Annotated in this window: 49 protein-coding genes and 1 riboswitch (2 of these 50 running past the window's edge); of the genes, 48 read left to right on the plus strand and 1 reads right to left on the minus strand. The window is 45.8% G+C overall.

The genetic code is table 11. From position 1 onward, the window contains the following. The 24 genes from dprA to ABD734_RS03420 all read left to right on the plus strand — a co-directional run. Positions 1-419: the 3' portion of a DNA-processing protein DprA gene (gene dprA / locus ABD734_RS03305; protein ID WP_344701376.1), read on the plus strand. 385 nt of this gene lie to the left of the window's left edge; 419 of the gene's 804 nt are visible here — the last part of the coding sequence; the start codon falls outside the window, past its left edge; the stop codon is at positions 417-419. Between the two features lie 97 nt (positions 420-516). Next, a complete protein-coding gene (topA, locus tag ABD734_RS03310) occupies positions 517-2,583 on the plus strand; it encodes a type I DNA topoisomerase (RefSeq protein ID WP_344701378.1) in 2,067 nt (688 codons plus the stop codon). Positions 2,584-2,791: 208 nt separating this feature from the next. Next, positions 2,792-3,673 (plus strand): tyrosine recombinase XerC, encoded by an 882-nt coding sequence (xerC, locus tag ABD734_RS03315; RefSeq protein WP_344701380.1) that lies wholly within the window; start codon positions 2,792-2,794, stop codon positions 3,671-3,673. Between the two features lie 4 nt (positions 3,674-3,677). Continuing rightward, positions 3,678-4,217 carry an ATP-dependent protease subunit HslV gene (gene hslV, locus ABD734_RS03320; protein WP_344701382.1) on the plus strand — a complete coding sequence of 180 codons (540 nt, stop codon included), beginning with the start codon at positions 3,678-3,680 and terminating at the stop codon, positions 4,215-4,217. A 14-nt stretch (positions 4,218-4,231) separates the two neighbouring features. Further along, positions 4,232-5,602 (plus strand): ATP-dependent protease ATPase subunit HslU, encoded by a 1,371-nt coding sequence (gene hslU, locus ABD734_RS03325; RefSeq protein WP_344701384.1) that lies wholly within the window; start codon positions 4,232-4,234, stop codon positions 5,600-5,602. Between the two features lie 19 nt (positions 5,603-5,621). After that, entirely contained in the window at positions 5,622-6,392 is a 771-nt protein-coding gene (gene codY, locus ABD734_RS03330; protein ID WP_344701386.1) for a GTP-sensing pleiotropic transcriptional regulator CodY, read from the plus strand. Positions 6,393-6,539: 147 nt separating this feature from the next. After that, positions 6,540-7,319, plus strand: a complete 780-nt coding sequence (gene rpsB / locus ABD734_RS03335; RefSeq protein ID WP_344701388.1) for a 30S ribosomal protein S2 — start codon at positions 6,540-6,542, stop codon at positions 7,317-7,319. 110 nt (positions 7,320-7,429) lie between these two features. Further along, positions 7,430-8,308, plus strand: a complete 879-nt coding sequence (gene tsf, locus ABD734_RS03340) for a translation elongation factor Ts (RefSeq protein WP_344701390.1) — start codon at positions 7,430-7,432, stop codon at positions 8,306-8,308. 68 nt (positions 8,309-8,376) lie between these two features. Beyond that, complete coding sequence (pyrH, locus tag ABD734_RS03345; protein ID WP_344701392.1) at positions 8,377-9,099, plus strand: UMP kinase; 723 nt, start codon at positions 8,377-8,379, stop codon at positions 9,097-9,099. 15 nt (positions 9,100-9,114) lie between these two features. Next, on the plus strand, positions 9,115-9,672 hold the full coding sequence (frr, locus tag ABD734_RS03350; RefSeq protein ID WP_344701394.1) for a ribosome recycling factor: 558 nt from the start codon (positions 9,115-9,117) through the stop codon (positions 9,670-9,672). Positions 9,673-9,804: 132 nt separating this feature from the next. Then, complete coding sequence (gene uppS, locus ABD734_RS03355; RefSeq protein WP_344701396.1) at positions 9,805-10,554, plus strand: undecaprenyl pyrophosphate synthase; 750 nt, start codon at positions 9,805-9,807, stop codon at positions 10,552-10,554. Position 10,555: 1 nt separating this feature from the next. Then, positions 10,556-11,344: a phosphatidate cytidylyltransferase gene (locus tag ABD734_RS03360; RefSeq protein WP_344701398.1), complete on the plus strand. Its 789-nt coding sequence runs from the start codon at positions 10,556-10,558 to the stop codon at positions 11,342-11,344. Positions 11,345-11,365: 21 nt separating this feature from the next. After that, positions 11,366-12,490, plus strand: a complete 1,125-nt coding sequence (locus ABD734_RS03365; RefSeq protein WP_344701400.1) for a 1-deoxy-D-xylulose-5-phosphate reductoisomerase — start codon at positions 11,366-11,368, stop codon at positions 12,488-12,490. 4 nt (positions 12,491-12,494) lie between these two features. Further along, the gene (rseP, locus tag ABD734_RS03370; RefSeq protein ID WP_344701402.1) at positions 12,495-13,778 is read left to right on the plus strand and encodes an RIP metalloprotease RseP; all 1,284 of its coding nucleotides are present in this window, start codon (positions 12,495-12,497) and stop codon (positions 13,776-13,778) included. Between the two features lie 11 nt (positions 13,779-13,789). Further along, complete coding sequence (locus ABD734_RS03375) at positions 13,790-15,478, plus strand: proline--tRNA ligase (protein WP_344701404.1); 1,689 nt, start codon at positions 13,790-13,792, stop codon at positions 15,476-15,478. Positions 15,479-15,531: 53 nt separating this feature from the next. Then, positions 15,532-19,815, plus strand: coding sequence for a PolC-type DNA polymerase III (locus ABD734_RS03380; RefSeq protein ID WP_344701406.1), 4,284 nt, complete (start codon positions 15,532-15,534; stop codon positions 19,813-19,815). A gap of 119 nt (positions 19,816-19,934) precedes the next feature. Beyond that, a complete protein-coding gene (gene rimP / locus ABD734_RS03385) occupies positions 19,935-20,402 on the plus strand; it encodes a ribosome maturation factor RimP (RefSeq protein ID WP_344701408.1) in 468 nt (155 codons plus the stop codon). 16 nt (positions 20,403-20,418) lie between these two features. Further along, the gene (gene nusA, locus ABD734_RS03390; RefSeq protein WP_344701410.1) at positions 20,419-21,471 is read left to right on the plus strand and encodes a transcription termination factor NusA; all 1,053 of its coding nucleotides are present in this window, start codon (positions 20,419-20,421) and stop codon (positions 21,469-21,471) included. Between the two features lie 16 nt (positions 21,472-21,487). Further along, positions 21,488-21,772: an RNase P modulator RnpM gene (rnpM, locus tag ABD734_RS03395; protein WP_344701411.1), complete on the plus strand. Its 285-nt coding sequence runs from the start codon at positions 21,488-21,490 to the stop codon at positions 21,770-21,772. Further along, a complete protein-coding gene (locus tag ABD734_RS03400; protein ID WP_344701413.1) occupies positions 21,769-22,077 on the plus strand; it encodes a L7Ae/L30e/S12e/Gadd45 family ribosomal protein in 309 nt (102 codons plus the stop codon). Before rnpM ends, ABD734_RS03400 begins: the two co-directional genes overlap by 4 nt. Before the next feature lie 4 nt (positions 22,078-22,081). After that, positions 22,082-24,196: a translation initiation factor IF-2 gene (infB, locus tag ABD734_RS03405; RefSeq protein WP_344701415.1), complete on the plus strand. Its 2,115-nt coding sequence runs from the start codon at positions 22,082-22,084 to the stop codon at positions 24,194-24,196. Positions 24,197-24,202: 6 nt separating this feature from the next. Further along, on the plus strand, positions 24,203-24,538 hold the full coding sequence (gene rbfA / locus ABD734_RS03410; protein ID WP_344701417.1) for a 30S ribosome-binding factor RbfA: 336 nt from the start codon (positions 24,203-24,205) through the stop codon (positions 24,536-24,538). Between the two features lie 49 nt (positions 24,539-24,587). Further along, entirely contained in the window at positions 24,588-25,490 is a 903-nt protein-coding gene (gene truB, locus ABD734_RS03415; protein ID WP_344701419.1) for a tRNA pseudouridine(55) synthase TruB, read from the plus strand. A gap of 11 nt (positions 25,491-25,501) precedes the next feature. Beyond that, a complete protein-coding gene (locus tag ABD734_RS03420) occupies positions 25,502-26,443 on the plus strand; it encodes a bifunctional riboflavin kinase/FAD synthetase (protein WP_344701421.1) in 942 nt (313 codons plus the stop codon). A gap of 96 nt (positions 26,444-26,539) precedes the next feature. Here the strand turns inward: ABD734_RS03420 and ABD734_RS03425 are convergent, their stop codons facing one another. After that, positions 26,540-28,255: an IS1634 family transposase gene (locus ABD734_RS03425; protein WP_344701423.1), complete on the minus strand. Its 1,716-nt coding sequence runs from the start codon at positions 28,253-28,255 to the stop codon at positions 26,540-26,542. Between the two features lie 271 nt (positions 28,256-28,526). Between ABD734_RS03425 and rpsO the strand changes: the two genes are divergently transcribed. The 24 genes from rpsO to mutL all read left to right on the plus strand — a co-directional run. Continuing rightward, complete coding sequence (gene rpsO / locus ABD734_RS03430) at positions 28,527-28,796, plus strand: 30S ribosomal protein S15 (RefSeq protein ID WP_344701425.1); 270 nt, start codon at positions 28,527-28,529, stop codon at positions 28,794-28,796. A gap of 105 nt (positions 28,797-28,901) precedes the next feature. After that, the gene (gene pnp, locus ABD734_RS03435; RefSeq protein WP_344701427.1) at positions 28,902-31,013 is read left to right on the plus strand and encodes a polyribonucleotide nucleotidyltransferase; all 2,112 of its coding nucleotides are present in this window, start codon (positions 28,902-28,904) and stop codon (positions 31,011-31,013) included. 5 nt (positions 31,014-31,018) lie between these two features. After that, a complete protein-coding gene (locus tag ABD734_RS03440) occupies positions 31,019-31,276 on the plus strand; it encodes a hypothetical protein (protein ID WP_344701429.1) in 258 nt (85 codons plus the stop codon). An 18-nt stretch (positions 31,277-31,294) separates the two neighbouring features. Then, a complete protein-coding gene (locus tag ABD734_RS03445) occupies positions 31,295-32,977 on the plus strand; it encodes a ribonuclease J (protein ID WP_344701431.1) in 1,683 nt (560 codons plus the stop codon). A gap of 56 nt (positions 32,978-33,033) precedes the next feature. After that, a complete protein-coding gene (locus ABD734_RS03450) occupies positions 33,034-35,460 on the plus strand; it encodes a DNA translocase FtsK (protein WP_344701433.1) in 2,427 nt (808 codons plus the stop codon). A gap of 10 nt (positions 35,461-35,470) precedes the next feature. Beyond that, positions 35,471-36,736 carry an EF-P 5-aminopentanol modification-associated protein YfmF gene (gene yfmF / locus ABD734_RS03455; protein ID WP_344701434.1) on the plus strand — a complete coding sequence of 422 codons (1,266 nt, stop codon included), beginning with the start codon at positions 35,471-35,473 and terminating at the stop codon, positions 36,734-36,736. After that, positions 36,723-38,006, plus strand: a complete 1,284-nt coding sequence (yfmH, locus tag ABD734_RS03460) for an EF-P 5-aminopentanol modification-associated protein YfmH (RefSeq protein WP_344701436.1) — start codon at positions 36,723-36,725, stop codon at positions 38,004-38,006. The genes yfmF and yfmH overlap by 14 nt, the downstream gene beginning before the upstream one ends. Beyond that, positions 37,999-38,682, plus strand: a complete 684-nt coding sequence (locus tag ABD734_RS03465) for an SDR family NAD(P)-dependent oxidoreductase (RefSeq protein WP_344701515.1) — start codon at positions 37,999-38,001, stop codon at positions 38,680-38,682. The genes yfmH and ABD734_RS03465 overlap by 8 nt, the downstream gene beginning before the upstream one ends. Beyond that, positions 38,679-39,509, plus strand: a complete 831-nt coding sequence (locus ABD734_RS03470) for a DUF3388 domain-containing protein (protein WP_344701438.1) — start codon at positions 38,679-38,681, stop codon at positions 39,507-39,509. The genes ABD734_RS03465 and ABD734_RS03470 overlap by 4 nt, the downstream gene beginning before the upstream one ends. 10 nt (positions 39,510-39,519) lie before the next feature. Next, positions 39,520-40,365: a helix-turn-helix domain-containing protein gene (locus tag ABD734_RS03475; RefSeq protein ID WP_344701440.1), complete on the plus strand. Its 846-nt coding sequence runs from the start codon at positions 39,520-39,522 to the stop codon at positions 40,363-40,365. 4 nt (positions 40,366-40,369) lie between these two features. Then, positions 40,370-40,954: a CDP-diacylglycerol--glycerol-3-phosphate 3-phosphatidyltransferase gene (pgsA, locus tag ABD734_RS03480; protein WP_344701442.1), complete on the plus strand. Its 585-nt coding sequence runs from the start codon at positions 40,370-40,372 to the stop codon at positions 40,952-40,954. Between the two features lie 171 nt (positions 40,955-41,125). Then, complete coding sequence (gene recA / locus ABD734_RS03485; protein ID WP_344701444.1) at positions 41,126-42,178, plus strand: recombinase RecA; 1,053 nt, start codon at positions 41,126-41,128, stop codon at positions 42,176-42,178. A 157-nt stretch (positions 42,179-42,335) separates the two neighbouring features. Beyond that, positions 42,336-43,895 (plus strand): ribonuclease Y, encoded by a 1,560-nt coding sequence (gene rny / locus ABD734_RS03490; RefSeq protein WP_344701446.1) that lies wholly within the window; start codon positions 42,336-42,338, stop codon positions 43,893-43,895. Positions 43,896-43,974: 79 nt separating this feature from the next. Continuing rightward, positions 43,975-44,733: a TIGR00282 family metallophosphoesterase gene (locus ABD734_RS03495; protein WP_344701448.1), complete on the plus strand. Its 759-nt coding sequence runs from the start codon at positions 43,975-43,977 to the stop codon at positions 44,731-44,733. A gap of 99 nt (positions 44,734-44,832) precedes the next feature. Continuing rightward, positions 44,833-46,569 carry a 2-oxoacid:acceptor oxidoreductase subunit alpha gene (locus tag ABD734_RS03500; RefSeq protein ID WP_344701450.1) on the plus strand — a complete coding sequence of 579 codons (1,737 nt, stop codon included), beginning with the start codon at positions 44,833-44,835 and terminating at the stop codon, positions 46,567-46,569. Then, a complete protein-coding gene (locus tag ABD734_RS03505; protein WP_344701452.1) occupies positions 46,569-47,435 on the plus strand; it encodes a 2-oxoacid:ferredoxin oxidoreductase subunit beta in 867 nt (288 codons plus the stop codon). Before ABD734_RS03500 ends, ABD734_RS03505 begins: the two co-directional genes overlap by 1 nt. Positions 47,436-47,556: 121 nt before the next feature. Next, the gene (locus ABD734_RS03510; RefSeq protein ID WP_344701454.1) at positions 47,557-49,278 is read left to right on the plus strand and encodes an ABC transporter ATP-binding protein; all 1,722 of its coding nucleotides are present in this window, start codon (positions 47,557-47,559) and stop codon (positions 49,276-49,278) included. Continuing rightward, entirely contained in the window at positions 49,271-51,097 is a 1,827-nt protein-coding gene (locus ABD734_RS03515; protein WP_344701455.1) for an ABC transporter ATP-binding protein, read from the plus strand. The genes ABD734_RS03510 and ABD734_RS03515 overlap by 8 nt, the downstream gene beginning before the upstream one ends. A gap of 48 nt (positions 51,098-51,145) precedes the next feature. Then, positions 51,146-51,236: riboswitch (TPP riboswitch) on the plus strand. A gap of 92 nt (positions 51,237-51,328) precedes the next feature. Then, positions 51,329-51,883 carry an ECF transporter S component gene (locus ABD734_RS03520; RefSeq protein WP_344701457.1) on the plus strand — a complete coding sequence of 185 codons (555 nt, stop codon included), beginning with the start codon at positions 51,329-51,331 and terminating at the stop codon, positions 51,881-51,883. A gap of 5 nt (positions 51,884-51,888) precedes the next feature. After that, positions 51,889-53,283, plus strand: a complete 1,395-nt coding sequence (locus tag ABD734_RS03525) for an ABC transporter ATP-binding protein (protein WP_344701458.1) — start codon at positions 51,889-51,891, stop codon at positions 53,281-53,283. Next, a complete protein-coding gene (locus ABD734_RS03530; protein WP_344701460.1) occupies positions 53,276-54,067 on the plus strand; it encodes an energy-coupling factor transporter transmembrane component T family protein in 792 nt (263 codons plus the stop codon). The genes ABD734_RS03525 and ABD734_RS03530 overlap by 8 nt, the downstream gene beginning before the upstream one ends. A 123-nt stretch (positions 54,068-54,190) precedes the next feature. After that, positions 54,191-54,616 (plus strand): YlbF/YmcA family competence regulator, encoded by a 426-nt coding sequence (locus ABD734_RS03535; RefSeq protein WP_344701462.1) that lies wholly within the window; start codon positions 54,191-54,193, stop codon positions 54,614-54,616. Positions 54,617-54,784: 168 nt separating this feature from the next. Next, on the plus strand, positions 54,785-57,301 hold the full coding sequence (mutS, locus tag ABD734_RS03540; RefSeq protein ID WP_344701464.1) for a DNA mismatch repair protein MutS: 2,517 nt from the start codon (positions 54,785-54,787) through the stop codon (positions 57,299-57,301). Positions 57,302-57,305: 4 nt separating this feature from the next. Next, positions 57,306-57,671, plus strand: the start of a protein-coding gene (gene mutL / locus ABD734_RS03545) for a DNA mismatch repair endonuclease MutL (RefSeq protein WP_344701466.1). 1,488 nt of this gene lie beyond the right edge of the window; the window shows 366 of its 1,854 coding nt (coding positions 1-366); it begins with the start codon at positions 57,306-57,308; its stop codon lies beyond the right edge, outside the window.

Genomic DNA, 57,671 nt, shown 5'->3' on the forward strand with positions numbered 1-57,671 from the left:
CGGATGCCATTGCGCATGAAGCGGCCTTGAAAGATGGCAGGACTACAATCGGTGTGCTGGCGTTCGGGCATGACGTGCATTATCCTAAAAGCACCCAACATGTCCGCACCCTCATGGAAGCCGATCATCTGGTCGTAAGCGAGTACCCGCCCGGCACTTCGATAGAGAAGTGGCGCTTCGTTGCGCGTAATAGGATCATAGCGGGAATGTCGGTTGGCGTGCTGGTCACTGAAGCTGAAGTCGGCGGTGGCAGCATGATCACACTGGAGATGGCTTTGGATGAGAACCGCATTGGATTCTGCATACCTGGGAATATTCATTCACCGCTCTCAAAAGGCACAAATATAAGAATACAGGATGGTGCCAAAATGGTGCTTGGTCCGAGTGATATAATGGAAGAAATTTTCATCGGCCGATAAAGCAAATGAAAATATTAAAAATAATTATAGTTGACAAACAATTTTAATTCACTGTATTATTTGGATTTGAAAACACAAATAAGGAGGCGGACGGCTTATGGCAGATAATCTGGTAATAGTGGAATCGCCTGCTAAAGCAAAAACAATAGAGAAGTATCTCGGAAAAAGGTATAAAGTCGTTGCGTCCATGGGGCATGTCCGCGACCTGCCCCGTAGTCAGACAGGAATCGATACTGAAAACAATTACGAACCTAAATATATAACGATTAGAGGCAAAGGTCCTCTTCTCAAAGAATTGAAGAAAGAAGCGAAAAAAGCGAAAAGAATATACTTGGCGAGTGACCCGGACCGTGAAGGCGAAGCCATAGCATGGCACCTCAGTCATGCTTTAGGTGACGATAAGGAATATTACAGGGTAGTGTTCAATGAAATAACTAAAGAAGCCGTCAAAGAAAGCTTCAAGCAGCCTGGAGAAATCAATCAGAAATTGGTGGATGCCCAACAGGCCAGGCGTATACTTGACCGCCTTGTGGGCTACAACATCTCTCCAGTCTTATGGAAGAAAGTCAAAAAAGGGTTGTCTGCAGGCCGTGTCCAGTCCGTTGCTCTAAAACTGATCATAGACCGGGAAAACGAAATAAGGAATTTCAAGCCGGAAGAATATTGGACGATTACAGGACTCTTCAATTATTCAAAAAGTGATTTTGAAGGAAAGTACAACCGCCTTGAAGACGCCAAAATGAAACTGAAGACGAAAGATGACGTCGAACACGTGATGAAACAGCTGAAAGGGAACGATTTCACTGTAGACTCTGTACAGAAGAAGGAGAAGAAGAGAAATCCTTCCAAGCCCTTCACAACATCTTCCCTGCAGCAGGAAGCTGCCCGTAAGCTGAACTTTAAGGCGCGTAAGACGATGATGGTCGCCCAACAGCTCTATGAGGGAATCGATATTAAAAAAGGAGGCACTGTCGGGCTCATCACCTATATGAGGACAGACTCCACCCGCATCTCGCCAGTCGCCCAGAAGGAAGCCGTCGAGTATATCGAAGCGGAGTACGGCAAGGAGTTCATCGGCAAAAAGCCTTCAAAGGCGCAGGCGGAAGGAAGCCAGGATGCCCACGAAGCTGTAAGGCCGACCAGTGCCAACCGATCTCCAGCCAATATGAAACAGTACTTATCCAGAGATCAGTATAGGCTCTATAAGCTTATATGGGAACGTTTCATCGCCAGCATGATGGCGCCGGCGATATTGGACACTGTACGCATGGAGATGTCCAATAATGGAGTCATCTTCCGCAGTAACGGTCAAACGATCAAATTCAAAGGATTCATGCAGATCTATGTCGAAGGAAAAGACGATGAAGAGGAAGAGTTGGAGAACAAGCTGCCGGATATCAAGGAAGGCGAAACGGTTGTTTCAAAAGATATCAAGCCCAATCAGCACTTCACCCAGCCACCCCCAAGGTATACGGAGGCGCGCCTTGTGAAGACGTTGGAAGAGCAAGGTATAGGACGTCCTTCAACTTATGCTCCGACCCTCGATACGATCCAGAAGCGGAATTATGTCAAAATCGATCAGAAGCGTTTCTTCCCGACTGAACTTGGTGAGATCGTTAATGAATCGGTGACACAATATTTCCCTGATATAATTGAAGCCGAGTTTACGCGGACTATGGAAAAAAGTCTCGACGATATCGCGGAAGGTGATGCATCATGGGTAGCAGTCATCGACGAATTCTATAAAAACTTCGAGCCCCAGGTGGCACGTGCCGATGAAGAAATGGAAAAAATAGAAATAAAAGATGAGCCGGCCGGTGAAGATTGTGAGAAGTGCGGTTCTCCGATGGTCTACAAGATGGGACGCTATGGTAAGTTCATGGCATGCTCAAATTTCCCGGATTGCCGCAATACAAAAGCAATCGTCAAAGAAATAGGTGTTACTTGTCCTAAATGTGAAAAAGGCCAGGTCGTTGAGCGGAAGTCCAAGAAAAATCGGATATTCTATGGTTGCGACAGATATCCTGAATGTGACTTCATCTCTTGGGACCGTCCGATTGGACGGAATTGTCCAAGGTGCGACCACTATCTGGTAGAGACGAAAAAAGGTAAGACGGCAAAAGTTAAATGTACAAATTGTGACTATGAAGAGAAAGCGGAGTAGATGAATACCCATCTTTGTATGGGTATTTTTCTATGACCTTCATAAAATATTGGCAATATTCATATTTCTTTGTGCATTTCAGTGCAAAATAGGTTATTATATACTATTGGAGCTACAAGCATTGATTGAGCGGTGGAATCAGCATACCGCTATCAATTGATGCCAGCGGCTTAATTGTGATAAGATTCTGATAAAAGGCGGTGTGTTCATGTCCCATCTTGAAAATTTCCTTGAACAGCTTCTATATCAGCGTAATTTATCACCACATACTGTAGATGCATATAGGATAGATATCACAGAATTCTTCAAGTTCCTTGATCAGGAAGGGCTCGAATATGCTTCTTTCAAGTACATGGATGCAAGAAACTACTTGAATATGCTATATAAAAAAGGGTTGAGCAAATCCACCGTATCCCGTAAAATCTCTTCCTTGAGAAGTTTCTATAATTATCTTATGGACAGGGGAGAGGTATCCGGCAATCCGTTTACGAATCTGCCAAATCCAAAAAAAGAGAAGCGTCTTCCAGGATTCATGTATGAAAACGAGCTCGAGAAGCTATTCGATTCATTGGACAAAGATGCAAAGATGTATGAACGTGACTTGGCGATACTTGAATTGCTCTACGCGACTGGTATGCGCGCATCCGAACTGCTCGGGTTAAAGATCAGCGATATAGATTTCAATCATGGACTTTTGAAGGTGCGGGGTAAAGGGAATAAGGAACGTGTCCTTCCCTTTGGTGAACATGCTGGTGAGGCATTGAAGAATTACGTGGATAAACACAAGGCTGTGATAGAAGCTAATGGAAGGCTTTGGGTCAACTACAGGGATGGCCCACTTACCGATCGCGGACTGCGGTACGCAATTGATATGATGGTGAAGAAGAGCGCGAGTGATTTTCACCTTCACCCCCATAAGATCAGACATAGTTTTGCGACCCACATGTTGAACAACGGTGCTGATCTAAGGGCGGTCCAGGAACTTCTGGGACATGAATCATTATCCACGACACAACAATATACTCATGTCTCCAAAGAGCAATTGAGGAGAACTTACTTGAAGCACCATCCAGCGAATCAGAAGAGGTGACAACATGGCAATAAAAGGAACGACGATATTCGGCATCAGTCATAAAGGAAAAATGGCAATGGCCGGCGATGGCCAAGTGACTCTTGGCAACCAAGTCGTCATGAAGCACTCGGCAAGGAAAGTGAGACGGCTTTTCGATGATAAGGTAATCGCAGGATTTGCGGGGAGTGTGGCTGATGCATTCACATTATTTGAAAAATTCGAAGCGAATCTCTACGCTTACAATGGCAACCTCACAAGAGCGGCAGTTGAGCTAGCCAAGGAATGGCGCGGCGACAAAATCCTGAGGCAGCTTGAGGCGATGCTTATAGTGATGGATAAGGAAACCATGCTGTTGGTCAGTGGTACAGGCGAAGTCATAGAGCCTGATGACGGCATACTGGCCATAGGCAGTGGTGGTAACTTTGCACTGAGTGCCGGACGCGCGATGAAGAAGCACGGCGACAATCTTGATGCAGAAACAATCGCCCGCGATAGCCTGCTGATCGCCAGTGAAATCTGCGTGTTCACGAATGACCATATAATTGTAGAAACGATAGACTAAAGGAGCGTTTTGAAGTGAAAGATAATCTGACGCCAAGAGAAATAACAAAGCGGCTCGATGAGGATATCATCGGTCAGCATGAAGCAAAGCGCAAAGTGGCAATCGCCATGAGGAACAGACATCGCCGCATGCAGCTGGACGATTCCCTGAAAGCTGAAGTGGTACCAAAGAACATCTTGATGATCGGCCCTACCGGTGTCGGCAAGACAGAAATAGCAAGAAGGATGGCAAAGCTTACTGGAGCGCCATTCTCTAAAGTGGAAGCGACAAAATTCACGGAAGTCGGCTATGTTGGCCGCGATGTGGAAAGCATGGTGCGTGATCTGGTCGAAGCCAGCGTAAAAATCGTTAAGGAAGAAAAGATGAGGCTCGTGGAGGAAGATGCGGAGAAGCTTGCCGAAGAACGTCTGATCACTTTACTTGCCCCCGGCGAAAAAAAGAACCAGCAGAGCTCCAACCCTTTCGAAATGTTCATGAACCAGCAATCTGATGAAACAGTTGAAGAGGTGACCCCTGAAGTCAGGACGAAGCGCATGAACCTGAGGGAGAAGCTTGCAGCAGGCCATCTGGAAGATACGAATGTAACTATAGAAGTGGAGCAGGACCAGAATCCGATGGGAATGATGATGCCTGGTATGGACAACAGTGGCATGCAGGATATGCTGAAGCAGTTCATGCCGAAGAATAAGCACAAAAGAACCATGCCTGTCAGCAAAGCCCGAGGATACCTGAAGCGACAAGAAGCAGAAAAGATAATCGACACCGACAGTGTAAACGATGAGGCAATCTCCTTGGCGGAAACCATGGGCATCATATTCATCGACGAAATGGATAAGATCGCAAAAGGTGGCCAGAACTCAGGCGATGTTTCACGTGAGGGTGTACAAAGGGATATCCTCCCTATCGTAGAGGGTAGCACGGTTCAGACCAAGTATGGCCCAGTAGCTACCGAACATATCCTCTTCATAGGAGCAGGAGCCTTCCATGTGGCAAAGCCAAGCGACCTCATACCTGAATTGCAGGGGCGTTTTCCGATCCGGGTGGAATTGGATAAACTTAAAACTGAAGATTTCGAGAAGATCTTGAAGGAACCGAAAAGTTCCTTGGTCAAGCAATATGAAGCATTGCTTGCTACAGAGGGCGTCACGATATCCTTCACTGAAGCAGCCATCCATACGCTTGCCGAGATTGCTTTTGAAGTCAACAGCGGTACCGATGACATCGGGGCGAGAAGGCTGCACACCATATTGGAAACACTACTGGAAGAACTGCTGTTTGAAGCAAGTGGCATGCAGGGTGCCCATGTAGAAATTACAGAGCAATATGTTTCATCGAGACTCAACAACATAAAATCGGATAAGAATTTGAGCGCATTCATACTATAAATCTAAAGGAGAATCATCAATGGAGAATTTATTGCAGAAAACACGGGAAATTAACAAACTTATTCAAAGTCAAGAAGGTGTCAAAGTAGATTTCAAGGAAGTGTCCGAAAAGTTAAGCGGTGTCATTGAATGTAATGTCTTCATCGTCTCGCGTAAAGGTAAACTTCTTGGGTATGGCATCAACCAGAAAATCGAAAACCCTAGAATATACGATATGCTTGAGCAAAGAAGGTTCCCGCAGGAATATGTAGACATGATCATGAAGATCAGCGAAACGAAAGAAAACATCAGTTTCGATGATGCGATGACAGTCTTCCCGACTGAAGATTCCTTCCAGGACTCTGAAACATGCATCGTACCGGTATTCGGTGGTGGAGAGCGTCTGGGCACGCTCGTCCTCGGACGCGTAACTGAGAAGTTTGAAACGAGCGACCTTGTATTGGCAGAGTATGCGGGTACAGTGGTCGGTATGGAGATACTCCGTGAAAAGCAGGAAGAAGTTGAACAAAAAGCAAGGGATAAAGCGAGCATATCCATGGCGATCCGCTCCTTGTCCTATTCTGAACGCGAAGCTATCGAGCACATTTTTGATGAACTCGGCTCCGATGAAGGTCTGCTCGTTGCGTCAAAAGTGGCTGATCGCGTTGGGATCACTCGCTCCGTGATTGTAAATGCGCTGCGCAAACTTGAAAGTGCAGGCGTCATAGAGTCAAGATCTCTCGGGATGAAAGGGACATTCATCAAAGTTAAAAAAGAGGATTTCCTACCAGAACTCAGAAAAGATAGCTAAATCAAAGTTTGATTTATCGGCTAAAGTATGGTATATTATTTAACGGCTGAAAAAGCCCATTACGCACAGTCCGGTGAAGTGGAAACAGGTGCCTTACGGTCGTTTCCATAGCTGTACTGGAGGAAAAACCAGAGGAGGAAATCAATTATGGCAGTAATTACTATGAAGCAATTGCTCGAAGCTGGTGTACATTTCGGTCACCAGACGCGCCGTTGGAACCCTAAGATGAAGAGATACATCTTCACGGAAAGAAACGGCATCTATATCATCGACCTGCAAAAGACGGTTAAAAAAGTAGGGGAAGCTTATGAGTTCGTAAAAAGCGTCTCTGAAGAAGGTGGCAAAGTACTATTCGTAGGTACTAAAAAGCAAGCACAGGATTCAATCAAAGAAGAAGCTGAGCGTGCTGGTCAACTTTACGTCAACCAAAGATGGCTCGGTGGTATCCTGACAAACTACAAAACAATATCCAAGCGTATCCGCCGCATCTCTGAAATCGAAAAGATGGAAGAGAACGGTACATTCGATGTACTGCCTAAAAAGGAAGTAGTCGAGTTGCGTAAGGAATATGCACGTCTCATCAAATTCCTTGGTGGTATACGTGAAATGAAAGAGATGCCAAAAGCACTCTTCATCGTTGACCCGAGAAAAGAACGCAATGCGATTGCTGAAGCGAAAAAACTTGGTATCCCTATTGTCGCAATGGTTGATACAAACTGTGATCCGGACGAAATCGACTATGTCATCCCGGCTAACGATGACGCTATCCGTGCAGTAAGACTCATGACCAGTAAAATGGCTGATGCAGTACTTGAAGGACAACGCGGCGTTTCAGACGATGAGATTGCTGAAGAGCAGAATATCGACATGACAGAAGAAGACTCTGAAGAAACCACTGAAACGGTTGAAGCTGGCGAAAGCAAATAGAGACATGTTCAAACGGTGATAAGTTATTTATTCTTATCACCTTTTTTAAAAGGTGGGACCCTTTGCCCTAAGGCATAATCTCCCGAATTTAAAGACCAGGAGGATTCTAAATGGCTATTACTGCAAAAATGGTTAAAGAACTACGTGAAAGAACAGGTGCAGGCATGATGGACTGCAAAAAAGCACTCCAGGAGACTGATGGTGACATCGATAAAGCAGTAGATTATCTACGCGAAAAAGGTATGTCAAAAGCAGCCAAGAAAGCTGATCGTATTGCGGCTGAAGGCCTTGTACACGTTGCTTCCAAAGGCAACGATGGCGTAATCGTTGAAATCAACTCAGAAACAGACTTCGTTGCACGCAACGAAGAGTTCCAGAAGTTGGTTCAAGACATCGCTGAGCATATTCTGACGACAAAACCACATGATCTCGATGAATTGAACGCTTCAGAGATGAATGGTAAAAAAGTTGACGACGCGATGAAGGAAGCTGTCGCGAAAATTGGTGAAAAACTCACTTTGAGAAGGTTTGCACTGGCTGAGAAGACAGATGAAGATTCATTCGGCGAATACCTTCACATGGGTGGACGCATCGGCGTACTCACGTTGGTTGAAGGCTCTACAGATGTAGAAGCAGCCAAAGATGTAGCGATGCATGCAGCGGCACTGAATCCAAAGTATGTTTCTAAGGATGATGTTTCACAAGAAGAGCTGGACCACGAAAGAGAAGTCCTCAAACAGCAAGCTCTTAATGAAGGGAAACCTGAAAACATCGTAGATAAGATGGTTGAAGGCAGAATGCGTAAATACCTCGAAGAAATCTGCATCGTGGATCAGCCTTTCGTCAAAGATTCCGATCAGACTGTTGAAGAGTTCCTCAAATCCAAAGGCGGTACACTTAAAAACTTCATCCGTTTTGAAGTCGGCGAAGGTCTCGAAAAGAGAGAAGAAAACTTTGCTGATGAAGTAATGGATCAAGTGAATAAGTAAGGAAAAGACACTTCGGTGTCTTTTTTTCTAAATTGATTTCATATAAAAATTAAGTAAGGATGGGACTTATGCCTGAAACTTCCAAATTTAAACGAATCGTATTGAAATTAAGCGGCGAAGCATTGGCTGGAGAAGATGGGTTCGGAATAAATCCGGTAGTCATCAAGAATATTGCGAAGCAAGTTTTCGAAGCAAAGGAACTTGGCGTGGAGATCGCCGTAATCGTCGGCGGCGGCAATATATGGAGAGGTAAAGTTGGAAGTGATCTGGGCATGGACCGCGGCACGGCAGACTATATGGGAATGCTCGCTACAGTGATGAATTCCCTGGCGCTCCAAGACAGTCTTGAGCAACTTGAATGTGAAACACGTGTGCTTACATCAATCGAGATGAAGCAAGTTGCTGAACCATATATCAGAAGGCGGGCAATCAGGCACCTGGAAAAAGGACGTATCGTCATTTTTGCAGCTGGAATCGGCAACCCATATTTCTCAACAGACACAACAGCGGCACTCAGGGCAGCTGAAGTCGAAGCCGATGTCATATTGATGGGCAAAAATAACGTCGACGGTGTCTACTCTGCAGATCCAAAGACGGATTCAAACGCCTACAAATACGAAAAATTGACCTATATGGAAATGCTGCAGGAAAATCTGCAGGTCATGGATGCGACAGCTTCATCCTTCTGTATGGACAATGACATACCGCTTATGGTATTTTCGATTACAGAACAAGGCAACATTAAACGCGCAGTATCAGGTGAGACCATCGGTACAGAAATTACAAAATAACAGGAGAGAAAACAAATGAGTGAATCAGTTCTTAAGGACGCTAAACAAAAGATGAGTAAATCATTGGATAACCTGAACAGGGAACTCGCCACCATCCGTACAGGCCGTGCGAGCTCAAACATGCTCGACCGTGTAATGGTGAATTACTATGGTGCTCCGACTCCAGTGAATCAGCTTGCAGGAATCGCTGTGCCGGAAGCGAGGATGCTTACTGTCACGCCTTATGACAAAAGCTCCGTAGATGATGTTCTAAAAGCGATACAGCAGGCAGACTTGGGTGTAAATCCGACAAGTGATGGTACAATGATCCGCATCACGGTGCCTCAACTTACGGAAGAGCGCCGTAAAGAATTCGTCAAAGATGCACGCAAGGAAGGCGAGAATGCTAAAGTCGCAATCCGGAATGTCAGGCGCGAAGCAAATGACGAATTGAAGCGTCTTGAAAAAGATGGTGAACTGACTGAGGATGACCTCAGAAGCTACAGTGACGATGTGCAGCAGCTTACAGATAAGCACATTAATGAAATTGATGCCATTTGTGACGAAAAAGAAAAGGATATTATGTCAGTCTAAACCAAATGACATTTTAAGGCAGGAGATTCCTGCCTATTTTTTTTATGCCTCCGATATATGGTAGAATAAATTGATTGAGGACTCTTTATTATAAATGTATACTAATAATTATAATGCTTCAGGAGGATTGTTATGTTTCGTAGGAAGAAGCAAGAAATAAAGACAGAAAAGGGGCTGCCTGAACATATCGCCATCATCATGGATGGAAACGGCAGATATGCCAAACGGAAAAACAAACCAAGAGTGAGCGGCCACTACGAAGGCATGCAGAACGTCAAACGTATAACACGTCATGCTTCCGATTTGGGTATAAAGTATCTCACCCTATATGCTTTTTCCACAGAAAACTGGTCCCGGCCAATCAGTGAGGTCAATTACCTGATGAAGCTACCAGGTGATTTTCTCGGCACTTTCCATCCTGAATTAGATGAGAAGAACGTCAGGGTGACGACAATCGGACGTCTTGAATCCCTGCCGGAGCATACGCAGAGAGCCGTTCAGCATGCTGTTGAAAAGACACGTGGCAATACAGGGCTGAATCTGGTTTTTGCGCTGAACTACGGCGGACGCGACGAGCTCCTTGAAGCCTTCAAGTGCATAGGCGCCAAAATAGAAAAAGGGGATGTGTCACCTCAGGATATCACCGCAGAAATGGTAGATGATCATCTAATGACCACTGACATACCCGACCCGGAGATGCTGATTCGCACAAGTGGCGAATATAGGCTGAGCAACTTTTTATTATGGCAGTCATCATACAGCGAATTATTTTTTACAGAAACACTTTGGCCAGAATATTCAGTTGATGAACTAGATCAGATGATTTCACAGTATTGTAGACGTGAGAGAAGATTTGGGGGACTTGGCCAAGAGGAGGAGTAACATGAAGACAAGAACCATCACCGCAATCATCGCGTTGCTTATATTTGTGCCAATCGTCGTATGGGGGGCTTGGCCACTTCTGATTGCCGTTTTTCTACTTGCCTATACAGCACTTTATGAAATTTTGAAGATGAACCGCATCCACATATTTTCCATACCTGGAATCTTGTCCATGGTGGCACTCTTCATCATCATGATGCCCCAGGAATCCTACATGCCACACATATCAGTTTTTCAGGTTGACCTGATCATCGTGATGGCGCTGTTGATGTTGAGTTTTACTGTCATCAGCAAAAACAGATTTTCGTTTGTGGACATGGGTTTTTGCGTGCTCGCTGTAGCTTATGTCGGCATCGGATTCATGTACTTCTATGAAACACGGGAAGCAGGCCTCATCTACATACTCTATGCACTGCTCATTGTCTGGGTGACGGATACTGGTGCATACTTATTCGGCAGAGCATTCGGCAGGCGTAAATTATGGCCGCAGATTAGTCCCAATAAGACGATAGAAGGATTTTTGGGAGGTATATTCTGCAGTGTCCTGCTCGGTCTATTGTTTTACTTCATGGGATGGATCGAAGGCGTACAAATTCTGCTCTTCCTATTGCTGACGATGATACTCAGTATGTTCGGCCAACTTGGAGATCTGGTTGAATCGGCCCTTAAGAGGCATTTTGACGTTAAAGACTCAGGTAGACTGCTTCCGGGACACGGTGGCGTCCTTGATCGCTTCGACAGCTTTATTTTTGTACTGCCCCTTATGAACATACTGCCTCTTATAACTTAAGATAGAACTGGGTGAAATTAAATGAAGACTATTTCAATATTAGGCGCTACAGGTTCAATAGGCACTCAAGCTTTGGACGTCATCGCCCAAAACCGCGAGCAATTCAAAATCGGCAGCATTTCTGTAGGCAGTAACATAAAAAAACTTGAAGAAATACTCGAGCAGTTTGAACCAAAGCTTGTGAGCGTCAAAGATGATTCCGACAGGCTGGTACTGGCACAGAAATATCCACATATAGAGTTCACTTCAGGGGCTCGGGGCCTCATTGAAGTTGTTTCGGATGATTCTGATATGGTTCTGACTGCAATCATGGGAAGCATCGGTCTGGAACCGACATTGCATGCGATAGAGCAGGGTAAAGACATTGCCTTGGCAAACAAGGAAACGCTTGTTGCAGCCGGCGAAATCGTCATGTCGAAAGCGAAAGCCAAAGGTGTGGCGATTATCCCTGTCGATTCTGAGCACTCAGCAGTTTTCCAGTGTCTGCGTGGTGAAAACCTACGTGAAGTGAAGAAGATCATCCTCACTGCAAGTGGCGGTTCATTCCGGGATCTGTCCCGAAGCGAATTGTCGGATGTCTCGCTTGAAGATGCACTGAATCATCCCAACTGGTCCATGGGCCAGAAAATCACCATCGATTCAGCGACGATGATGAATAAAGGGCTTGAAGTGATAGAGGCTAAATGGCTTTTTGATGTCGACATCAATCAGATTTCTACAATTCTCCATAAGGAGAGTACCATACACTCTATGGTTGAATTTATCGATAACAGCATCATGGCGCAAATAGGCACACCCGATATGCGGACAGCCATCCAATTCGCATTCAGTCATCCTCGAAGGATGCCGATGAACAACCCGATGGATTTTTCAGCCCTCAGCCAACTGAATTTCAAACCAATGGATCTGGACCGTTTCCGGATGCTTGCCTATGCGTATGAAGCAATGGAAGCTGGCGGCACGATGCCGGCAGTAATGAATGCTGCAAATGAATATGCTGTCGGACGCTTTTTGGATGGTGAAATTTCATTCACCGGAATAGAGGAAATCGTCAAATCCCGCATGGATGGCCATGCGGTCGTCGAAAATCCCGACCTGGAAACGATCCTGTACTATGATAAATTGTATAAAACAGATATGAGGTGATTGTATGACCGGCATTTTAGCTTTTATAGTAGTTTTTGGTGTGCTGGTTACAGTTCACGAACTTGGGCACCTCATTTTCGCCAAACGGGCAGGCATCATGTGTCCGGAGTTCGCCATAGGCATGGGACCTAAAATATTTTCCCACAAGTACAATGACACACTTTATACGGTGCGCCTTCTGCCGATCGGTGGATATGTCAGAATGGCCTCCGATGAGATGGAAATCAATCCACTCAACGCCGGTATGCGTGTCCAATTAAAGACTGATGAAGTAGACCGCATCAGCCATATAATACTTGATGATAAGCATAACTTCACGCAAGTCGAGGAAGTAGAAGTCATCCAGTCGGACATCACCAAAGAAATGTTCATCAAAGCTATACGCCTACATGACGGGGAAGAGGTCACCTATACATTTTCAGATGAAGCATATTTTGTTCAGAATTCCGAACTGGAGCGCATTGCCCCGAGAGCTGCGAGGTTTGAGTCCAAATCGGTGGGGCATCGCCTGATGACTTTGGCGGCGGGACCTTTGATGAACTTCGTATTGGCTTTTGCGTTGTTCACAGTGCTGTTCTACATCAATGGCAAGCCAGTGGAGGAGGCTGTTGTAGGCTTTGTAGCAGAAGATACACCGGCTGAAGAAGCGGGCCTGAAATCAGGTGATCATCTAAAAACGATCAACGGTCAGGAAGTGGACAGTTGGGAGCACATGTCGACCATCATCCAGCAAGAAGGCGAAACCGAACTCGACATAACGGTTGTGAATGATGGGGAATCACGTACTGTTGAAATGACACCGATAGTTGAAAAGACGGAACTTCCAGACGGTGAAACCAATGAAAGGCTGGTCATCGGAATAGGGGCCGAGATGGAGCGCGGCGTGATATCTCCAATATTATGGGGCGCCGAGCAGACATACGAAATGGGGACGCTCATATTCACGCTTGTAGTGCAGATGTTCATCAGCATTGCTGACGGGACCTTCTCCTTCGATATGTTGAACGGACCGGTCGGTATATATAAAGTGACTGAAGATGTAGCAGCCCAGGGCCTGATGACGCTTATGCGCTTTACTGCGATATTGAGTGTCAACCTGGGCATAATGAACCTGCTGCCGATACCCGCATTGGATGGGGGTCGGATATTATTCGTACTATACGAAGGGATATTCAAAAAACCTCTGAACAGGAGAGTTGAACTGAACATTCAGCTGATTGGTGTACTATTCTTGTTGATCGTAATGGTATTAGTAACTTGGAATGACATAAAAACATTTTTCCTTTAGGAGTGAACTGAATGAGACAATCTAGAATGTTTATACCAACAATGCGTGAAACCCCGCAAGATGCAGATAGCCTGAGCCATCGCCTGATGCTCAAGGCTGGCATGATCAAACAGATGGCCAGCGGTGTATACACATATCTGCCTATAACGAAACTGGTCTTGAACAATATCGAGCAGATCGTCAGAGAAGAGATGAACGCCATCGAAGGCGTAGAGATACACATGCCTGTACTGCATCCGAAGGAGCTTTGGCAGGAATCAGGCCGATGGGAAGCATACGGCAGTGAACTTATGCGGCTCGAAGACCGCCATGGTCGTGAATTTGCCCTTGGGCCTACGCACGAAGAGATTGTAACCGCTCTGTTGCGTGATGAACTCAAAAGCTATAAAAAACTGCCTCTTACAGTCTTTCAGATCCAGACGAAATTCAGGGATGAACTGCGTCCAAGATACGGCCTGTTGCGCGGACGTGAATTCATTATGAAGGACGCCTATTCATTCCATAGTAATGAGGATTCCCTAGACGAGAAATATCAGGACATGTATATGGCCTATTCCAAGATCTTTTCCCGGGTAGGACTTAATTACCGTGCTGTAGAGGCAGACTCAGGTGCGATAGGGGGCAGCCATACCCATGAATTCATGGCGCTCGCAGACATCGGGGAGGACACGATTGCCTATACTGAGGAAAGCAACTATGCGGCCAATATAGAAAAAGCAGGATGCCCGATACCAGAGGCAAAAACAGTGGAAAGTACTAATGAAATCGAAAAGGTAGCGACGCCTGACGTCAAGACATGCAGCGCTTTAGCTGATTTCCTTGATATCAAGCTTGAGGAGACCACCAAAACAATGATCATGAAGGTCGATGAGCGGTACGTCATGATACTGCTCAGGGGAGATCACGAGTTGAATGATGTCAAAGTCAAGACTCATTTTGCCACAGATGATATACGCTTTGCGACGGACGAAGAAATTAGGAGCCTGATGCAGGCCGACCCCGGCAGTCTGGGTCCTGTGGACGCAGGGATTGAAGTCTACCTTGACCATCAGGTGAAAAACATGCAGGATTACCCGACTGGTGCAAATGAGAGTGGATACCATTTCCTCAACGTCAACCATAAGCGCGACTTCGAGATTGGTGGTTATGGTGATTTCCGCTTGATCGTCGAAGGGGAAATGGCTCAGGACGGCAGTGGACCAGTGAAGTTCATGAAAGGCATAGAAGTGGGCCAAGTATTCAAATTGGGCACAAAATATTCTGAAGCGATGAACTTGAATGTGTTGGATGAGAATGGACGCAGTACACCTGTGCTCATGGGATGTTATGGCGTTGGGATCTCCAGGACCTTGTCGGCGATTGTTGAGAGCCACCATGATGAGCGCGGCATCATCTGGCCTAAGTCGGTGACGCCGTTCGATGTGCACATTGTCACTCCAAACCCTAAAGACAAAGAGGCTGAAGCGGTTGCAGAAGAATTGTATGCAACACTTGGTGCTGACTACCGGGTGCTGTACGATGACCGTAAGGAACGTGCCGGCGTCAAGTTTGCAGATTCCGATCTGATCGGTCTGCCGTTTAGGGTAGTAGTGGGACGCGATGCGAAAGAAGGCGTTGTAGAAATCAAACCGAGAAGCAGTGATGCATCCATCAATCTGCCGGTGGGCGAACTGAAACAATATCTTGAAGATAATTATTAACAGGGGGAGCGCGTAAATCATCGATTTACGCGCTCTTTACAGGAGTGTTGTAAGTGAAGGGAAAAGATCAGTTTAACATTCTGCTGAAGCAGGCAGGAATCAGTGGAAATAATAATTATTTAGCTACAGGAACCCTAAAGAAAGTAGTGTCAAATGATGCTGAGAGAGTCTGGGAGTTCCATGTCCATTTTGAAGAAATGATACCTGTCGCGCTCAGGAACATGATGGAAAAGAGCATAGAAACAGCTTTTTCCAATATAGCACGCACCCAATTGATCATCACGGCAGATCATTATACAGACAAAGATATAATCGATTACCTTGAATATGCGCTTGATTCCATCGGCATCAATCAAAACATCAAGTTTCAGCTGCTTAATTGTGACAAACAACTCAACGATGGGACGTTGATTTTTTCTGTCCAGAATGACATTGAAGTGGCCCATTTCAATAAAAATATAAATGGTAATCTGAAGAACGCCTATGTTGCCTGCGGCATGCCGATAGAAGGGATTGAATTCCGTAAGGATGCAGAGCTCGATTCGAGTCGGCGGACACAGCTTGAAGAACGCCTCAGAGAAGAGAAGACTGAATTGGTGCAGGGCTTCATAGAGCAGCAGAAGCATTTTGAAACGGATATGAAGAAGAAGCAGGAAGAGACCATCAAGCAGATCGGCAAAGCAATCACCATGAAAGACATCAGGCCACTTGAAACAGTTGTCGAAGAAGAGTTCAATGTAAAAGTTGAAGGCGTCATATTCGATAAGGAGGTACGTGAACTCCGGACAGGCCGTAAAATTCTTCAGTTGAAGCTAACCGATTATACGGACTCCATCGCCGCCAAAATGTTCTCGAGGCACGGCAAGGAAGATGAAGCAGTTTTTGAGGCGTTGGATAAAAATGATTGGGTGCTCATTGAAGGCAATGTCGAATATGACGAGTTCTCCAAAGATATGGTGCTTATGATCCGTAGCTTGAACGTCTTCAACAAGCCGGAGAAAAAGGACAACAGCACTGATAAGAGGGTAGAACTCCACCTCCATTCTGAAATGAGCCAGATGGATGGTTTGAGGAATATCGGAGAATATGTAAAACGGGCAAAAGATTATGGACATACAGCCATTGCCGTTACTGACCACAATAATGTGCAGGCTTTCCCCGACGCATATTATGCCGCAAAAGCCAACGGTTTGAAGATGATCTATGGGATGGAAGGGCTTCTTGTCGACGATGGGGCAGCGATTGCGTATAAACCGCAGGACATAGTACTCGATCAACATGAATATGTCGTATTCGACGTTGAGACGACCGGCCTGTCCTCCAAGTATGACCGTATCATCGAACTTGCAGGGGTTAAAGTTAAAAATGGCGAAATCATAGACCGTTTCGAAAGATTCAGCAACCCCAATGAACCGCTCACTGAGACCATCAAGGAAATCACCGGCATTACTGATGATATGCTGCAGGATGCGCCACCAATTTCAGAAGTGATCACCGATTTCAAGGAATGGGTGGGGGATGCGATATTCGTCGCCCATAACGCGAGCTTCGACATGGGCTTTATAGAGGCTGCATACAGTGAAGAAGGGCTTGCTCCATATACGAATGGCGTCATCGATACGCTTGAACTATCCCGTTCCATAAACAAGGACTTCAAGAAGCATGGTCTGAATATACTCGCCAAACGGTATAATGTCGAACTGACACAACACCACCGCGCAATATATGATGCCGAAGCGACCGCCTATATATTCATTAAGATGTTATCGCAGCTTAAAAAGGCAGGTATAGAGAACCATAACCATATCAATGAAAAGTTGGCTGATCAGGATTCCTATAAACGTGCGATGCCGACCCATGTAACAATCCTTGTAAAAAACCAGGAAGGCCTCAAAAATCTGTTCAAGATAGTATCACAGTCTTTGACAGATAACTTCTACAAGACGCCGCGCATCAGGAAACAGCTATTGGATAAATATCGGAGCGGTCTGCTCATCGGCAGTGCATGTGATTCAGGTGAAGTGTTCACTGCCATGATGCAGAAGTCATACGAGGCGGCAAAGAAGACAGCAGGTTTCTATGATTACCTCGAGATATTTCCAAAAGCACTCTACAGCAGACTGTTGGAGCGCGAAATTGTCCGCAGTGAGGCGACCTTGGAAGAAATCATCGAAAACATCATCAGATTGGGTAATGAACTTGATAAACCTGTTGTAGCCACCGGCAATACCCACTACCTGGATGAGTCGGATAAGCTGTGCCGGGATATCTTGGTGAAGAGCAATCCTGGGAACCCATTATCGAGAGGCAACTTGCCTGATGCACATTTCAGGACTACAGACGAGATGCTGGACGCTTTCTCATTCCTTGAAGAGACGGTGAAGCGGGAGGTCGTCATTGACGCACCAAACCGGATTGCCGATAGTATAGAAGAAGTTGTGCCCATCAAAGATAAACTCTACACACCGAATATAGAAGGGGCCAACGACCAAATTCGAGAACTCAGCTACAGCAATGCCCGTGCCCTATACGGTGAGGAGTTGCCGGAAATTGTTACAGACCGCCTTGAGAAAGAACTGGACAGCATCATCGGAAACGGTTTTGCCGTCATCTACCTCATCAGCCAGAAACTCGTCAAGAAGTCACTTGAAGACGGTTATCTGGTCGGTTCCCGCGGTTCAGTCGGTTCCAGTTTTGTCGCCACGATGACGGAAATCACTGAAGTGAACCCACTGCCACCGCACTATGTCTGCCCTAAATGCCGGACGAGTGAATTCTTTATGGATGGTAGTGTAAGCTCTGGTTATGATCTGCCTGACAAATCATGTGAAACTTGCAGTTCTCCTTTGATAAAGGAAGGACAGGATATTCCATTTGAAACCTTCCTTGGATTCAAGGGGGATAAGGTTCCGGATATCGACTTGAACTTCAGTGGGGATTATCAGCCTGTTGCCCACAACTATACAAAAGAACTATTTGGTGAAGACAAAGTGTTCAGGGCAGGTACCATCGGTACAGTTGCAGAGAAGACAGCATTCGGTTATGTAAAAGGCTATATGAATGATAATGGCCTCCATCGGAGGGGGGCTGAAATCGATCGCCTTGTACTGGGTTGCAGCGGTGTGAAGCGGACAACCGGACAGCACCCGGGCGGCATCATAGTCGTTCCGGATTATATGGATATATATGATTTTACGCCGATACAGTACCCGGCTGACGATGTGGAATCGGAATGGAAAACGACACACTTCGACTTCCATTCGATCCACGATAACCTCCTTAAGCTGGATATTCTGGGCCACGATGATCCGACCATGATACGCATGCTGCAGGATCTATCCGGCATCGATCCGAAGACGGTACCCGTTGACGATGAAGAGACGATGTCACTATTCAATTCACCGAAGGCACTCGGTATTTCTGAGGAAGATATACTCTGCCGTACAGGGACTCTTGGTGTACCGGAATTCGGTACTGGTTTCGTACGCCAGATGCTTGAGGATACGAGACCTTCGACATTCAGTGAACTCGTCCAGATATCCGGGCTATCCCACGGTACAGACGTTTGGCTCGGCAATGCGCAAGAGCTGATCAGAAACGGTACATGTGACTTGAAAAACGTCATCGGATGCCGTGATGACATCATGGTCTATTTGATGTATCAGGGGCTTGAGCCTTCGCTCGCCTTCAATATCATGGAGAAAGTCCGTAAAGGTAAAGGCTTGACCGAGGAACATGAAGCAGCGATGAAAGAACAGGGCGTGCCCGATTGGTACATCAGCTCCTGCAAGAAGATCAAATACATGTTCCCGAAAGCACACGCCTCCGCCTATGTTCTGATGGCGGTCAGGATCGCCTACTTTAAAGTGCACCATCCCCTTTATTATTATGCGAGCTACTTTACAGTCCGTGCTTCGGATTTCGATTTGCTGACGATGGTCAAGGATGGTACGACAATCAGACATAACGTCAAGGAAATGAACCAGAGGTTCCAGGAGCTCAGCAAAAAGGAAAAAGATACACTGGTAGTTCTTGAAATCACCAATGAGATGGTGCAGCGTGGCTACAAGATAAAACCGGTAAGTGTTGAGAAGTCGGACAGCTTTGAGTTCAAGATCGAAGACAACGCACTGATTCCGCCATTCATAGCTGTACCAGGGCTTGGTGCCGGAGTGGCGAAACGCATTGTGGAAGCGCGCGAGGACGAACCGTTCATCTCGAAAGAAGATTTGAATAAACGGGCCGGCGTGTCTCAGAAAGTAGTCGATTACCTGACTGAATTGGGCAGTCTCGATCATCTGCCAGACAAGGCACAGCTGTCGATTTTTGATATGTAGACTCAAGTTGCAGGCTAAAATGCACTGTGGTATAATAACTATGATATTAAATACCACGTTACGCGGAGAAGAACGGGCTAGCCCGTTCTTCTCTTAGTTTTGAAGGAGGGGAATGGGCAGTGAATCGCACTGAAAAGAATGTCTTGGAACATGCTCGACCAGTGGTTGTGGAGATGGGGTACAAACTCATTGAAGTGGAGTATGTCAAAGAAGGGAAAGACTACTTTCTGAGACTCTATCTTGATAAGAAAGGCGGCATCACCCTTGAGGATTGCGCCCAGGTGAGTGAAGTTTTGAGCGAGAAACTTGATGAATGGGAAATCATCCAAGGGGGATATTTCCTTGATGTCTCGTCACCAGGTGCAGAGCGCCCGATCGAGGATGACGAAGATCTGGAAATGACGCTGGAGCAGGGCATCTATGTAAAGACCTACCAGCAGATTGATGGGGAGAAGGAATGGACTGGAATATTGAAGGCCTATGATCCTACTTCCGTAACGATAGAATATAAAGTTAAAACACGTAAGAAAACAGTGACGATAGATCGAAGCAAAATCGCAACAATTCGAAAAGCGGTAATATTATGATTGGAGGCGCTTATTAGTGAACCAGGAGTTATTGAATGCGATAGACTACCTCGAGAAGGAAAAAAGCATTCCAAGGGAAGTGCTTGTAGAAACCATCGAGGCAGCTCTTTTGACAGCATATAAAAAGAATTACTCCCAGCATAAGAATGTTAAAGTCGACCTGAATATGGATAACGGTACATATATAGTGGTATCCAGAAAAGATGTAGTGGAGGAGGTTGAAGACCCGACTGGGGAAATCGACCTTGAAACAGCCCGCACCGTTAATCCGGCATATGAAGTCGGTGATCCGTATGATGAGGACGTCACGCCGAAGGATTTCAATAGAGTGGGCGCCCAAGCCGCCAAGCAGGCGGTCATGCAACGCCTGCGGGATGCTGAACGCGGCATCCTCTATAATGAATTCATCGATAAGGAAGATGAAGTCTTAACGGGTCTGATCGACCGTGTGGATCATCGTTTCGTCCACATCCAGTTGGGCAGGACTGATGCAGTTTTAAGTGAATCCGAAAGGATGCCGAATGAGACCTATCGTCCAAACGACAGGATTAAAGTCTACGTGAATAAAGTCGAACAGACTACTAAGGGTCCACAGATCTTCGTTTCACGGACACACCCGAACCTCCTTAAACGGCTGTTTGAAAAAGAAGTGCCAGAAATTTACGATGGCACAGTCGAGATTACCAGTGTAGCCAGGGAAGCTGGCGAACGGTCCAAAATAAGCGTTTATGCGAAGAATCCGGATGTCGATGCTGTAGGTTCATGTGTAGGCGCCCGGGGTGCACGTGTCGAAGCGATCGTCAATGAACTTTCAGGCGAAAAAATCGATATCGTCCTATGGGATGAAGACCCGAAAGTCTTCGTCAAAAATGCGCTCAGCCCTTCGCAGGTGATTGATGTAGTGGTTGATGAAGCGAACCAATCCACGATGGTCATCGTACCGGACAATCAACTTTCCCTGGCAATAGGCAAGCGTGGACAAAACGCACGTCTTGCAGCTAAACTGACAGGATGGAAGATCGATATCAAAAGTGAATCAGATGCCAGTGAAGAGGGCATCCTAGAATAGATGACGGGTGATTGTTATGAAAAGGAAAATACCTCTTAGAAAATGTATCCTGACCAATGAAATGCATCCTAAAAAAGAGTTGCTACGGATTGTTTCCACTAAAGAAGGCGAAGTGTTCGTCGATCCGGGTGGTAAAAAGAATGGCCGTGGCAGTTATGTAGTGAAAAACCTTGAGGCTGTCGAAAAGGCCAGGGAAAAAGAAGTGCTGGAAAACAGACTGGGCTTTGACAAGGAAACGCTTGCCCCAATCTATGATGAAATCATCCGGCTCATCTATAGGGAGGATATCCCTAAACGATGACGGACAGGTTATTGAATATGCTGGGTTTGGCAAAACGAGCCGGGAAACTGACGGCAGGCGAGGAAAAGACGCTGGAAAACATCCGTTCCAAAAAAGCGGAAGTGGTCTTTCTGGCTGCCGATGCCGGCGCAAACACAAGGAAAAAGATCCACGATAAGTGCAGGACATATGATATACCGCTGATCGATCATTACACCAATGAGTCCTTGAGCAACGCAACAGGTGCAGCCAACAGAGTTGTACTTTCAGTGACAGATCCAGGCTTCGGCAGAAAGATGTTGGAGCTTAAAGAGAAAGGAAAGTGATTCAATGAGTAAAATCAGAATTTACGAATACGCGAAGGCGCATGGAGTCGCAAGTAAAGTAATAATCGAATTCCTCCAAGCAAGAGGAATTGAAGTGAATAGCCATATGAAATCTCTTGAAGATAATGAAGTGGAAGTGCTCGATAAAGAATTTGGCAAAGCAAAAGGTACAGAAACCAAAAAAGCCGAAGAGCCTAAAAAGGATGCAAAAGCATCTACACAGAAAAAAGAGCAGGGCAACAGAAATAAGCCACGTGAAAACAAACCGAATCAAAGGCAACAGAGGAATAGGGCACCCGGTATACATGGGGGTAAAAGGCGTAAACAGAATAAGCCAACAGCTAAGCAACCTGAGCCTAAGAAAGAGCTGCCTAAAGAATTCAAGTACCAAGAAGGCATCACTGTCGGTGAACTTGCGGAGAAAATCGGTGTAGACGCATCTAAAATTGTAAAAGACCTCTTCATGGTCGGTGTTGTGACAAACATCAATCAGGCCTTGGATAATGAATCCGTTGAGCTGATAGCAAGTGAACATGGATTCACTGCCGAATTGGAAGTAGTCGTAGACAATACAGATCTTGAAAATTATTTCGATCTTGAAGGCGAAGAGTTGAATGAGGAGCGCCCAAGTGTCGTTACGATAATGGGCCACGTCGACCACGGTAAAACGACACTGCTCGACTCCATCCGCCACACTAAAGTGACAGCCGGAGAAGCTGGAGGCATCACTCAGCATATCGGTGCATACCAGATTGAGTCAGGCGGTAAGAAAATAACGTTCCTCGACACTCCTGGCCACGCAGCATTTACAACCATGCGTGCACGTGGTGCTCAAGTCACAGACATCACAATTCTTGTCGTAGCAGCTGATGATGGCGTCATGCCCCAGACAATTGAAGCCATCAACCATGCTAAAGCAGCTGAAGTGCCGATCATCGTGGCAGTCAATAAAGTCGATAAGCCAACGGCCAACCCGGACCGTGTCATGACAGAACTTGGTGAATATGGCCTCTATCCGGAAGATTGGGGCGGTGACACAATTTTCGTACCACTATCCGCCCTAAGCGGTGATGGCATCGAAGATCTTCTTGAAATGATTACTCTAGTCGGAGAAGTATCCGAGCTTAAGACAACAAGTGACCGTCCAGCCATCGGCACTGTAATCGAAGCTGAACTGGACAAGTCAAGAGGCCCTGCGGCTTCCCTATTGGTCCAGCACGGGACACTCAAAGTCGGTGATTCACTTGTCGTCGGCAGCACTTTCGGTAAAGTCAGAGCCATGGTTGATGACCTCGGCCGGCGCATCCAGGAAGCGGGTCCTTCGACACCTGTTGAAATCACTGGACTCAACGACGTGCCGGAGGCTGGCGACCGCTTTGTAGTCTTCAAAGACGACAAGACGGCGCGCAGCATCGGAGAGGCGCGCAGTGAAGAGAAGGTCATGAATGATCGCGAACAGACTTCAAAAGTAAGCCTTGAAAACCTGTTCGAACAGATGAAAGAAGGGGAGATGAAAGATCTCAACCTCATCATTAAAGGAGATGTGCAAGGTTCCGTTGAAGCACTGAGCGCTTCATTGATGAAAATTGATGTCGAAGGTGTCAATGTCCGTATCATCCATACAGGGGTTGGGGCAATCAATGAATCTGATGTCACCTTGGCTTCAGCTTCAAACGCCATCATCATCGGCTTCAATGTGCGCCCTGATGTCAATGCCAAGAAAGCGGCAGACCAGGAAAAAGTAGACCTCAGATTGCACCGTGTCATATACAGTGTCATTGAAGAAATCGAAACTGCGATGAAAGGTCTGCTCGACCCGATCTTTGAAGAAAAAGTAATCGGCAACGTCGAAGTCCGTCAAACCTTCAAAGTGTCCAAAGTGGGTACGATCGCAGGATCATACGTCACTGACGGTAAAATCACCCGCGATTCAGGTGTAAGAGTCATCAGAGAGGGTATAGTGGTCCATGAAGGCGAATTGGATACCCTCAAGCGTTATAAAGATGATGCCAAGGAAGTGACTGCAGGTTACGAATGCGGCATTACGATCAAGAATTTCAACGACCTTAAAGAGGGAGACCAGATCGAACCTTATATCATGGTTGAAATTGAAAGGTGATAACTTATGTCTAACAGACAAGAGCGAGTGGCTGAAGAAGTCAAGAAAGTCGTGAGCGAAGCGCTCCGGACGAAGGTTGCTGACCCGGATATAGGGATGGTGACGGTGACAGATGTTGAACTGACCAAAGAGATGGAAGTTGCGACTGTATACTTCACCTCACTCAACGATGACCGGGAAGCAGTACAGGCTGCACTCGGCCGAGCCAAAGGCCTGATCCGTTCGGAAGTGGCTAAGGAAATACCCATACGGAAGGCTCCTGAACTGGAGTTCAAGTATGATACTTCCATCGAGTATGGCAGCAAGATAGATGCACTGCTTAATGAAATAAAAGACAAATAAAACCTGGGGCCCCCCAGGTTTTTATTTATATACGGAGGTCTATACAACAATGCATGGTGTAATCCCGGTAAATAAGGACAAAGGACTGACCAGCCATGATGTGGTGATGCGTATGCGCAGAATCCTCGGCATGAAGAAAGTAGGACATACAGGGACGCTCGACCCTGAAGTGACTGGAGTGTTGCCCATCGTCGTCGGTGAGGGCACAAAACTGACTGAATACTTGCAGACAAAGAAAAAAAGCTACCGTGCGCGTGTGACTTTGGGCTATTCGACAGATACTGAAGATCAGACGGGACAGGTGGAGAACCGCAACGTGACTGACGGCATTACTGATGCAATGATCGATGAAGCGATAGTGACTTTCCAAGGAGATTATACGCAACGGGTGCCCAGGTATGCATCTGTCAAAATAAACGGAAAGAAACTGTATGAGTATGCACGTCAAGGCATAGAAGTGGAAAGGCCGTTAAGGACCGTCAGCATCTTTCAGATTTCACGTATAGGAACTATCGAGAGGGATAGTGGTCTCATCCACTTCGATATTGATGTAACGTGTTCGAAGGGGACCTATATACGTACATTGGCAGTAGACATTGGGAGAAGTCTCGAAACAGCGGCCCATATGTCTGCTCTGATCAGAACGGAATCATGCGGTATCACTTTGAATCAATCTGCAACCCTAGAGGAATTGAAGTCAGGGGATGCCGCAGCACATCTCATTCCAATCCGGAAGTTGATAGAAGAATTGCCGACTGTAGATATAGAAGATGAAAATTTCCTGAAAAAAATCCTGAATGGGCAAAAGGTGTATAAATCTGCTATTATGGAAATGGTAGAAGACAGGACTGACAAGGTTGTCTTCAGAAATGAAGGCAAAGTTATCGGCATCTACCATGACCATCCTGAAAAACAGGAAATGATGAAACCCTACAAAATGTTCAATTTATAAGAGGCGATGTAATGGAAACTATAAGATTGCACCATCCACAGGAAAAAGAAAATATGAATTTGCCGGCATCTGCTGCAGCTATCGGCTTTTTTGATGGGCTTCATAGAGGCCATCAGGATGTACTCGGCACGATGATCGCCAAAGCAGAAGAAAATGGTCTTAAGAAGGCCGTCATAACGTTCGACCCCCACCCATCGGTAGTATTGAATCCGAAAAAAAGACGGACGACCTATCTGACCCCGCTTGATGTCAAATTGGAGATGCTTGAGGATATGGGCGTGGATTATTGCTTTGTCATCAATTTTTCGAGCGCACTTGCGGGATTGTCCCCAGACACTTTCGTATTCCAGTACATAATCGACATGAATATCAAGGAAGTCATTGCAGGTTTCGATTTCACTTATGGTAGGTATGGTGCAGGAAACATCAGCACCCTATCTGAGTACGGGGCGTTCCATACGACAGGTGTTGAAAAACTGGCTGTCGATGGCGAAAAGATATCGACCACAAAGATCAGAAAAGATCTGCTTACGCATGAACTTGAAAGTGCCAATCATGCTTTAGGCCGTCCCTATGAGGTCAGAGGTGTAATCGTGCAAGGAGAGAAGAGGGGACGGACCATTGGCTTCCCGACTGCGAACATTGAGCCGGAGTACCGCTATCACCTACCTGCTAAAGGTGTGTACGCCGTGACGTTCAGGCTCGATAATGAGGAAACTGTATACAAGGGCGTCTGCAATGTAGGTGTCAAACCGACTTTCCACGATAACCTCGAGCGGGTGAGTGTAGAGGTGCACCTTTTTGATTTCGACCGCAGCGTCTACGGGGAAAATGCCACTGTACACTGGCATCATTTCATAAGAGAGGAAAGGAAATTCTCCGGAATCGATGAGCTCACTGATCATATATCCAGAGATAAACAAAAAGCGATTAAGCTGCTTGAAAACCTATAGCATTTAACGTATAATCTCATCTTTGACAGTGAAAACCGCCATGAGCACTGTGATTTCAGTGTTTATGGCGGTTTTAAATGACTCGAAAAAAGCGTACTATTTTGCTTTTTTGGTTTGTTTAAAAATTTTTTTCATATTTTTTTGAGTGACGATTTCCAAGTCAGTTCGGAAGCCGAATGCATCATGCAAAGCATCTGTAATTGTGGTTCGAGTATAGGCAGGTATGTATCCTTCGCCATCTAATTCTCGCATATTCATATTCCTCAAAGTACTGATTAATTCATGACATGTAAATCTTTCATCTAATTTTTTCTCTAAAATGCGATACATTAATAAAGATAGAAAACAAGTCAAAAAATGGACTTTTATGCGCGTTTCACGCTGTAAGTAAACGGGACGCGCCTGGAATTCACTTTTTAATATACGGAATGTCTCCTCAATCTCCCATCTCCTATAATTAATCTTGATGATCTCCTCCACAGAGGATTCCAGATTAGTACATACCGCGTAAAATCCATCATACATAGACTCCTCATCAATTTGAGCTTGATTCAGGGTTGCCTGTGTTTTGTCTGCTATTTCGCCATCATCTGTGACGTGTTTTGATTCAATGAAGCGCTTTGGATCATTTTGATTTGTTTTATTCAATGAACTTGGATGTTCCATTTTTTTCTTTGCGCGTTCTACCTGCTTTTCCCGAATTGATGACTGATACCTTTGATAAACAGGGGAGTATGTGACCATTAATTTCTGCTCTAATCCATTTTCTTTGATCCAGCGCTCTTTATAATACGTTTTCGTATCATTTTTGAGATGACGGATATCCTCTAAATTGATTTTTTTATGGCTTCCTGGTGTGCGCCAACCTTTGGGATCCAACGCCCATTCTTTCAAAAATTTCTTCAGCTTTTTAACCGATTGCGTGGTGACAAAGGCGCGTTTTCCTTTCGTATTATAGATTCGATTTTGATTGGATGAGAGACCGGCATCTGTACATACAATAAATTTAGAAAGGTCAAAGTCTTTTAAAATACGCCGTTCCAAAGGTTTCAGGGTAGTTTGTTCATTTCTATTTCCAGGTGTCATACTCAAAGCCAGCGGCAGTCCGGATCCATCCATGAACAGTCCCATTTGAACCAGAGGATTGGGTCGATTTTCTTTGGAACCCCCATATTGTTTGATCCCGTCTGCTTCCTCGATTTCAAAGAAAAAATTGGTGCAGTCATAATATAAAACTTGTGTGTTTCGATCCACCACTTGGCGGCTATTTTTATAGACCATTTCTTCGATGAAATCCGATTGTTCCGCAAGTATTTCAAGTGCCCGATAAATCTGATGGGATTGAAAATGCACTGGTTCAAGTAAGTCTTTCGCATGTTCAAATGTCCCTTTTTTAGAAGTCGGATGTAGAATACGTAAATACAAAAGACGTGATAGTATCTCATTGAGATCATATTCAAATTTATATTTTTGAGCGATTGTCTGACAGATTTTATCGAGTTTTAATTCGTAATACAGAGATTGTAAAAAAAGGTACCCCGAATGGAATAGTGTTTGTTTATTTAATTTGATTTGCTTGGTTGGACTATATTTGGCAATCACTTTATAGCTACTTTCTTTTTCTTCCTGCGTTAATTTTTTGGCGTATTCTTTTGCCCAGGTATAGGGATCAACATGAGGATGTTTTTCTAAAATGGCTTCATCGTTGCCTAAAGCTTCCACGATTTTTGAAGTTTTCTTTCCATTACGATACACATCCTTGATAACAGAATAAGACGTTGACCCTTTGGAAACACTTTTTTTAATGCGCACAAATATTCCTCCTTATACTGTTCCGATAGCTCTATTATACATTGGTACGAAATAGTACGCAATAATTTAAAGTGACATTTGACAAAAAAATAAAGCCACCAAAGGCTTTAAAGGCAATTTCTGCTTATGTAAGTGTCAAACTCCCGCGATTAAGCTGCTTGAAAACCTATAGCATTTAACGTATAATGAGCCAAGTGCCCTAATCTTGGCAGAGTGCAACTCCGGCATCTGCTCGGATAGCGGTGAACAATAAAAAAAGGAGGCGTTTTTAATGGCTATATCACAAGAACGCAAAAATGAACTGATACAAGAATACCGTACACACGAATCCGACACAGGATCTCCAGAAGTACAGATTGCAGTATTGACTGCTGAAATCACAACACTGAACGAACACCTGCGCATCCACAAGAAGGACCACCACTCAAGAAGAGGTCTTCTTAAAATGGTCGGCCGCAGGAAACATTTGCTGAACTACCTGCGTAAAAAAGACATACAGAGATACCGTGAACTCATCAAAAGACTCGGTCTCCGTCGCTAATAACAGCTTGAGCATATCCTTTGGATATGCTTTTTTTTATGTATATTCTCCATTAAAAGTGATATGATTGGATTAAGTAGCCTTACTAAGGAGAGAAGACAAATTATGACAGAAACAACGAAGAAAGTGTATGAAACAGAGTGGGGGGGACGCAAGCTGACAGTCGAATACGGCGAGCTTGCCAAACAAGCCAATGGTGCAGTGCTCATACGGTACGGCGAGACGGTCGTGCTTACCACCGCCACTGCTTCCAAGGAACCGAAAGATCTTCCTTTTTTCCCGCTGACAGTCGCATATGAGGAAAAGCTGTATGCTGCGGGTAAAATTCCTGGCGGATTCAACAAGCGTGAAGGTCGTCCAAGTGAGGAAGCGACACTCACAAGCCGCCTGATCGACCGTCCGATCAGACCGCTCTTCCCAGAAGGGTATAGGCATGACCTGCAAGTCATGTCCATAGTCCTCTCGGTAGACCCGGATGCTTCTCCTCAAATGGCGGCGATGCTTGGGTCATCCCTTGCACTTGGAGTCAGTGATATCCCCTTCAAGGGTCCTATAGCCGGAGTGACGATCGGCCGGATCGACGGGGAATTTATCATCAATCCATCGGTGGAGGAGCTTGATCGTTCTGACATCGACCTTCAAGTTGCCGGCACTAAGCATGCTGTCAACATGGTCGAAGCAGGCGCACGTGAAGTGTCTGAAGAGACGATGCTGAAAGCAATTATGTTCGGCCATGAAAGCATCAAGAAATTGGTCGCTTTCCAAGAAGAGATATTAGCGGAACTGGACATAGAGAAAACACCCTTTGAAGTACCGGAGCCGGACTTTGACCTGCAAAGCGACATGGAGGAGAAAGCGAAAACGATGGGTCTCTATGAAGCAATTCAGGATCCAGACAAAAAAGAGCGTGATGCGGCGATAAAAGCTGCCAAAGAGCGCATCCTAGAAACGCTGGATGAATCTGCCGAAGATTATGAAATCATTTACAAAGAAGCGGCTTCTATAGTAGAAACGCTCCTGAAGGATGAAGTGAGACGTCTCATCACAGAAGAGAAAATACGACCTGACGGCCGGCAACCATCTGAAATCCGTTCACTGGATTCACAGGCTGGCTTGCTGCCTCGTGCACACGGCTCAGGCTTATTCACCCGCGGCCAAACTCAAGCTTTATCCATATGTACGCTTGGCGCCCTTCGAGAACATCAGATTATAGATGGGCTCGGGGTCGACGAAAACAAACGTTTTATGCACCATTATAACTTCCCGAACTTCTCAGTAGGCGAAACTGGACCGATCAGAGGACCAGGTCGCCGCGAAATCGGTCATGGTGCACTTGGTGAACGTGCCCTTTATCAAGTGATACCGGATGAATCCGATTTTCCATACACAATCAGACTAGTGTCTGAAGTGCTGGAGTCCAACGGTTCAAGCTCACAGGCGTCAATCTGTGGCTCGACGCTTGCTCTGATGGATGCGGGTGTGCCTATAAAGGCGCCTGTGGCCGGCATTGCGATGGGGCTCGTCAAAAAGGACGATAACTACACAATCCTATCGGATATCCAGGGCATGGAAGATGCCCTTGGGGATATGGACTTCAAGGTTGCAGGTACAGAAAATGGCATTACAGCCATCCAAATGGACATTAAAATTGATGGACTGGATGAAGATATCCTGAGTGAGGCATTGGAGCAGGCAAGAGCAGGCCGTGCCGAAATTCTGGACAACATGCTTGCAACGTTAAGCGAACCACGTCAGGAGTTGAGCAAGTATGCTCCAAAAGTTGAAGTCATGCATATCAAGCCGGATAAGATCCGTGATGTGATCGGGCCAGGTGGTAAAAAAATCAATGAAATAATTGATGAAACCGGCGTCAAACTCGATATTGAGCAGGACGGAACGGTGCTGATCGGACATAGCGACCCTGAGATGATAGAGCGGACTAAAGAAATCATCAGAGAACTGACACGCGTTGCAGAAGTCGGTGAAGTCTACATGGGCGAAGTGAAACGCATTGAAAAGTTTGGGGCTTTTGTCGAACTGTTCAAAGGCAAAGATGCGCTTGTCCATATTTCACAGCTTGATACCAAACGCGTCGGCAAAGTGGAGGATGTCGTTAAGATGGGCGACAAATTCCTTGTGAAAGTAACGGAAATCGATAAACAGGGCCGCGTCAACGCGTCCCGCAAGGCACTGCTCGAAGATAACAAAGGAGAGTAACCGAATTGATTTTTAATAAAGTAGATATAAATGATTTGGAACATGAAGCCACCGGTCAACTGAGGATTAAAGATGACGATGGGGTGAAGATCATATTTACAGATCTGGCACTTGGCAACAAGCTTAGGGAGTTCCATACCAAAGATAAGCCAATCGACCATCTCATTCTGAAAAACAGCGATGAAACGCGCTATGATACAAAGAACGTAAAAGTATCCCATATCACAATAGATGGGAAGTTCTACCATGCCACATTCAAGTAGGCTATAGGAGGAAATATTTTGAACGGAGCTAAACAAGAAGCGAACACGGAAGCTAAAGTGAAAATCATACCACTCGGCGGTGTCGGTGAGATAGCCAAAAATATGTACGTCGTTGAAGTTGATGACGAAATGTTCATACTCGATGCAGGGTTGATGTTTCCGGAAGATGAAATGCTCGGTGTAGACATCGTCATTCCGGATATCACCTATGTACAAGAGAACAAACATAAGCTGAAAGGAATCTTCCTATCCCATGGGCACGAAGATTCCATCGGCGCAATACCGTATATCGTCGGGTCTTTAAACGCCCCAATTTATGGTTCCAAGTTAACCTTGGCGCTTGTAAAAGATCGTCTGAGGGCTAAAGGCGTCAATAAGAAAATCAAGTTCCATACGATAAACAGCCAATCACGCATGAAATTCAAAAATGCGGAAATGGTGTTTTTCGAAACAAGCCACAGCATCCCGGATTCATATGGGGTCAGTATAGAGACTAAATACGGTTCAATCGTCTATACTGGAGAATTCAAATTCGATCAGAGTTTGACGGGGGATTACAGCTACAATATGGGTAAGATGTACGATATTGCGAAAAAAGATGTGCTCGCTCTGATCAGTGATTCTACGGAAGCGGAAAAACGCGGCTATAACACACCAGAAAATGTGATTGAAGAACACATACTGGATGGATTTGCACGTGCACGAGGCAGAATCATCGTCTCCTGCTATGCTTCAAACTTTGTCCGTATACAACAAGTGCTGACGAATGCCGCAAAAAACCGCCGCAAGGTCTCTTTCCTCGGCCGCACATTGGAAAATTCCTTCAAGGTGGCCCGGAATCTTGGTTACTTCGATATCCCTGAAGGTCTTCTCGTGCCAAGCCATGAGATAGAAGACTACCCGGATAACGAAGTGGTCATCATCGCAACCGGTTCCCAAGGTGAACCGATTGAGGCATTGGGTACGATGTCCCGTGGCCAGCATGAAGTGACTAACATAAAAGAAGGGGATATCGTCTATATACTGACGACACCATCTTCCAATATGGAAGTGGTGCTGTACAGTACGATGAACGAACTGGTGAAGGCTGGTGCTGAAATAGCCACCCCGGAACAGAACATCCACGCTTCTGGCCATGGCTTGAGCGAAGAGCTGAAGATGATGCTTAATGTCATGAAACCGAAGCATTTCATCCCGGTCCAAGGTGAGTTCAAAATGCAGATTGCCCATGCAAAACTCGCCGCTGAAACCGGTGTCGCACCAGAGAATATATTCCTTCTCGAAAAAGGTGATGTCGTCAGCTACGACGGTAAACAGATGATCAGTGCGAATAAGGTGACTGCCGGCAATGTATTGATTGATGGCAGTGGCGTCGGCGATGTGGGTAACATTGTACTTCGTGATCGACGACTTTTAAGTGAAGATGGCATCTTCATAGCCGTAGTGACGATAGATCCCAAAAAACGGCAGATCATGGCCGGTCCGGAGATCCAATCCAGAGGCTTCGTCTACGTGAAGGAAAGTGAAGATCTTCTTAAGGAAGCGGAAGAACGCGTCCATAAGATCGTCTTGGATGCCCTTGATGAGAAGAAGATTGAGTGGAGTACATTAAAACAGAGCATACGAGATGATCTCGGTAAGCATCTGTATGATAGTACAAAACGCCGTCCGATGATCATCCCGATAATATCTGAAATATAAACCATCAATGAGACTGCCAGTTTTGGCAGTCTCATTGTAAATAGGGGGGAATGTCCATGGCCAGAAAGCCAAACAGAACTAAAAAGGCGGGTAGGGCCGTAAGAAAGAAAAAAGACAATAGAAGCTATTACTCCATTTCGGCATTTATCCTCATCGTACTTCTATTCATCACACTGTTCCAACTCGGCGCTGTAGGTACATATTTGGATGCTTTGTTTGCTTATCTTTTCGGAACGAGCCGGTACTTTACATACCTGATGCTGTTTCTTATGAGCATCTACTTGGCAGCAGAACAGAAATTGCCGCTTACACGCCGTATGGGGGGATACTTGCTGCTCCAATTCGGTCTGTTATTTTTATTCCATTCGCTACTGTATATTGTAGACAGGGCGAGCATTGAGAACTTCTATACTTTCAATGATACTCTGGAAACCATTCAAGTAGAGGGCATCCTGCATTTCTTCGGAGGTGGGATTATAGGGCAGATATTATTTGCCTTCTCTTCGACGGGCATTTCCCTGGTGGGAACTCTGTTGCTCGGCCTGATCTTCTTGTATTTCAGCTACTTGATGATCACTTCAAAAGATATCGAGCAATCCCTCTCCAACGATCTGGTCAAAACATCCAAAATGCTGAAAGCCACTGCCGAGAGGACTGCAGTGGGCATCGCACGCCTGTTCTCATTTGCTGTAGATCTGATTCAGAAAGGGTACAGCAAGCTGACCGACAAGCGTATCCAGAGCACTGGTCGACAGGCCAATAAATATGAAGGTGCAAAAGGTAAAGCAAAACCGCAGACGGAAACAAAACAAAGACCGAGACAACTGGAAGACTTCAGCGCCGATGAATCAATCATTGAGACCATGCATGAATACGAACATCAAGAAACCCAATCAGATGCTACAGATTCCGACAACAGCCACAATCAGCCAAAACCTTATGATGAAACAAAAGAGAAGGCTGCAACCTCACAGGAGGATTGGAGCAGAAAAGAACAGGATGTTTCAGAAGAAAGTGATGCTGAAGCGGAGGGTGATGGTGACTCTGATATTTCAACCTTCGACGACGATGAATTGGATCAATTGAAGCAGTATGAACTCCCTTCAATAACGATGTTGAAGGATGCGGAAGTATCAGAGACCGTAAGCAACAAAGAAGTCCTGAAACAAGGCAGGGTTTTGGAAGATACGCTGAAAAACTTCGGAGTCAATGCTAAAGTTTCAAAAATCCGTATCGGCCCAGCTGTGACCCAGTTTGAAATACAGCCGGACATCGGTGTGAAAGTCAGCAAGATCATCAATCTGCAAAATGATATCGCACTCAGCCTTGCTGCCAAGGATATAAGGATTGAAGCTCCGATACCCGGTAAATCGGCAGTTGGTATAGAAGTACCTAATTCTGTGATCAGCATGGTGACGCTGCGTGAAGTACTAAAACGTAAGACTTCCGATAATCCGCTGGAAGTGGCACTCGGGAAAGACATCTCAGGGAGTCCGGTCATGGCTGAACTCAATAAGATGCCCCACTTGCTGGTCGCAGGTGCGACGGGCAGTGGTAAATCAGTTTGCATAAACGGTATCATCCTGAGCATCTTGATGAACGCCAAACCACATGAAGTGAAATTGATGATGATCGACCCGAAGATGGTGGAGTTGAATGTCTATAACGGCATACCGCATCTATTGAGTCCGGTCGTAACGAATCCTCAAAAGGCTAGTGACGCCCTGAATCGGATCGTCAGCGAAATGGAACGGAGATATGATTTATTTTCCCATTCCAACACACGCAATATCGAGGCGTATAACCAATATCTGGAGCGTGAAAGCGAGACTCCGGAGAAGGTCCAGAAACTGCCTTATATCGTGGTTATCATTGATGAGTTGGCAGATCTTATGATGGTCGCCTCCAAAGAGGTTGAAGCTGCGATCACGCGCATCGCCCAGATGGCACGTGCAGCCGGCATCCACCTCATCATCGCAACCCAGAGGCCATCGGTCGACGTCATTACCGGTATCATCAAAGCGAATATACCGTCAAGGATTGCCTTTAGTGTAAGTTCACAGACTGATTCGAGAACCATCCTCGATTCGCAAGGGGCCGAAAAACTGTTGGGCCGTGGCGATATGCTGTATCTGCCTTCAGGGAAATCGAAACCAACACGTGTCCAGGGTGCTTTCCTCTCAGATGGCGAAGTTGGGGACATCGTACACTTCATTACAAGCCAGATGAAGGCCAACTATGAGAAATCGATCATGAATCAACCAGTACAGAAGGAACAAAAAGAATCTGAAGATGAACTCTATCCAGATGCCAAATGGTTTGTAATAGAGCAACAGCGTGCCAGCGCATCACTGCTCCAGCGTCAGTTCAGAGTCGGCTACAACAGGGCCGCAAGGCTGATTGATGATCTTGAAGGAAATGGTGTCATCGGCCCGAGCAGTGGCAGCAAGCCGCGTAATGTACTTATACAGAATGAAGAATAGGGAGTTTTCCATGTATACAGTGAATAAGAATCTATTGAATAATGTGCCATCAGTAATCGTAGAAACCGACAAATTCAAGACCATCACCATCCAACTGGTCTTCAGAAGCATATCAGAGCGTGAACGGGTGACGAAGCGGAATCTTCTTTCCCGCATGATGATAAAGCGGACCGACACTTTTTTAAAGGAAGCGGATCTCTTGAACTACCTCGCCCATCATTATGGTGCCCATCTCACCTCCAACACAGGACGAAAAGGGAGAGACCATACAGTAACCATCGGAATGGAGTTAGTGAACGATAAATTCATCTATGAAGATATGGATATCGTCGGCGAGATGTGCAAACTCCTAAACGAAGTATTGCGGTCGCCATTCAATTATGATGCGTCCGACGAGGACTTCTTCAATAAGGAGAAACGCCTGTACCGCAATCGTCTGAAAAGTATGAAGGACAATCGTGCCCAGGCAAGCTTCCAGGCCATGGTCAATCTAATGTTTGAAGAGGAGGACTACAAGTACTTTTCGTTTGGTGTCCTTGAAGATGTTGAATCCCTTACACTTGAAGATATCAAAGAAGAACATGCCCGCATGATGGCTGAAGATGAACTGAAGATTCTTGCAGTCGGAGCGGTAGATGAAGATATAGAAGATAAGCTTAACAAGATCCATCAGCGCGGAGCGCTCGTGGAACTCAAGCATCAGCCTTATCCGAACAAGACAATTGAACAGGTAAAGAGAGAAACGGACGCCCAAAAGATTGAACAGGCTAAACTGAACATGGGCTTCCGCGTTTCAGACCTGGATCTTCAGGAGAGGATGGCATTCAACGTCATGAATCAGATGTTCGGCGGTTCTGCCTCCTCACTGCTTTTCCAGAATATACGGGAGAAAATGAGCCTTGCCTATCAGATAAGCTCCCAAATCGACGTCCGTAACGGGTATATGTTCGTCATGGGTGGCGTAGATCCTAAAAATGTCAAAAAAGCCGAGTCCGCCATTCTGCGAGAACTCGAGACTCTGCAGCAGGGAGAATTCGATGATGAATTCGTAGAGGAAGTGAAACGTATGATGCGGGTCAACAGAAAAGAAGTGATGGATAAACCGAAAGGCCTGTTGGCGTTGGAGTACAATCGCATGCTTCAGGATGAGCACTCCTCTTCGTGGGAGGAACGTCTGGCGGCGGTTGATAGTGCCATGATAGCCGATGTCAGCAAAAGGGTTGCACTGGACACGGTCTATGTACTTACAAGGAGTGAAGAAGATGAACAAAATTGATTATCCGAAAATAGATGAGCAGGTCTACAAGCACGAGTGTGCCAATGGCCTGACTGTATTTATCATACCTAAACCAGGCTACAGCAAAAAGTTTGCAACATATACGACGAAATATGGTTCCATGGATGATCATTTCATCGTAGGTGGGGAAGAGTATAGAGTGCCGGACGGTATTGCCCATTTCCTTGAACATAAAATGTTCGAAAAGGAGGATGGTGATGTCTTCAATCTATTCTCCAAATGCGGTGCCAATGCTAATGCCTTCACTTCCTATGATCGCACGTCCTATCTTTTCAGTGCTACAGAATCATTCGATCAGAATCTGAAGCTGCTCATGGACATGGTTGAGCAGCCTTACTTCACTGAAGAGACAGTCGAAAAGGAAGTCGGCATCATCAATGAAGAGATCAAGATGTACCAGGATAATCCAGGATACAGGCTCTACTTTGAAACCCTCAATCAGATGTATCACAACTTGCCGGTCAAAGTCGATATAGCAGGTACTGAGGCATCAATCAGTAAGATTACCGCAGACCATCTCTTTTTATGCCACAAGACATTCTACCATCCTTCCAATATGGTGATGATACTCGTCGGTGATTTTGACATAGATGGATTAATCGATTATATTGATGCGCATCAGAATCGCCGGGAGATCGACCCACTCCCTAAACTTGAGAGGGTGCTCCCTTTGGAGCCTAGGGAGATCGTCAAGCGTAAAAACACATTGAAGATGGATGTTGAAGAAACCAAATCAATGATCGGCTTTAAGTACCATCAGGAAGATGACGACACCGAAAATCGCCTTAAGCGCGATCTGTCGATGATGTTCGCATTGGATATGGTCTTTGGGGAACAGTCAGATTTCTATTATGAGCTTATGGATAAAGGGCTCATAGACGATTCGTTCAATTTCAGCCACATTGAAGAAAGTGATTTTTCCCATGCCCTTTTCGCTACGAATACTGAAGAGCCAGATGCATTTGCTGCAGAAATCCGCAATATCATCGAATCGGTCAAAATGGGTGGCTTCTTTACAGAAGAGAAACTCATGAACCAGAAAAGGGAAGTGATAGGCGATTATCTGGCCAGCTTGAATTCTCCGGAGTATATCGCAAACCAATATACAAAATATTACCTGGATGGCTATGACCTCTACAAATTGCTTGAAGTAATCGAAGAAATCACCATCCAGGAAGTGGAGACCCACTTTATCGATGTCATGGATCCCGAATACATGGTAGAGTGTATATTGAAACGTGATGTCTAGATATGTCATAGTAGGCAGCACCGGAGATATCGGCAAAAAGCTCCATGAGCAGCTGTCGACTGAAGAGACCATCACTTTTTCCAGAGAGAAAGAGCCGGAATATGAAAGCACCCACCATTTCCTTGATCTTAGCCATGCGCAGGATAAGACGGTCATTGAAGGTTTCTTCAACGGGGTGGATGGCATTGATGGATTGATATGGTGTCCGGGGTATAGCTTATTCAGCCTGGTCCAGGACACCGCCCTCGATGAAGTCGACGCCCAGTACAACATATCCATTCGTAATCTTGTCGCCTTCATACAAGTGCTGCTGCCGAAACTCAGAAGAAAAAAAGGCAGAATCATCGTCATCACTTCCATCTGGGGGCGGCACGGAGCCAGTTATGAAAGTATATATGCTTCCATGAAAGGGGCTCAGGAAGCACTCATCAAATCTTTGGCGAAAGAATTGGCCCCAACCGGTGTAACGGTGAACGGAGTGGCACCAGGGATAGTTGAAGGTTCGATGACAGCACTACTTTCAGAGGCCGACCAGCACCATCTGCTGGAAGAACTGCCGCAGGCCTGCTACGTAAAACCAGCAGAAGTGATGCATGCTGTACAGTATCTGCTGCATGAAAATGCCCAATCTGTAACCGGTGAAATAATGAATGTTAACGGGGGATGGTATACATGAGTTCTACAGACAGCAATAAGACGAGATACCCAGAACGAAATATCGAACAATATATGGAATATGAAATCATCAATAACCGGCCAGGGCTGCTTGGGGATATCTCATCCCTACTCGGCAACCTCGGAATCAGCATCGACACCATAAATGGGGTAGAGAATGAAAGACGGGGTTTGCTGATCCGCACGGATGAGCTGAACAAATTGAAGCGTTTTGAACTGATGAGTGCGTATATCGACGACATCAATATTCTTAAAATAAGGAAGCCTCAAGTAAGGGATCGTCTGGCAGTACGGCATGGCCGCTTCATCAAAAGGGCCGAAGATGACAAGAAGATTTTCCGTTTCACACGGGAAGAGATCGGGATACTTGTCGATTTCCTGGCCGAACTGTTTAAGGAAGACGGTCATAAAATGATCGGCGTCCGAGGTATGCCCCGCGTCGGTAAAACGGAATCCATTGTTGCAGCCAGTGTGACCGCGAAGAAAAAATGGCTTTTCCTATCTTCGACCTTGATCAAGCAGACGGAGCGCACAACTCTCATTAAAGGGGAGTACGACCAGAGTAATGTCTTCATCATCGATGGTGCGGTTACGAACAAATCGACCAATGAAGAGCATAAAAGCCTCATCAGGGAAGTGATGCGCTTCCCGGCTGTAAAGGTCATAGAGCATCCGGATCTGTTTGTGGACGGCATGAATTATACTCTTGCCGATTATGACTACATCATAGAGCTTAGGGAAGATGAAGATCAGGAGATAACCTATGAAAAACATCAGAAACAACACTGGTTCCAAGATGAAGATATGAGCTTCTTCGGCGGGATGTAGGGAGGTTGCCATGAAACTTGGTACTTATTTAAAGGATAAAAGAGAAAAGGCAGGCATCACCCTGAAGGAGATGCAGGAGAAGTCGGGACTCAGGAAAGATATCATCCATATTATAGAAGCGGGGGACTTAAATGCCTTGCCAGAACCTAGACATGCAGAGTTCCTCATTCAACAATATGCAGATGCAGTTGGCTTGGACCATGATAAGCTAAAGGAGCGCTTCGCCAGTGACCTACCCGACGATGGTGATCTGAATGAGAAAAGAAGAAGCCATCCTGACGATGAGGAATATAAATATTTCAAGAGGACAATCATCGGATTCCTTGGCATCATTCTAAGCTTGTTTATAATTTGGATGGTCCTACTGCAGATTGGTTCTGAGGCGGATGTGTTTGAAGAGAAGCCAATCTACGATTTCGATGAAAAGACTGCCGCATCCAAAGAGCCTGAGGAAAATTCTGAAGAAGAGAAGGATACCGTTGATGAATCAAGTACGGAGGAGGCTACTGAAGAGGAGGACGAAACAGATGATGCGCAATCAACATCCGATTATACCTTCAACAGTTCAGATGGCGCCACCTTCTACTATGATATCAAAGTGTCTTCCCCCCTTGTGATTGGTCTATCTGGAGAGACGCCATCCTGGGTGACGCTGACGGATGACGCAGGCAATAATTATGCCTATGAGACATTATCCGAGGGAGAATTTGAAATCTCTGAAGAAGCCAATGTGCTGTATCTCACTTTAGGCGATGCAACGAATTTCAATGTGGAAATCGATGGAGAACGTCTGCAGAACCCTAAGCAGGGAGATGCGGTCACCGTATATTACGAATTCAATCTGATAAAGGAGTAGTATAATGAATATACCCAATCAGCTCACCGTCTTCAGAGTCATACTCATCCCAATCTTCCTCATTTTCATACTGATAGATTTCGGTTGGGGCAGCATTCAGGTCCTGGGCGGCGAGGAAGTTTCACTCAGCAGGTTCATTGCAGCGATAATATTCGTTATAGCCGCGCTGACGGATTTTCTTGATGGTTATCTTGCGAGGAAATGGAACCTGATCACCAATATGGGGAAATTCCTTGATCCATTAGCAGATAAATTGCTCGTTACTACAGGATTGATCGTCCTGGTAGAGCTGCAAGTGATATCTTCGTGGATCGCAGTCATCATAATAGCAAGAGAGTTCGCTGTAACCGGCCTAAGACTGCTTCAGATAGAGCAGGGTTATGTAAGTGCAGCGGGGCAACTTGGTAAGATAAAGACCGTATTCCAGATGATTGCCCTTGTAATGTTGCTTTTTGGTGATATGTTTACAGAATATACGCCATTTTCCCTTGGTATGACAGCAATGTACATCGCCGTCTTCTTCACCATCCTGTCTGGCGTCGAGTATTTCTACAAAGGCCGTGCGGTATTCAGTGGCAATGAAAAATGATGGCTGCAGCCCTTGTAGACTGTTATCAGCAATCTGAGCAGATGAATCTACAATACTCAATATACCGGGGATATTTGTGCAGAATCCGATGACTCACATACGAATATATGTTCGCATGGATTCGTGGATTATGTTATAATATATTATGAAATGAATTAATGGAGGGTAATTATGGACGAGAGACAAAAAGCGATAGATACAGTGATAAAAAATATGGAAAAGTCATTCGGCAAAGGCGCGGTCATGAAACTTGGGGACGATGCGGGACGCAAAGTGTCAACGGTTTCCTCAGGTTCCATCACACTGGATAAAGCACTTGGTGTAGGTGGCTACCCGAAAGGAAGAATCATAGAAATCTATGGTCCGGAATCTTCCGGTAAAACTACAGTGGCACTCCATGCCATTGCAGAAGCTCAAAAAAATGGCGGCATTGCAGCATTTATAGATGCTGAACACGCCTTGGATCCTGACTACGCCCAAAATCTCGGAGTCGATATAGAAAACTTGTATCTATCACAACCGGACACGGGGGAACAGGCCCTTGAAATAACGGAGGCATTCGTCAGAAGTGGCGCTGTTGACATAGTAGTCGTCGACTCGGTTGCGGCGTTGACGCCTAAAGCTGAAATTGAAGGCGAGATGGGTGACGCGCACGTGGGACTGCAGGCGCGCCTGATGTCCCAGGCGCTGAGAAAACTCTCCGGCGCCATTTCGAAAAGTAATACCACAGCGATGTTCATCAACCAGATCCGTGAAAAAGTCGGTGTCATGTTCGGTAATCCTGAAACGACATCAGGCGGCCGGGCACTTAAATTCTACAGTTCTGTCCGTCTGGAAGTAAGGCGTGCCGAACAGCTGAAGCTTGGTCAGGAGATTGTAGGTAACCGCACTAAGATCAAAGTTGTGAAAAACAAGGTCGCACCTCCTTTCCGTGTTGCAGAAGTCGATATAATGTATGGTAAAGGCATTTCAAAAACAGGCGAGATGATCGATCTTGGTGTCGAGTACGACATTGTAGAGAAAAGCGGTGCTTGGTATTCCTACGAAGGGGAGCGCCTTGGTCAAGGTAAAGAAAACGCCAAGGAACACCTTACGAATAATCCTGCCACCCTTGATGAGATTGAAAGGAAATTGCGTTCTGCACTTGGCTTTGGGGGCGAAGCTAAGGAAGAGGAAATCGAAGAGCCGGCAGAAGAAACCCTTTTTGAAGAAGATGAATCATAAAAAAACAAGCCTTCACAGAGCGCAAGTATCGGGATGCTAAATTGATATTCCTGGTGCTTGCGTTTTCGTATGATTATCTTTAGAATTGAATCTATATAATATTTGTTTCAATGTATTATATAATTGAGGAATAGAGCTTGTAGGAGAGGTGTTTATTATGGACATGATAGACATTTTCTTAATCTTGCTCGGTATTTTTCTAGGTGTTGTAATCGGATATTTTATTGTAAAAAATATTTTGACCAAAAAGCAGCAGGAGGCGCGTGTTTCCGCAGAACATATTATCAGTGAAGCGAATAAGCAGGCGGAGAACCTCAAAAAAGAGAAGTTGCTTGAGGCAAAAGAAGAGAACCAGAATCTCAAGGATGCATTTGAACGTGAATCCACTGAGAAGAAAGAGGAACTCAGATCTCAAGAATCCAGGCTTTTGAATAGAGAACAAGTGCTTGACAGAAAAAGTGAAGTGCTTGATAAAAAAGACGAAGCTCTGGAAGTGAAGGAAGCTAAAATTGAAGAAAAGCAGCAAATGGTTGATGCCGAGGATCAGAAGATTAAAGAAATTATCAGTCGACATGAAGAAGAACTGACCCGCATCTCCGGGCTCACCCGTGAAGAGGCACGCAAAGAAATTTTCGACGACGTGGAGCGTGAACTGTCACATGACATGGCTGTCATGGTCAAGGAGAAAGAGAACGAGATGAAGCTTGATGTGGATAAGAAGGCAAAAGAACTTCTTGCATCCACCGCCCAGCGTTACGCTGCGGAATATACGAGCGAATCGACAGTATCAGTAGTAACTCTGCCGAATGATGAAATGAAAGGCAGGATCATCGGCCGTGAAGGGCGCAACATCCGGACGCTTGAAACGCTGACGGGTGTCGATCTCATAATCGATGACACGCCTGAAGCAGTCATCCTCTCAGGATTCGATCCGATTCGTAGGGCCATCGCCAAAAATGCATTGGAAGCCCTTGTACAGGACGGTAGGATCCATCCAGGCCGCATCGAAGAGATGGTCGATAAGGCGAGACGCAACATGGAGACGAGCATTCGTGATGCAGGTGAGGCAGCTGCATTCGAACTGGATATCCACAATCTCCATCCAGAGCTTATCAAGCACCTTGGCAAGATGAAATATCGACTCAGTTATGGACAGAATGTGCTTAAGCACTCTGTTGAGGTGGGTTATCTTGCAGGTATGCTTGCCAGCGAATTGGGAGAAGATGTCCAGCTCGCCAAACGTGCCGGCCTGCTGCATGATATCGGCAAGGCCATCGACCACGAAATGGACGGCAGCCACGTTGAAATTGGCGTTCAGCTCGGAAAGCGTTATAAGGAACCTGACACAGTCATCAATGCCATCCACTCCCATCATGGTGATGTGGAACCGACAAGCATCATTTCAATCCTTGTCGCTGCAGCGGATGCACTGAGTGCTGCACGCCCGGGTGCACGTAGAGAAACACTTGAGAACTATGTCAAACGCCTTGAAAGGCTTGAATCGATTGCAGAAGGCTATGAGGGCGTTGAAAAGACATTCGCCATTCAAGCTGGTCGTGAAATCCGGGTGATGGTGAAACCGGATGAATTGGATGACTTGAAAGCACACCGTCTAGCGCGGGACATCAAGAAGCAGATTGAAGAAGAACTTCAATATCCAGGACACATCAAAGTAACGGTCGTCCGTGAAATGCGAGCAGTCGAGTATGCAAAATAAAGAGGCCAGCAGGCATGCCTGCTGGTCTTTTCTATTACCATGACCAAAAATATAAAATGGATTAAAGGATGGATCTATAATGCGAATACTATTCATTGGAGATATTGTGGGAAAAGTAGGGCGACGGATGCTGAATGCGCACCTGCTTGATCTAAAAAGGCAGCATGGCGCTCAAGTGGCCATTGTGAATGGTGAAAATGCCGCGCATGGCAAAGGTATTACCGAGAAGATATATAAGGAATTATTGACGGCGGGTGCTGATTTCATTACTTTAGGCAATCATGCATTCGCCAAAAGGGAAATCTACCCATTTCTTGAGGGTGATGTGCGTATGGTACGTCCGGCAAACTTTCCGGAAGGTGCCCCGGGCAAAGGACACGGAGTCATCAACGTGAACGGTAAGATGCTTCAGATCATCAATCTCCAGGCCAGAAGCTTCATGGATCCGATAGACTGTCCATTCAAAAAGGCGGATGAAATACTGAAACATTCGGAAGCGGATGAGATATTCGTCGATTTCCATAGTGAGACGACAAGTGAGAGCCTCGCCATGGGACATTACCTGGACGGCAGGGTAGGTGCTGTAGTCGGCACCCACACGCATGTACAGACAAATGATGAACAAGTATTGCCGCAGGGTACGAAATATATTACCGATGTCGGGATGACTGGTTTCAAAGACGGAATCCTCGGGATACGCAAAGAAGAAGTCATCGAACGGTTCATCCATCAAATGCCCGTCAGGCATAACGTCCCTGAAGAAGGGGCGGGGATACTATCCGGTGTCATCATTGATACGAAGATGAATAAAATCAGTAAGATACGTATTGAGGAATAGGCTCATCCGATAGACTGATTTTCATCGCATAACCATCATGAAGATCGAAAAACATGCCGTATTTTGGTATATTAGCATAAGGACAAGGAGGCAATGTTTATGAAAGAGCAATTGTCATGGAAAGTCGGCGGGCAGCAAGGTGAGGGCATCGAGTCGACCGGAGAGATCTTTTCAACAACCCTAAACAGGATGGGATACCATCTATATAGCTACAGACATTTTTCAAGCCGTATAAAAGGCGGCCATACAAATAATAATGTGAGAATATCGACTAAAGAAGTTCGAGCAGTGAGCGACCATACGAATATACTGGTCGCCTTCGACCAGCAGACCATAGATTTGAACAGTCATGAACTCGTTCAGGGCGGGATTGTGCTTGCAGACAGCAAGTTCGATCCAAAAAAGGAAGAGGATTTGGATATCCAACTCATATCAATTCCATTTACAGCCACTGCCAAGAAGCTTGGCAGTCAGCTGATGAAGAACATGGTGGCGGTGGGTGCAAGTGCGCGCCTGATGAATCTTGAGCTGCAGCCATTCAAAGATATGATCTATACAATGTTCATCCGTAAGGGCGAACAGATTGTAGAAAGCAATAATCAGGCAATATTGGCCGGATACAACTTGATGGATGAGCAGATGCCTGACATTGACGGAGATTTTGAACTGGAGCCTACAGATGGCGAAAGTCAGCTTTTCCTGATCGGCAATGATGCCATCAGTTTTGGCGCACTCAATGCCGGCGTGCGTTTCATGGCTGCCTACCCGATCACTCCAGCGAGTGAAATCATGGAATATATGATAGACAACCTCCCGAAACTCGGCGGTACCGTAATCCAGACTGAAGATGAGATTTCAGCAGTGACTATGGCGATTGGTTCAAACTATGCCGGCGCGAGAAGTTTCACTTCTTCAGCTGGACCGGGCCTGTCGCTGATGATGGAATCAATCGGCCTATCGGGTATGACTGAAACGCCACTCGTCATAGTTGACACGATGCGCGGGGGGCCGTCGACCGGTCTTCCGACGAAGCAGGAGCAGTCAGACCTGATGCAGATGATATATGGCACGCACGGAGACATCCCCAAAATCGTACTGGCTCCGTCCGACGTGGAAGATGCGTTCTATACGACGATGGAAGCATTCAACCTGGCTGAATATTATCAGGTGCCGGTCATACTGCTTTCCGACCTTCAGATGTCCCTCGGCAAACAGTCTTCACGGCCATTTGACCAGTCCCGTGTCGAAATAAACAGGGGCAAGACAATTACAGAAGAAATCGATAATGATGAGGATTATTTTGAGCGCTACAGTGATGAGGAGGACGGCATTTCGCCGCGTCCGATACCAGGCGTCAAAGGCGGTATCCACCATGTCACCGGTGTAGAACACAGTACGGTCGGGACACCTAACGAGGGTGCAGAGAACCGCATGACCCAAATGGACAAGCGAATGAGGAAGCTGAAAGACTTTACAATGGATGAACCATTCAAAGTGCACGGTGGAATCGAAAGCGACCTGCTCATAATCAGCATTCTGAGCGTCAACGGCGTGGTCAATGAAGCTGCCGAGAGGATAGATGCAGACATCACCACCATCAGCCTGAAGCAGATTCATCCATTCCCAGCGAAACTCCTCAAGCCTTATCTTGATGGGGCGAAAGATATTCTCGTGATTGAGCACAACTATAGTGGTCAACTCCATAGTATCCTGAAGATGAACTATTATGGCCATGACCGTATGAATTCCCATGTAAAATATGATGGGACCCCTTTTAAGCCTGATGAGATTGAAGCACATATCAATTCGATTCTGAAAATAAAGGAAGTTATGTAATGGCGACATTTAAAGATTTTAGAAATAATATCAAACCAAACTGGTGTCCAGGATGCGGAGATTTCAGTGTCCAGGCAGCCATCCAGAAAGCGTGTGCGGCCAACGGACTTGAACCTGATGAACTTGCTGTCATAACAGGGATAGGATGTAGTGGACGTTTGAGCGGATATATCAAGTCCTATGGTTTCCACGCAACCCATGGACGCAGTCTGCCTGTAGCACAAGGTGTCAAAATGGCGAATGATGAACTGACGGTGATTGCTGCCGGCGGTGACGGTGATGGTTTTGCCATCGGCATGGGCCACACTGTGCATGCATTGAAACGCAATATCGATATCACATACATCGTCATGGATAATCAGGTCTACGGTCTGACTAAAGGGCAGACATCGCCTTCTTCCGGCAAAGGTTTCGTTACGAAGACGACGCCGGACGGCTCGAAGGAAGATCCGATCCAGCCGATACGGACTGCCATGGCCAGCGGTGCGACATTTGTGGCACAGAGCGTCAGCTCAGACATCAAACAGCTGACTGCCATCATCCAGCAGGCAATGGACCACAAAGGATTCAGCTTCGTCAACGTATTCAGCCCGTGTGTCACATACAATAAGGTGAACACTTATGATTGGTTCAAAGAGAACCTGGTGGCTGTAGAAGATTTGGATGATTACGATCATACGGACGCAGAAAATGCAATGCAGCATGTCATGGCGAATAATGGCCTTCTTAAAGGGATCATCTACCATGACGCGGAATCAAAATCCTATCAGGAAAACATAGAAGGCTATCTCGATCAGCCTCTTGTCAAAAGGGATATGACGCTTGAAGATGAAACATTCGATGAGCTGATGGCGGCATTCCGATAAGTTGATGCATTCGAAGCAGATGTGCTTCGAATGCATTTTTATTTAGACTGTCAAAATAGATTGAATTATGTCATAATTACTATAATACTTCGGTAATCGAAAGAAAAAAGGGTGGAAGAAATTGCTGACAGTCTATAAATTCGCATTGAAATATAAGTGGTTCATGGCCATTGCCCTCTTCTTTATGCTGATAGAGTTGACGGTTGAACTCACTCAACCCTATCTGATATCCAAGGTCATAGATGATGGGATTGTGGCAGAAAGCATCGACACTGTGTGGTTCTACCTGATCGTCATGTTCGCCATCAGTATGGTGGCGTTTATAAGCGGGATAATGAACTCCCTCTTTGCAAGTCATGTGGCAAACAGTTTCAGCTATGACCTGCGCACAGCACTTTTTCGACGGGTCCAATATTTTACACTGGCGACATTGTCCAAATTTCCAACCTCGAGCCTCATTACGCGTATGACCCAGGATGTATTGCAGTCTGAGATGCTGCTGTATATGTCATTGAGGGTGATCATCAAGGCACCATTGCTTGTTGTCGGTTCCCTCATCATGTCTTTTGTCGTCAACCCGACGCTTGGATTCTATCTCTCCTTTCTTACACCTCTCCTTCTTATCTTCTTGATTTTTACAGCGAGAAAAGGTGGACAGATATTCTTAAGGGTCCAAAAACGGCTGGATAAGATAAACCGGTTCATCCAGCAGAATCTAGAAGCTGTAAGGCTGATCAAGGCAAACGACCGTGCCGATTTTGAGATCAGCAAATTCAGCAAAGTGGCAGGGCGCCTGCGCGACGATACCATATATGCCCTGAGATTGATGGAATCCATCATGCCAGTGCTCCTCCTCATCATCAACGGCAGTCTGCTAGTCGTACTTTGGATGGCCTCAGATCTTTTGCAGAACAATACCATCCAAGTGGGTGAAGTGGTGGCCGTAGTAAACTATGCATTAAGGATGCAAGGCGGATTTTCAATGTTTGCATTCATCATCATCGCCTTCAGCCGCTCCAAAGCTTCGAGCGACCGCATGGAAGAAGTGCTGAAATCCCCAATCAGCATAAATGATAATGCAGAGATCGTTAAAGAAAACCAGGCAGGGTCGGTTAAATTCGAAGGAGTCTCTTTCAAATACCCAGGTTCTTCCCGCTACGTGTTGCGCGATATCAGTTTTGAAGTCCGTGAAAAAGAGAAATTTATCATCATGGGCGGGACCGGCTCAGGAAAAAGCACGCTGCTCAGCCTGATACCTAAAATGTATGAGACAGAGGAAGGTAACATCTACATCAACGGACGGGACATCAAAGAATGGAATGAAGAAGACCTAAGACAGGCCATCGGATATGTCCCACAATCAGCGGTGCTCTTCTCGGGAAGTATATTCGAGAATCTGCTGTGGGGTGACTTGGAAGCATTGGAATCCGATATCTTCACATCAACCCAAAAAGCCCAGATCCATAATTCCATCGAATCGTTCGATCATCGTTATGATACAAGAGTCGGACAAAGGGGCGTAACATTGTCTGGTGGACAGAAGCAGCGGCTGTCGATAGCGCGTGCACTTGTCAGGAAGCCAGGGATACTTATATTGGATGACAGCACTTCAGCGCTTGATATAAGAACGGAATCTGCCCTTTGGGAAGCGATCAGGGAAGAAGAAACCACCCAGATCATCGTGACGCAGAAGATAGTCACCGCTAAGATGGCAGATCGTATTCTGCTGCTTGAGGGCGGGAAGATCAATGCGCTCGGTTCGCACGAAGAACTGCTGCAGCAGTCCGACTTGTACCGTTCAATAGTGGAATCACAGACGGAAGGAGGGCAATTGGATGATTGATTTCATAAAGAAACCGTTTGGACACGAACCTGTCCTCACTAAGGAAGAAATCAAAAATAAGAAGAATAAAGACGATCAGCGTCGTGCCAACGATATTTCTGGCACCTTGAAAAGGCTCTGGAAATTTATCTCGGAAGAGCGTAAGCTTCTCTATTCGATCATCTTCCTGGTGACCTTGACGAGTCTGCTCAGCATTACCGGTCCGTTCCTTGTTGGCTATATCGTAGACAATTATTTCGTACCGCGTGAGTTTGACGGGCTCGGCCGCATATTGATTTTTCTCCTTGTCATCTATATACTGCTCTCCTCCATACAGTACACAGCGGCTTTCTTCATGGTGGGCTTGTCTCAGAGGACGATATACAAACTGCGCTCGCGGCTGTTTTCGCACATGCAGAAGCTCCCCGTAAGATTTTTTGATAAGAGGCAGCATGGCGAGCTGATGAGCCGGATGACAAACGACATCGAAACTATTTCCCAGACGTTGAACACTTCATTTATCCAGTTTACGACAAGTGTCGTGACTTTGATTGGTACAATCAGTGTAATGCTTTATCTCAGTCCACTGTTGACGTTATTGACGGTCACGATCATACCGATATTGATTGTGGCAGTGGCATTCATCACAAAGCGGACGGGGCCGCTTTATAAAAAAAGGCAGAGGGCCACGGGTGAAATGAATGGTTATATCGAAGAGATGGTATCCGGTCAGGAAATCGTTAAAGTATTCTCCCAAGAAGAAACGGCCATACGCAATTTCAGCGAGAAGGCTGCGAACTTAAGGGAAATCACTTTTTGGGCCTTCCTCTATGCAGGTTTGATTCCAAAGATCATGAACATGCTGAATAATGTCAGCTTTACGATTGTTGCCGGGGCCGGTGGCCTGCTCGTGTTCTATACAGATGGGCTTGTGACCATCGGGACGATTGTGGTCTTTGCTGAATATGCCCGCCAATTCACACGGCCTCTGGCTGACCTTTCGAATCAGTTTAACCAAGTGCTGTCGGCTCTTGCCGGAGCAGAGCGGGTTTTTGGGATCATCGATTCTGAAACTGAAACAGATAGAGGGCATCTTGAGGATGTGACGATCCGCGGAGAAATAGAATTTGACGACGTCTCATTCTCTTATGATGCTGATCAAGAGAAGCCAACGATCAATCATCTGAGCTTCAAGATCGATGCCGGTGAATCGGTCGCGCTCATAGGTTCAACTGGTGCAGGCAAGACGACGGTAATGCAGCTGCTTGCCCGTTTCTACGAGACGGACAAAGGTGAAATCCGTATCGATGACCGGAACATATTGGATTATAAACGTACAGCAGTGCGTTCACAGACAGCTTTTGTGCTTCAGGATCCATACCTGTTCGAGGCGACGATCCGCGAAAATATACGATATGGTAAATTGGATGCGACAGATGATGAGGTCATTGAAGCGGCAAAATTGGCTAATGCCCATGAGTTCATCATAGAGCTTGAGAATGGCTATGATACTGTGCTCGAGGCTGATGAGGGCTTCGTCTCACAAGGACAGAAACAACTCATTTCCATAGCGAGAGCACTGATAACTGATCCGGCGATACTGTTGCTTGATGAGGCGACGAGCAGCATAGACACGGTTACGGAACTGAAGATCCAGGAGGCGCTTGAACGATTGATGAAGGACCGTACAAGCATCATCATCGCGCATAGATTGAATACAATCAAAGCCGTGGACCGTATATTCGTCATGGAACTCGGTGAACTCGTTGAAAGCGGCAGTGAAGAAGAACTGCTTAAAGCGGGTGGTAAATATCATCAAATGATTGCGGACAATAACTGATTTTACAAAAGTCTGAGAATACGCTATCATGGAGTTAATTGAATAACAGCACACCACTAGGGGTGTCCTTTTGGACTGAGAATTACCCTTATCACCTGATCTAGATCATACTAGCGTAGGGAAGTGGCATATTACATAAAATTATAATATGCACACCACTACATTAGTGGTGTGCTTTTTTTATTCTCTAATGATTTCAGGAGGGTATTAAAATGAAGAAAATCTTTAACATTGACAGACGTTTTGGTGACCGTCGTCGTTTCACTCGTGTTTGCAGTCATCTACTCAGTTTGGGGGGCATTCTACACAGCTTTGAAACCTCTCGGCATCCATCTAAATGAATTGGTCTATGGCATGTGGTTCATCGCGCCGGTCATCGTATATCTCATCATCAGGAAACCGGGGGTTGCATTGATTGCGGAATTTGCAGCAGCCTCGGCTGAAACCATAGTCCTGCTGCAGTTCGATGTCATGCTTATTATCTATGGACTTATCCAAGGGTTGGCCTGTGAACTTGTTTTTGCCATTGTACGATATAAAAGTACAGCGTTGATGGTAGCTGTATCAGCAGGGACAGCAGCGGCGCTCTCTACACTGCCTTTGGATTGGTACTATGGTTACCTTGCCCATCTCGAAACATGGAACCTGATTCTGATGGTTGGCTTCAGGATATTAAGTGGGGCAGTGGTCGCAGGGTGGCTTGCACATATCCTCTATAGAGCATTGCTTGAGACAGGTTTCCTTAAACTGCTCGGTCAGTATAAGGAAACAGAAAGGGGGGCATAGATGGTATGGAAGTGGTGAATATGGCATTGCAGTTTCGGGGCGCCAATGCCCCATTGTTTACGGACATGAACCTGCAGATAAAAGAAGGTGAAAAAGTTCTGATAGTAGGACCGAGTGGTTCCGGCAAAAGTACTTTATTGAATATACTGAGTGGCCTCATGCCACGCGTCATTGATGCACTGCTGGAAGCGGACCATATGGATTTGCTTGGTGAGGGTGCTGTGGTCTTTCAAGACCCTGATTCTCAGTTCACCATGCCTACAATCGGTGAAGAACTTGCTTTCATAATGGAGAATAATCAAGTGCCTGTCTGCGATATGACCTCGAATGCCTTATCCGTATTAGAGGCGGTGGGGTTGGAAAAACCTCTTGATGCTCAAATCAGCAGCTTATCGGGCGGCATGAAGCAAAAACTTTCGATTGCTTCTGCATTGCTCCAGAAAGCCGATACTTTCTTTTTCGACGAGCCGACAAGCATGTTGGATGAAAATACTGCCTGTTCTTTATGGGAGACGATACAGGAAGTGTGGGAAGAGCGTACTGTAGTAATTGTCGAACACAGGGTTGAACACGTGTGGTTTAGAGTGGATCGGATTATTTTGTTGAATGATGAAGGCTGTATCGCCGCCTCCGCCACCCCGGATGATATGTTAAATGACAATAGGGAAGCATTGGACGCTCTAGGGGTATGGCATCCCCATTCTTGGCAGAACGCGCCCCGGTTCGCCAAAAGCACGGGTAATGGCATGCCGCTTCTGCAGATCAAAGGTCTTTCAATAAACAGAGCAGGAGACGAGCTGCTTAATGTGGATGATCTGCATATATCAAAAGGGCAGTGGATCACACTGGAAGGAAAGAATGGAAGTGGCAAATCAAGTTTCATGATGGCTGTCATGAAACTGATGCAAACACGGGGTGAAATCATATTCGAAGGTCGGCGGATACGGAAGACCAAACAATTCCAAGGGGCACTCTATCCGGTTTTTCAGAACCCCGAGCTCCAATTCATCACCAATAGCGTCTTTGGCGAAGTGCTCATCAACCTGGAAATGCACTATGATGAGGCGGAAGCTGAAAGGAAGACGGGGGAGGTCCTTTCAAGGATGGGCCTCTCCCATATCAAAAGGCTGCACCCGCTTGAAATATCAACAGGACAAAAGAGGCGGTTAAGTGTCGCAACGGCCCTCGGCGGAATCCCGCAGATCATTTTTTTGGACGAACCGACATTCGGATTGGATGCGCGCCATACGTTCAAACTGCTCGAACTGATGCATGAGCTGGTTGAAGGTGGTACGACGATTATCATGATCACCCACGATAAAGAAATAAAAGAACGCTATCCCTCGCGGCGTCTCCAGATCCATGACGGTATAATGAAAGAGGTGGGTAGCGGTGTTTGAATCGATAAAACGCTATTCTACATTTATAGATGGGACCAACCCGCTCACAAAAATAGCAGTGGCCATCTGTCTATTTGGAACTGTGGTATTAATACATGATCCCAATCATCTATTCCATCTGTCGCTTTGGATGCTTTTATTATTTTTAGTCATGAGCGGAATTGAACTCAAGTATCAAGCATTGTTGATTGCCGTAACCATTTTAACAGGGCTTATTTCCAGCGCATATATGGTTTTATACGGTGAAGGTGACACGACCCTATTTGAATTTGGTCTTGTGCACATCACTGAGGAAAGCGTAGTGAGAGGACTTCACATAACGATGCGCGGTCTGACGCTGTCATTTTTCGGTTCGCTCATCATTTTTACTACCAGGTTGACTGATGTATTCTACAGCATGATGCAACAGGGGAAAGTAAAGCCGCAGTACGCCTATTCATTTATGGCATCGATTCGTATGATGCCTGTTATAGTCGAGGAGTTCATCACTTTGAGGAGGGCGCGCAAAGTACGCCGTTCATTGATCAGCCGAAAGTATATAGGGGGACTCAGAGGATTCACGAGCACGGTGGTGATATTGCTCAGCCAGAGCATCAGACGGGCACATCGTCTTTCGGTGGCGATGGAATCGAAAGGATTCGATGATGGGGTGCGGACCTATTACCGGCAAACTAGATTTTCCGGATATGACGTCTGTTTTATAGCACTCATTGCTGTAGGTGTCATTGCATCTTACTATTCAGGACAGTGGATAACGCCTTTTGGTACATCCGATGCAAGATAATGAAAGAATCGCTTTGAAATATAGTGATAAAAGATATATACTGATAGGAGATTTTAATAATCCGTAAAATATCATCTGCTATAAATGAAAGCCGGATGCAAAATATGAAAAGGTGGCAGTCGAATGTATACGAAGGACGATATTGTAAATGAAGCGAAAGATCTTGGCAAGATGATCGCTCAAACCGATCAGGTGGAGTTTTTCAAAAAAGCCGAAGCCAAAATCCATGAAAATAAAGAAGTGCGCGAAAAGATGGCCAGTTTGAAGAGTCTGCAGAAGCAGGCGGTCAATTTCCAGAACTACGGTAAGGAACGGGCCTATCAGATGACTGAGGAGAAGATCAAAAAGATCGAAGCCGAGCTGGATGAAATGCCGATTGTCGATCAGTTCAAGGAGTCCCAAGGACAAGTGAATGAACTCCTTCAGATGGTCTCACACGCAATCAGCCAGACTGTAACAAACGATATAATCACCTCAACCGGTGGGGATCTTCTCCAAGGTGAAACGGGCGCGGCAATGGAAAACATGCCGAACCAGAAAAAAGACTAGACATTCGAGAAGCTGCATATCCTTTTGGGGTATGCAGCTTCTTTTTCGCTTTATGTGTATGGATATAGTGGGAGCGCCGTTGATGCAAGAACAGTCGGTAAGGTTAAACAATGAAAGCGACACATGATATAATGCAGTTATATTTAAATCGATAATGGAAGTGTTTAAATGTCTACAGTTACACCTATGATGCAACAATATTTGAATATAAAAGATGAACATCCCGATACACTGCTTTTCTACAGACTCGGCGATTTCTATGAGCTTTTCTATGAAGATGCAATCACGGCAAGTAAGGTGCTGGAGATTACATTGACTTCAAGGGATAAGAAGAAAGATCCGATACCGATGTGCGGGGTCCCATATCATTCGGCTGATGGCTATATTGAACGCCTCATCAATCAAGGCTACAAAGTTGCGATATGCGAACAGATGGAAGACCCTAAAAAAACAAAGGGCATGGTCAAGCGTGAAGTAGTACGCATCATTACACCGGGTACTCTGATAGATGACTTTGGCATGGATGATGGACGGAGTAACTACATACTGGCGATCGGGGAAGCTGAAGGAGCATTCACTGTCGCCTACTCCGATATATCGACCGGTGAGATACAAGCGTTCACAACGGCCCAACTCGCCCTTTTAAAAAGTGAGATTGAGCGCATCAATCCACGGGAAATCGTTGTGGAAGAACAGATAACAGGCGTTTTATCAGAAATTTACCGTGATCCTCCAATCAATACGCCGTATAAGGCAAACGGGCATTTCAGCCTGAACTGCGATGAAGGTATAAGTGAAGCGGAGAAGGAGACACTTGATCTTCTCATATCCTACATTAATGCACACAACATGAAAGAGTTGAAGCACTTCAGGCAGGTCAAAAAGCACCGCATCAACGAGACGATGCAGCTGAATTATGCCGCCATCGCCAACCTCGAACTTCTTGAAAGCCTACAAACGAGAAAAGTGAAAGGTTCCCTGTTTTGGTATTTGAACCGTACCGAAACACCTATGGGGAAGCGCAAGCTCCGCAAATGGATCGAAAGGCCTCTGTTGTCAGAAGAACTCATCAGGGAACGGCAGGACACTGTTGCCGTGCTGCTTGAAAGCTTTCTTGAGAGGGAAGATATCCGGGAATTACTGAATAACGTATATGACATTGAAAGGCTGGTCGGAAGACTGAGTTTCGGCAACATCGATGCAAAAGACCTGGTCCAGTTGAAGGATTCGCTAGAAGGCCTGCCCCGTATAGCCGATGCACTTGAGAAAACAGGACTATCCACTTCGCCGTTATTCAAGGATTTTGATGTGTTGGATGATGTCCACAAGGTGCTGGAAGAAAGCCTGTCGGATACACCACCTAAAACCATAAGAGAAGGTGGCATATTCAAAACGGGATATGATGCACAATTGGATGAATATCGCTATATCGCCACCAACGGTAGAAAGTGGCTCGATGACTACATTGCAGGCGAGCGGGAAAAGACAGGCATCAAAACACTCAAGGTGGGATTCAACAAGGTTTTTGGCTACTACATTGAAATATCCAAGGGCAGTGCAGTCGACTTCGATGCCGAAGCATTCGATTACCAGCGAAAACAGACGCTGGCGAATGCTGAACGATTCATCACTCCGGAACTGAAGGATATGGAATCAAAGCTTCTGAGTGCGCATGATGAGAGCATCATACTGGAATATGACTTGTTCATTGCACTGAGAACGCATATGGAACAGTTCATCGGACGGCTGCAGTATACGGCCGAATTAATCAGTACTCTCGACTGCCTTGTGTCCTTCGCCACTGTTTCAAATGACTACAGGCTTGTCCGTCCGGCGTTCAGCGATGGTGAACTCAGCGTCAAGGAAGGACGTCACCCGGTCGTAGAAAAGGTGATCGGTGAGAACACCTACGTGCCGAACTCGCTCGATATGGATGATGAAACTTTCATCTACCTTATTACCGGACCCAACATGTCCGGCAAAAGTACTTATATGCGTCAGACCGCAATCATCAGCATAATGGCTCAAATCGGAATGTATGTGCCTGCACAATCTGCAATATTGCCGATCTTCGATCAGATATTCACACGCATCGGTGCGAGCGATGATCTGGCGAGTGGCAAATCAACATTCATGATTGAGATGATGGAGGCTAATGAAGCGTTGCTTAATGCGACAGAAAACAGTCTCTTGATATTTGATGAAATCGGCCGTGGAACATCGACTTATGACGGTATGTCATTGGCGCAGGCCATGCTTGAATATATCCATGACAACATTGGTGCAAAAACACTGTTTTCAACGCATTACCACGAAATGACCCGGCTCAGCGGTGAGCTTGAACATTTGAAGAATGTCCATGTAAAAGCAACTGAATATGACGGTAAACTGATTTTTCTCCATAAGGTCAAGCCAGGCGCTGTCGAAAAAAGTTATGGCATACAAGTAGCAAAGCTTGCAGAACTGCCGGATGCAGTTACAAAGCGGGCGCACGAACTGCTTAAAGCCTTTGAAGACGGTACAGGCGTGGCAAGCCAGCAACTCGCACTGCCCCTTGACGATACCGAAAATGAACAGTTGCATCCGGTGATGGAGAAACTGAAATACGCCGACATCAATCAGATGACGCCGATCGATGCTTTGATGAAACTACAGGAGCTGCAGAATGAAATGAAGGGGGAATGATCCAATGGGCACCATAAAAGTATTGGAGAGTGCCATACAGAATAAGATTTCAGCAGGCGAAGTGGTGGAGCGTCCGAGTTCAGTCGTCAAAGAGCTTTTGGAGAACTCCCTTGATGCAAATGCGACTGAAATAGAAGTATTCATAGAAGAGTCGGGCATGAAGAAAATCCGCATCGTCGATGATGGTGACGGCATCCATCATACGGATGGCCCACTCCTTTTCCAACGGCATGCGACCAGTAAGATCTCATCTGATTATGACTTGTTCCAGATCCGCTCACTCGGTTTCCGCGGAGAGGCACTGGCCAGCATTGGCGCTGTCGCCAAAGTCTCTGTCGAGACGAAGCATCGTTCTGGCGACCCTGTATTC

The sequence above is a fragment of the Salinicoccus jeotgali genome (genome assembly GCF_039538805.1).
In the GTDB taxonomy this organism is placed as follows: Bacteria; Bacillota; Bacilli; order Staphylococcales; family Salinicoccaceae; genus Salinicoccus; species Salinicoccus jeotgali.

Bases quoted from the DNA above. Each gene is read 5' to 3' on its own strand.
- yfmH (WP_344701436.1), top strand. From the start codon at position 36,723: ATGAACAAAATTGATTATCCGAAAATAGATGAGCAGGTCTACAAGCAC.
- ABD734_RS03450 (WP_344701433.1), top strand. From the start codon at position 33,034: ATGGCCAGAAAGCCAAACAGAACTAAAAAGGCGGGTAGGGCCGTAAGA.
- pgsA (WP_344701442.1), top strand. From the start codon at position 40,370: ATGAATATACCCAATCAGCTCACCGTCTTCAGAGTCATACTCATCCCA.
- ABD734_RS03375 (WP_344701404.1), top strand. From the start codon at position 13,790: ATGAGACAATCTAGAATGTTTATACCAACAATGCGTGAAACCCCGCAA.
- ABD734_RS03495 (WP_344701448.1), top strand. From the start codon at position 43,975: ATGCGAATACTATTCATTGGAGATATTGTGGGAAAAGTAGGGCGACGG.
- rpsO (WP_344701425.1), top strand. From the start codon at position 28,527: ATGGCTATATCACAAGAACGCAAAAATGAACTGATACAAGAATACCGT.
- ABD734_RS03515 (WP_344701455.1), top strand. From the start codon at position 49,271: ATGATTGATTTCATAAAGAAACCGTTTGGACACGAACCTGTCCTCACT.
- ABD734_RS03475 (WP_344701440.1), top strand. From the start codon at position 39,520: ATGAAACTTGGTACTTATTTAAAGGATAAAAGAGAAAAGGCAGGCATC.
- ABD734_RS03360 (WP_344701398.1), top strand. From the start codon at position 10,556: ATGAAGACAAGAACCATCACCGCAATCATCGCGTTGCTTATATTTGTG.
- codY (WP_344701386.1), top strand. From the start codon at position 5,622: ATGGAGAATTTATTGCAGAAAACACGGGAAATTAACAAACTTATTCAA.
- ABD734_RS03535 (WP_344701462.1), top strand. From the start codon at position 54,191: ATGTATACGAAGGACGATATTGTAAATGAAGCGAAAGATCTTGGCAAG.
- ABD734_RS03400 (WP_344701413.1), top strand. From the start codon at position 21,769: ATGACGGACAGGTTATTGAATATGCTGGGTTTGGCAAAACGAGCCGGG.
- pnp (WP_344701427.1), top strand. From the start codon at position 28,902: ATGACAGAAACAACGAAGAAAGTGTATGAAACAGAGTGGGGGGGACGC.
- tsf (WP_344701390.1), top strand. From the start codon at position 7,430: ATGGCTATTACTGCAAAAATGGTTAAAGAACTACGTGAAAGAACAGGT.
- rpsB (WP_344701388.1), top strand. From the start codon at position 6,540: ATGGCAGTAATTACTATGAAGCAATTGCTCGAAGCTGGTGTACATTTC.
- ABD734_RS03420 (WP_344701421.1), top strand. From the start codon at position 25,502: ATGGAAACTATAAGATTGCACCATCCACAGGAAAAAGAAAATATGAAT.
- uppS (WP_344701396.1), top strand. From the start codon at position 9,805: ATGTTTCGTAGGAAGAAGCAAGAAATAAAGACAGAAAAGGGGCTGCCT.
- ABD734_RS03465 (WP_344701515.1), top strand. From the start codon at position 37,999: ATGTCTAGATATGTCATAGTAGGCAGCACCGGAGATATCGGCAAAAAG.
- frr (WP_344701394.1), top strand. From the start codon at position 9,115: ATGAGTGAATCAGTTCTTAAGGACGCTAAACAAAAGATGAGTAAATCA.
- rny (WP_344701446.1), top strand. From the start codon at position 42,336: ATGGACATGATAGACATTTTCTTAATCTTGCTCGGTATTTTTCTAGGT.
- ABD734_RS03505 (WP_344701452.1), top strand. From the start codon at position 46,569: ATGGCGACATTTAAAGATTTTAGAAATAATATCAAACCAAACTGGTGT.
- hslV (WP_344701382.1), top strand. From the start codon at position 3,678: ATGGCAATAAAAGGAACGACGATATTCGGCATCAGTCATAAAGGAAAA.
- xerC (WP_344701380.1), top strand. From the start codon at position 2,792: ATGTCCCATCTTGAAAATTTCCTTGAACAGCTTCTATATCAGCGTAAT.
- recA (WP_344701444.1), top strand. From the start codon at position 41,126: ATGGACGAGAGACAAAAAGCGATAGATACAGTGATAAAAAATATGGAA.
- ABD734_RS03525 (WP_344701458.1), top strand. From the start codon at position 51,889: ATGGAAGTGGTGAATATGGCATTGCAGTTTCGGGGCGCCAATGCCCCA.
- ABD734_RS03470 (WP_344701438.1), top strand. From the start codon at position 38,679: ATGAGTTCTACAGACAGCAATAAGACGAGATACCCAGAACGAAATATC.
- truB (WP_344701419.1), top strand. From the start codon at position 24,588: ATGCATGGTGTAATCCCGGTAAATAAGGACAAAGGACTGACCAGCCAT.
- topA (WP_344701378.1), top strand. From the start codon at position 517: ATGGCAGATAATCTGGTAATAGTGGAATCGCCTGCTAAAGCAAAAACA.
- mutS (WP_344701464.1), top strand. From the start codon at position 54,785: ATGTCTACAGTTACACCTATGATGCAACAATATTTGAATATAAAAGAT.
- rbfA (WP_344701417.1), top strand. From the start codon at position 24,203: ATGTCTAACAGACAAGAGCGAGTGGCTGAAGAAGTCAAGAAAGTCGTG.
- ABD734_RS03500 (WP_344701450.1), top strand. From the start codon at position 44,833: ATGAAAGAGCAATTGTCATGGAAAGTCGGCGGGCAGCAAGGTGAGGGC.
- yfmF (WP_344701434.1), top strand. From the start codon at position 35,471: ATGTATACAGTGAATAAGAATCTATTGAATAATGTGCCATCAGTAATC.
- infB (WP_344701415.1), top strand. From the start codon at position 22,082: ATGAGTAAAATCAGAATTTACGAATACGCGAAGGCGCATGGAGTCGCA.
- rseP (WP_344701402.1), top strand. From the start codon at position 12,495: ATGACCGGCATTTTAGCTTTTATAGTAGTTTTTGGTGTGCTGGTTACA.
- rnpM (WP_344701411.1), top strand. From the start codon at position 21,488: ATGAAAAGGAAAATACCTCTTAGAAAATGTATCCTGACCAATGAAATG.
- pyrH (WP_344701392.1), top strand. From the start codon at position 8,377: ATGCCTGAAACTTCCAAATTTAAACGAATCGTATTGAAATTAAGCGGC.
- ABD734_RS03365 (WP_344701400.1), top strand. From the start codon at position 11,366: ATGAAGACTATTTCAATATTAGGCGCTACAGGTTCAATAGGCACTCAA.